This is a genomic window from Paracoccus homiensis, assembly GCF_900111675.1.
GTDB classification, from domain to species: Bacteria; Pseudomonadota; Alphaproteobacteria; order Rhodobacterales; family Rhodobacteraceae; genus Paracoccus; species Paracoccus homiensis.
Genome location: NZ_FOHO01000001.1, coordinates 335,829 through 393,499, shown reverse-complemented (window position 1 = coordinate 393,499; position 57,671 = coordinate 335,829). Strand labels below are relative to the sequence as shown.

The window sequence follows — 57,671 nt, the reverse complement described above, 5'->3', positions numbered from 1 at the left end:
TTCAGGGCACCGCCGTCCAGCAGGATGTTCTGGCCGACGATGAATCGGGCCTGCTGGCTGCACAGGAAGGCGCAGGTGGCGCCGAAATCATCGGCGCGGCCATAGGTGCCGGTCGGGATGCCGGCCTGACGCCGGGTGCGGGCCTCGTCAATCGTGATGCCCTCTTTCTCTGCGACGCCGCGATCAAGACTGTCCGCACGGTCGGTTGCGTGAATGCCGGGCAGGATGTTGTTTACACAGACGCCACTGCCCGCGACCTGCCGTGACATGCCGGCGACAAAGCCGGTCAGGCCTGCGCGGGCGGTGTTCGACAGGCCCAGAACGGCAATCGGCGAGCGGACGGATTGCGAGGTGATGTTGACTACGCGGCCCCAGCCACGCTGCATCATGCCGGGGACAAGCGCCTGCATCAGGGCGACCGAGGACAGCATGTTCGCGTCGATGGCCTTGATGAAATCCTCGCGGTTCCAGTCGGTCCATACCCCCGGCGGCGGGCCGCCTGCATTGGTCACAAGGATATCTGCCTGACCGACGGCCTCAAGAACCTTGGCGCGGCCATCTTCGGTGGTGATGTCGGCGGCGACCGGTGTGACTTCGACGCCGTATCTGGACGCGATCTCCTGCGCGGTTCTGGTGATGTCGGCTTCATTGCGACTGTTGATCACCAGATTGACCCCGGCTTCGGCCAGCGCCTCGGCGCAGCCACGGCCCAAGCCTTTCGATGCGGCGCAGACCAGTCCGCGTTTGCCCTTGATACCTAGATCCATGCGTTTTCTCCTGTGATGCGGGCAACGAAGCCCGACGGCCGCGGAATGTCAAACGCTGTTCGATGCGGCGGGCGGCGGGGGCGCTGCCCCCGCGGCGCCTGCCGGGGCTCGATGCCCCAGCAGGCGCCTCCCCCCGGGATATTTCACCACAGAAGATGTGGCGAGCGGCCTATTCCGCGGTCGATGACCGGATCTTGCGGATGTTGTCGCCGTAGATGTCGGGCTGATTCACCGAACCGCCCTTGAAGACGGCCGACCCCGCGACCAGCACATCGGCCCCCGCCTGTGCAACCAGCGGTGCGGTGGTCACATCAACGCCGCCATCCACCTGGATATGGACGGGTCGGTCGCCGATCATCTGGCGCAGGCGCTTGATCTTGGTCAGCTGCGAATGGATGAATTTCTGCCCGCCAAAGCCCGGGTTCACCGTCATCACCAGAACCATATCGGTCAGATCCAGCAGATATTCGACGGCCTCGACCGGTGTTCCGGGATTCAGCGCGATGCCCGCCTGCTTGCCGGTCGCGCGGATCGCCTGCAAGGTCCGATGCGGGTGTGGGCCGGCTTCGATATGGGCGGTGATCATATCGGCGCCTGCCTCGGCATAGGCTTCGATATAGGCGTCGACCGGCGAGATCATCAGGTGAACGTCCATGAAGGTCGTCACATGCGGCCGGAATGCCTTTACCGCGGGTGGCCCGAAGGTCAGGTTGGGGACGAAATGCCCGTCCATGACATCGACATGCACCCAATCGGCGCCCTGATCTTCGATGGCGCGGATTTCGGCCCCGAAATTCGCGAAATCGGCGGAAAGGATTGACGGCGCGATCTTGATCTTGCGGTCGATCGACATGGGCAGCCTCCTGCAATGTAATGCGCTGTCTGCTGCACAGATACCGTGCCTGCGTCAAGTCTGCGCGGCCTCAATCGTCGCGCAGGGCCAGGATTTCGCTGGCTGGTGCGGTTGCGCCGCCCTCGAAGACCAGATGAACCCCGTCTTCGCCAAGCTCGGCCTCGACGATGCTGGCATAGGCCCCGACCTTGGTTTCCGCGATCACCTCGCCCGCACGCAGGCTTTCGATGACGAAACTGTACTGCCCATCGGCAAGCTTGTTGCCCATCGCATCGCGGCCAAACCATTCCACCGGACCTGCGCCGGGCCCGATCAGTTCGCGTGTCACTTCGTTGCCACGCGCATCCAGCGCGATCAGCGCCACGTCGTCGGCCCGCATGTCGGGCGCGATATCCAGGGTCAGCGCCTGTTGGCCGAACCACACCGGAGCGGTTGTCCGGGCTTCCTTTCCGATCCAGGCGGCGGTCTGGCCCAGGCCTGCACCGCCCTGTTGCAGGATCATCTGCTGTAGCAGCTTGTTTGTCTGGGCCTGCTGTTCCACGCCCGAGAAGGTCGCAAGCTGCACGGCGAAATCGGTCCCCTCCATCGGGTTCAGCGGGTCCTGATTCTTCAGTTGTGCGGTCAGCATCTTCAGGAATGTGTCGAATTCCGTGCTGGCCGTGTTTGCGGTTGTTGCCGCAGTCGAACTGGCGGTGGCGGTGGCGGTGCTGCCGGTGGTTTGGGTTACTGCGCTGACCATCGGGCTCTCCTTCAGATGCGAATGTCGATATGGCGGGTGCCCCAGCCCGAGGACAACGCGACCAGGGAAACCGTGTCGCGGGACGGGGCAGGGGCGATATGTTCGGTCAGGGCTTGGGCAGATGCGTCGAGGGGGGCTGCCCATTCAGGATCCTGCCAGTTCTGCCCCGCATCGCCGTCACGAAAGTCCAGCTGCGCGCCCTCCATGCCGGACCCGCGCAGTTCCTCTGCCAGATCTTCGGCATGGCGGCGCATCTGGTCCAGCGTTTCAGCCCGGTCTGCCCAGATCGTCAGATGCGGCGTGCGGTCATGCCCGCCCAGCACCATACGCACGCGGCCCAGTTCTTCGGGTGACAACGTGATTTCGACCAACTCATCCCGAGTGCGAATCGCAGCATCGGCCAGTTGGCGGCTGATCGGCGTGGGCGGGACCGCGCGCAGCGCCTGTACGCTGTGCTGGGTTTGCTGCGGCTCTGACCTTGCTTCCGACGCTTGGGGCGTCTGGGGCAGCGCCGATGCCTCTTCCGCTGGCAGATCCGGAAGGGCGGCTTGTGTCAGCGTGACGCGCTGATCGGCTAGGGCAGGCTTTGGGGCCGTGGTGTCGTTTGCGCCCGGTTCCTTGGGCGCTGCCCAAGACATCCGCGCTGGATCGTCGGCAAGATCTGCTTCTGTCGGCTGTGCCGGGGGATCCGTTTCCGGCATCGGATCTGGGAGCGAATCGCCCACAATTGCGGTTTGATCGGCAAGCTGCTTGGCGCCCTTTGCGTCATGGGTCACGGTAAGGGCAGGCCTGTCACCGTCGATCATTGTCGCCCGCGATTTGGGTAATTCGGCCGTCGTGCCCGTCCACGCCGCCATAAGCTGAGCGACCGGGTCGGTGTCCAGCCCGTTCTCGTCCGCCTGAGCTGGCCCTGTCAGAACGTCATCAACGGGTATTTCCGGTGCAGGTTCAGTTAGCGTTGTCTGATCCGGCACGTCAATTTCGAAACAGGCCCCGGCGGTTTCATCCACGACGGGTTCATCCCGTGGTTTCCGCGAAGTATCTGCGCTGTCGATCTTCAAGAAAGGAATTTCCATCGAATTGCTCGCAAAATGACAGAAGAAAACAAGGCCTGTCTAACCGATACTCCTTACCAATTATTTACTTGGGCCGGATAAGTTCCTCCTAATCAATATCAGGAGTGTTTGAATGGAAATCAGATCCGTCCCGGGTGCCGCGCAGATGGCACCTGCCACCGCCGCGCCCGCCGATCAGCTTGAGCAGGCTTTTCTGGAAGAGATGCTGAAATATTGCGGCCCGAAACCGATGCAGAACGGGTTTTCCGGCGGCGCCGGAGAAGAACAGTTCAGCAGCTTTCTGACCACGGAATATGCCGGGATTCTTGCCCGCAAGCTGGATCTGGGCCTGTCGATCGGGGGTGAGGCATGAGCGATTCCCTGATGCGTCATCTGAAACAGGCGCGCGAGGCCGTGATTGCGGGCGATGCGGCGCGCGCGATGGCCGCGATTGAAAAGCTGTCCAAGGCCGGAGAGATGCGCGTCGACGATGCCGCGCGCCCGCATCTTCAGCGTCAGGTCGAGGAATTGCATCAACTTGCGCTTGCGGCCCAGAAGGGGGCGCGAATGGCGATGGATCAGGTGCGCGCCATCGTCGAGGCCGCGAGATCGCTTCAAACCTATGACAGCGTCGGCGCGCGCAGGGTTGCGGTCACCGTGGCGCCGGTCCCGCGCCGCTATTGAGTAAAATCCTATGCGTCCTGGCTTTGAGGGAATCGCCGAAATTCACTATTCGTCAATCACCCACTGCTAAGACGGTGTTGCACGGGAAAAGTGCAGGGCACAGCGCCCGATCGGTCAGAAGGCCTTCCTTGAAACCGTGACGCAAAAGCGTCCGAATATCGGAGGACAATATGTCCAGCATTCTGACCAACAACGGCGCCATCGTCGCCCTGCAAACCCTCAAGTCGATCAATTCGAACCTGAACAAGACGCAGGAACAGGTGTCGACCGGCAAGGCGGTGAACAACGCCCAGGACAATGCCGCGATCTGGGCCATCTCGAAAGTGATGGAAACCGATCAGTCGGCCTTCAAAGCCATCCAAAGCAACCTGAACGTTGCCGAGGCGACTGTCGCAACGGCCCGGAACGGCGCCGAACAGATCACCACGCTTCTGAACGAGATGAAAGATCTCGCCATCGGGGCAAGCAGCGATACGGCTGACTTCGCGAAGATCAACACCGACATCGTCGCGAAAAAGAACCAGATCACCGCGATCATTGGCGGCACCCAGTTGAACGGCGTCAACCTTCTGAAGACCAACCCGGTGCCGGGCCAGACCAGCTTTACGGTCCTGGGCTCGCTGGACCGGACCAACGGCACGGTTGCCACGACGGCCAACAACATCTCGGTCAACTCGGTCGATTTCCAAGCGTCCATTCAGAACGCAACGGTGACGACCATCACCGATCGTGCCACGGCCGCAACGGTGGTGGGCGAGCTTGAGGGATTCATCAACACTGCGGTTGTCGGTGCGGCCGCCCTGGGTTCGGCGGGCAAGCGGATTTCGGACCAGTCGGCCTTTGTCGGCAAGCTGGAAGACTCGCTGCAGATGGGGATCGGATCGCTTGTCGACGCCGATATGGAAGAGGCGTCGGCGCGCCTGCAGGCTTTGCAGACGCAGCAGCAGCTGGGCATCCAGGCCCTGTCGATCGCGAACCAGGCACCCTCGGCCATCCTGTCGCTGTTCCGCTGATCCTGGCGGTAGCAAAAGATCTGCCGGGGCGCATGCCAGCGCCCCGGCAACACCCCACAGTCTTAGATCAGGATCTTAGAAATTGAACGCGGTCACCCCACATAACGAATACGGATATGGCGCGCAGGTCCTGCGCGGTTCCCGCGACGCGGAATACGACGTCTTTTCGCGCGTGACGCGCATGTTGCGCCAGGCGGACCCCTCAGGTCGCAGCAGCGATGCGATCCTTGCGGTTCACAAGAACAATGAACTTTGGACCATCCTCGCCGCGGACCTGGCCCAGCCGGGCAACGGACTTCCCGACGAGGTCAAGGCGGGCCTATTGTCGCTTGCCATGTTCTCGGTGCGCCACGGGCACGGCATCATGAATGGCAAAGGCTCGACCCAAGTGCTGATCGATATCAACCTGTCGGTCATGAAGGGGTTGCGCGGGGAGGTCGGGATATGAGCGGCCTCGTCCTGAAACTGGCCCCGAATGAGCGTATCCTGATCAACGGGGCGGTCATCGAAAATGGTGAAAAACGGTCCAAGATCTCGATCCGGACGCCGAACGTGAATGTTCTGCGGCTGCGTGATGCAATCCGACCCGAGGACGCCAAGACCCCGGTGTCGCGGGCCTGCTATATCGCCCAGTTGATCCTGTCGGGCGATGCCGATCCTGCCGAGGGCCGGCAGCAATTGCTGGTCGCGATCGAACAGCTGAGTCAGGTCTTTACCGATCGCGACAGCCGATTGCTGCTGGCAGACGCAAGTGCCGCTTGTGTTGCGGAGAACCCCTATCAGGTGCTGCGCCGCTTGCGCGAGCTTCTGCCACGCGAGGCGCGGCTGTTCGCCGCCCTACCGCAATGACCGCCGCGATCAGCGTCGGGTTGGGTGGGCTTGGAGGCTGGAAGATCCTGCAACGGACGCAGGATCGTCAGCTAGAGGCGCTTGCCTCGGATGCTAGTATCCAGCGGGCAACCGGCTATTTCAGTGACCGGATCGAGGTCACGAACTCGGCCGAGGCGCTGATCGCGGACTATCGGATGCTGAACGTCGCCCTGAGCGCGTTCGGCCTGGAAGACGATCTGCCCAACAAGGCCTTTATCAGGCAGGTTCTCGAGTCGGACCTGAGCGATGAACAGTCATTGGCAAACCGTCTGGGCGATAAACGCTATCTGAGATTGGCGCAGGCTTTCGATTTCGCGGGCGGAAACCGGACGGATGACGCCGGGTTCGCGGATGAGATATCGCAAGCTTTCCTGAACCGGGAGTTTGAAAGGCGCGTAGGTCAGTCCGATGAAACCCTGCGTCTTGCCATGAATGCGCAGCGAGAATTGCAGGGCTTCGTCGGTCGGACCTCCAGCAATACGACCCTTTGGTTCGAGGTTTTGGGCAACCCACCGCTGCGCGAGGTCTTCGAGGGGGCGTTCGGCTTCGGATCGGCCTATTCGCAACTGTCCGTCGATCGGCAGTTGACCGAATTCACCAAAGCTGCCGAGCGCTTTCTTGGCACCTCGGACCTGACCGAGATTGCCGGAGGCGCGAAAAGCGATCGCCTGATGCAGGCCTTTCTTGTGCGCTCGCAACTGACGGAGTCCGTGGCGCAGACGCGATACAGCGCGGCCCTGCAATTATTGACCTCTTGATCAAAAATCATGGATGTGCGCGGCTCTTGGCGACGGCCTGCACCGCTTTTCGGTATTTTGGCGAATGCAGCCTTGCACCGCAGCGAGGCTTGACTATAACCCCGGACGATTTGGCCATTCCATGACACACCGGAGGCACAGCTATGCCGAAAAGAACCGATATCAAATCCATCCTGATCATCGGCGCCGGGCCCATTGTCATCGGACAGGCTTGCGAGTTTGACTACTCGGGCGCGCAGGCTTGCAAGGCGCTGCGCGAAGAGGGGTATCGGGTCATTCTGGTGAACTCGAACCCTGCGACGATCATGACCGATCCGGAGATGGCCGACGCGACCTATATCGAGCCGATCACCCCTGACATGGTCGAGAAGATCATCGCGAAGGAACGCCCGGATGCGTTGCTGCCCACGATGGGTGGTCAGACCGGCCTGAACACCGCCCTGGCCCTGGCGGATTCGGGGGCGCTGAACCGCTATGGCGTTGAATTGATCGGCGCGCAGCGTTCCGCCATTGAAATGGCCGAGGATCGCAAGCTGTTCCGCGAGGCAATGGACCGGATCGGCCTTGAAAACCCGCGCGCGACCATCGTGTCGGCCCCGAAGCTTGCCAATGGCAAGTTCGATATCTCGGCCGGGGTCGCCACGGCAATGGAGGCGCTTGAAGATATCGGCCTTCCCGCGATCATCCGTCCGGCCTTTACGCTGGGGGGCACCGGTGGCGGCGTCGCCTATAACCGCGACGATTACGAACGTATCGTCCGTTCGGGGTTGGACGCCTCGCCCATGGCGCAGGTGCTGATCGACGAAAGCCTTCTGGGCTGGAAAGAATACGAGATGGAGGTCGTACGCGACCGCAACGACAACGCCATCATCGTCTGCGCGATCGAGAATGTCGATCCGATGGGCGTGCATACCGGCGACTCGATGACCGTCGCACCGGCGCTGACCCTGACCGATCGCGAATACCAGATCATGCGCAATGGCAGCATCGCCGTGCTGCGCGAGATCGGCGTCGAAACCGGCGGCTCGAACGTGCAATGGGCGATCAACCCCGAAGACGGCCGCATGGTCGTGATCGAGATGAACCCGCGCGTCTCGCGCAGCTCGGCGCTGGCGTCGAAGGCCACGGGCTTCCCGATCGCCAAGATCGCCGCCAAGCTGGCCGTCGGCTATACCTTGGATGAGCTGGACAACGACATCACCAAGGTGACGCCCGCCAGCTTCGAACCCAGCATCGATTATGTCGTCACCAAAATCCCGCGTTTTGCCTTCGAAAAGTTTCCGGGCAGCAAGCCCGAACTGACGACTGCGATGAAGTCGGTCGGCGAGGTCATGGCAATCGGCCGCAGCTTCCATGAATCGCTGCAAAAGGCGCTGACCTCGATGGAAAACGGGCTGACCGGTCTCGATGAAATCGTGATCGAGGGCGCCGCGGATCAAGGCAAGCCCGCTGTCATCGCCGCGTTGTCCAAGCAGACGCCCGACCGCATCCGCATCATCGCCGAAGCGATGCGTTTCGGCATGACCGATGATGAAATTCAGCGCGTCACCAGCTTTGATCCCTGGTTCCTGGCGCGGATTCGGGAAATCATCGACGCCGAAAACCAGGTGCGCCAGACCGGGTTGCCCGAGGACGCCGATGCCCTGCGCGATCTGAAGATGATGGGCTTTACCGATGCCCGGCTTGCGACGCTGACCGGCCGTGACGAGGCCGACATTCGCCGCGCGCGCCGCAGCGCCGGTATCCGTCCGGTCTTCAAGCGCATCGACACCTGCGCCGCCGAATTCGAAGCGCAGACGCCCTATATGTATTCCACCTACGAAGCCCCGGCCATGGGCGATGTGGAATGTGAATCGCGCCCGACCGATGCCAAGAAAGTCGTCATTCTGGGGGGTGGCCCGAACCGGATCGGTCAGGGGATCGAGTTCGATTACTGCTGCTGCCACGCCTGTTTCGCGCTGACCGAGGCGGGCTATGAAACCATCATGGTCAACTGCAACCCGGAAACGGTCAGCACCGACTATGATACCAGCGACCGCCTGTATTTCGAGCCGTTGACCTTGGAACATGTGCTGGAAATCCTGCGGACCGAGCAGGAAAACGGCACGTTGCATGGCGTGATCGTGCAGTTCGGTGGCCAGACCCCGCTGAAATTGGCCAATGACCTTGAGGCCGAGGGGATCCCGATCCTGGGCACCACGCCCGACGCTATCGATCTGGCCGAGGATCGCGAACGCTTTCAGGATCTGCTGAACCGTCTGGACCTGAAGCAGCCGATCAATGGCATCGCCCATAGCGACGCCGAGGCGATTGCGATTGCCGGCAAGATCGGCTTCCCGCTGGTCATTCGGCCGTCCTATGTGCTGGGCGGTCGCGCGATGGAAATCGTGCGCGATATGGACCATCTGAAACGCTATATCACCGAAGCCGTCAGCGTTTCGGGCAAGAACCCGGTTCTGCTGGACAGCTATCTGACCGGCGCGATCGAGGTTGACGTCGATGCGCTGTGCGATGGCGAGAACGTCCATGTCGCGGGGATCATGGAGCATATCGAAGAGGCGGGCGTCCATTCGGGCGACAGTGCCTGTTCGTTGCCGCCGCATACCCTGACCGCCGAGACGATCGACGAACTGAAACGCCAGACCGAGCTGATGGCACGCGGGTTGCGCGTCGTCGGACTGATGAACGTGCAGTTCGCGTTGAAAGACGGCGAGATCTATGTCCTGGAGGTGAACCCGCGTGCCTCGCGCACCGTGCCCTTTGTCGCCAAGGCCACCGACAGTGCCATCGCCTCGATCGCGGCGCGTCTGATGGCGGGCGAGCCGATGTCGAACTTCCCCGCACGTGCGCCCTATCCGGAAGGGGTCGGGCCCGAGGACGATCTGCCCTTTGCCGATCCGCTGACGCTGGCCGATCCGATCACGCCCTGGTTCTCGGTCAAGGAGGCTGTGTTGCCCTTTGCCCGCTTCCCGGGCGTTGATACGCTGCTGGGGCCGGAAATGCGCTCGACCGGCGAAGTGATGGGCTGGGATCGCAATTTCCCGCGCGCCTTCCTGAAGGCCCAGGTCGGGGCGGGAACGCATCTGCCGCATGAAGGCCGGGTCTTCGTGTCGGTCAAGGATGCGGACAAGACCGACGCCCTGGCCGAGGCTGCACGCGATTTGGTCGCAATGGGCTTTGCGCTGATCGCGACCTCGGGGACGGCCGAATTCCTTGCGGCGAACGGGGTGGAATCGACCCGCGTCAACAAGGTCTATGAAGGGCGTCCCAATATCGCCGACCGCCTGAAGAACGGCGAGATCGCGATGGTGCTGAACACGACCGAGGGCGCGCAGGCGATTGCCGACAGTCGCGAGATCCGCGCCGTCGCGCTGTATGGCAAGATCCCGTATTTCACCACCGCCGCCGGCAGCATCGCCGCCGTCGCCGCCATCAAGTCGCGCGAAGAGGGCGAGGTCGGGGTCCGGTCGCTTCAGGCCTGAACCCGATCGATCGATCCGCAAGATGAAAGGGCGCGGCTGTCACCAGCCGCGCCCTCGCTTTTTTTGCCCGCAATCTCTTACAGGATGAAATCGCCGGCCCAGTAATCATTGGCGTCGTCGGCCCCGTCACTGATCCGAATGGTCATTTCCGGCGTGGAATCGGCGTCGGTGTTCACGCGCAGCCAGGTTTCGCTGCCCACATTCTGCATCCAGATGCTGCCCGCGCCCCCGTTCGAGGTGCCGCTGAAGGTGAAGGCCTGATTGCCCGCGATACCGGTATTCGCATCGATGGCCGACAGGTCGATCTTGTCCTCGATCGTGGACAGCAGATTGATCCCGGCCCCTTGGAAATCTGTGATCCGATCGTAATTGGCGCTGTTGCCAAAGGGCGAATCCGCCGTGCTGTAGAAGACGAAGGTGTCTTCGCCACCGCCACCGGACATGACATCGGCGCCCAGGCGGCCGCTGATCCGGTCGTCTCCGCTTTGGCCGAACATGGTGTCGTTGCCCGACCCGCCATCCATGCGGTCGTTCTGATTGCCACCATACATGGTGTCATTGCCCGCATCGCCATACATGTTGTCGCGGCCGTTCTGACCATACAGGCGGTCATTGTCGTTGCCGCCGCGCATATAGTCGTTGCCACTGCCGCCAAACATGCGGTCGACACCGTTGTTGCCATACATCCGGTCGTTGCCCGACCCGCCCAGCATGGTGTCATTGCCGTTGCCGCCGAACAGCAGGTCGTTGCCATTGCCGCCCGACAGGTAGTCGTTGCCGTTGTCGCCATACAGCGTGTCATTGCCGTCCAGCCCGGTGATCCGGTCATTGCCGTCCCCGCCACTGATGCGGTTCGAGGCCGAATTGCCCGCCAGCGTGTCATCGCCCGCCCCAGCGATCAGATGCTCGAACTGGGTAAAGCTTTCGCCGCTGAAATTGGTCGTGCCGGTCGCCATGTCGATATTGTAGTCACCACCAAAGCTGGTGGTGTTCAGCGTGTCGATGCCACTGCCGCCGCGCAGCGTCTCGGGCGTGCCATTACCGGCATAGATCAGGTCGTTGCCGTCCTGCCCGTCATAGACGCCGCGCCCGCTGGACCGGATGACATCGTCACCGCTGCCGCCATAGACGGTATTGGTGCCGCTGCCGCCGTCCAGGCTGTCATTGCCGGCGCCGCCCGAGACATAGTCATTGCCGGCCCCCGCAGCGACCGTGTCGTTGCCGCCTCTGGTATAGATGCGGTTGGCGCCCGATGTGCCGGTGATGTTGTCGTTTCCGTTCCCGGTCACCAGGTTTTCGAACTGGGTAAAGCTTTCGCCGGTATAGTTGGTGGCACCGGTCGTCATGTTGATCGTGTAGTTGCCGTTCCAGTGGGTGGTGTTCAGCCAGTCCGTGCCAGCCCCGCCACGCAGCGTCTCCTGTGCTCCGAGCCCGGCATAGACATAGTCGTTGTCGCCCTGGCCGTCGAAGATGCCGCTGCCGCTGGACCGGATCGTGTCATTGCCGTTGCCGCCATAAACGGTGTCGCGTCCGCTGCCCGCGTCGATGCTGTCATTGCCGTTGGCGGTCCAGACATAGTCGTTGCCCGCGCCCGCATCGACCTTGTCATTGCCGCCATTGGTATAGATGCGATTGCCATCCGCCGTGCCGATGATGTTGTCATCGCCGTTCCCGGTCACGAGATTTTCGAACTGGGTAAAGCTTTCGCCGGTATAGTTGGTCGCGCCGGTCACCATGTTGATGGTGTAGTCACTGTTCCAGTGGGTGGTGTTCAGCCAGTCCGTGCCAGCCCCGCCGCGCAGCGTTTCCTGTGTTCCGAGCCCAGCATAGATATAGTCGTTGCCGCCCTGGCCGTCAAAGATGCCGCTGCCGCTGGACCGGATCGTGTCATTGCCGTTGCCGCCATAGACGGTGTCGCGTCCGCTGCCCGCGTCGATGCTATCATTGCCGTCGCCGGTCCAGACATAGTCATTGCCCGCGCCCGCGTTCACCCTGTCATTGCCGCCATAGGTATAGATCCGGTTGGCGCCCGATGTGCCGGTGATGTTGTCGTTGCCATTCCCGGTCACGAGGTTTTCGAACTGGGTAAAGCTTTCGCCGGTATGGTTGGTGGCACCGGTCGTCATGTAGATCGTGTAGTTGCCGTTCCAGTGGGTGGTGTTCAGCCAGTCCGTGCCAGCCCCGCCGCGCAGCGTTTCCTGTGTCCCGAGCCCGGCATAGACATAGTCGTTGCCCGTACCGCCGTCATAGACCCCTGCGCCGCTGGACCGGATCGTGTCATTGCCCGAACCGCCCCAGATGGTGTCGCGACCGCCATTGCCGCCCAGACTGTCATTGCCGCCGAACCCATAGATCAGGTCCGCGCCCGAGGTGCCGGGGATAGTGTTGTTGCCGCTGTTGCCAAATAGCGTTGCCATCGTAGATCTCCTTCACGTTTGCTCCCTGCGGGATGCCGAACCGATCGGCGGTCCCAAGGCGGGGATAGCGTGAGGGTCGTGATGCCCCTGTGATCGGACTTTTGGCGGCCTTCCGGCATCAGCGGCTCCCGCAAGGGAAGGCAGCCCCGCGATCCGGCGGCATGATTTCCTTAACTGTCTGATCCGGCGTTCGGAAAGCAGGCGAATTTTAGGATGCAGATGGTGAAGAAAGGGCGTGAATTCATGAACTTGAATGCGATTTGGCGTCGCGCGATCTGACCGATCCGGCCGCCGGAATCACCCCAGATAGGCGCGCAGCGCCGCCGGCGGGTTGTCCAGCAATGCCTGTGTGGGTTGCGGGGCCTCGGCGCGCCCCTGATCGACGACGATGGTCTGGTCCGCAAAAGCGCGGGCATCGCCCGGATCATGCGTCACCATCAGCACCGTGGCCCGTGTCCTGTCCGCGATCCGCCCCAACAGGGCCAGCATTTCGGATTTCAGCGCGGGGCCAAGCGCCGAAAAGGGCTCATCCAGCAGCAGGATCGGCCTTGCGCGCAGCAGGACGCGGGCAAGGGCGACGCGGCTTTGCTGGCCTCCTGACAGGTTCTCGGGCTTGCGCGGGCCCATGTCGCGCAGGCCCACCTGCGTCAGGGCATCCTGCACCTGCGCCTGTTGATCCGGTCCCAGCCGCAGGTCGGGGCGCAGGCCCAGCCCTACATTCTGGGCCACGCTCAGATGCGGAAACAGGTTCTGGTCCTGAAACAGGAATGAAACGGGCCGCTGGCCGGGCGACAGTGGCAGAAGATCGGTGCCCTGCCAGCTGACCTGACCCCGCTGCGGCGTCAGGAACCCTCCGATCAGCGACAGCAGCGTGGACTTTCCCGACCCCGAGGGGCCGATGATCGCGACCCGTGCGCCCGGTGCGATCCGCAGATCGGCGGCAAGCGCGAAATCCCCGCGCGCGACATGGATGTCAGATAGCTCAAGCAAGGCGGCCTCCGCGATCGAACAGCCAGAACAACAGGAAGGAAATCGCCATCAGCAGCACTGCGCAGGCGGCGGCATCCTGCATCCGGTAGGAATTCATCAGCTGGTAAAGTTTCAGGGGCAGCGTGGGATCATTGGTCGCGAACAGGGTGATCACGCCCAGATCGCCCATCGCCAGCGCCGCCGCCAGCCCACCCGCAAAGCCAAGCGGCCGCGCAAGTCGCGGCAGCGTCAGGTAACGCAGTCGCGCCATCCCGTGCAGGTTCAGCGATTCGGCCAGCCGTCCATAATCCGCCCGCAGGTCCCGCGCCGCCGGGATCAGCGATCGCAGCCCGAAAGGCAGCGCCATGATCGCATTGATCGCGACCGTCACGGGCAGCGCCATGTCATCGGGCGACAGCCAGCCACGCAGCAGGATGAACAGCCCCGTTCCCAGAACCAGCGGCGAGGCGACCAGCGGCAGCATCCCCGCAAGCTCGATCCAGGCGGCGCGACCACGGGCGATGGACAGGGCCAGAACCAGCCCAAGCGAAATGGACAGCACCGCCGAAACCAGCGCCATGACGACCGATCGCAACGTGGCCTGCCAGACCTCGGGCGGCAGCAAGGGGATGCGGGGCAGACCCTGAATCGTGACGGCAAGGATGGGCCACAGCAGGAACCCGGCGGCCAGCAGGATCGCGGCGATATCCGCCCCGACGCGCCAGCCCCTGGGACCGCGCGGCCCCTGCTGGCTGGCGATGCCGGCACCGAAGGCGGCAGGCACCGCGATCCAGCGGGCCAGCCCCATTGCCGCGACGCACAGCCCGATCTGCACCAGACCCAGCGTTGCTGCGCGGCCCAGATCGAAATCGAAGCGGAAGGCCTGATAGATTGCCAATTCGACCGTGGTGGCCGACGGGCCACCCCCAAGTGCCAGCGCCACGGTGAACGAGGTCAGGCAGACCAGAAACACCGCCAGCCAAACACCCGGCAGCACCGCGCGCAGCATGGGGCGTTCCAGATGGCGGGCAATGTCGGCGGGGCCAAAGCCAAGGCTTTCGGCCAGGCGGAACCGCTCGGCCGGGATCGCCTGCCAGCCCTGCAGGATCAGCCGCACCGACAGCGGCAGGTTGAAGAAGACATGGGCAAGGATCACCCCCTGCCAGCCATAGACGCTGAATTCGGGCAGGCCGATCAGGCGCAGCCCGTCATTCAGGGCGCCGTTGCGGCCAAAGACCGCGATCAGCCCCATGATCGCGACGATCACTGGCAGAATGAATGGCGCACCCAGCAGCGTGACCAGCGCCGCGCGGCCCGGAAAGCGCCGCCGCGCCAGCGCCCGCGCAACCGGCACCGCCAGCAGCGCGGACAAGGCCGCCGACAGCGCCGCCTGCCACAGCGTGAACCAGACCGCGCGCCAGTCCCACGGTCCCAGACCCGACAGACCCCTGGCCTGCAGCGCGACCGCGATCAGCGTCCCCAGGATCAGCGTGGCCAGCCCCGCCGCCAGTGCCGCCCCTGCCGCGCGGTCCCTTAGCCCGAAAACGCCTGCAGCCATTCATTCAGCGCCGGTTCACGCAGCTCTTCGGCCTGTTCTTCGGAATAGAACAGCGTCTTGTCGGGGCGCGGCAGATCGCGCATCACCTGCGGCCACTGGTCCTGCGGCAGTTTCGAGGGCAGCGACCAGTTCGCCAGCGGGATCGTCTGCTGGAAATCCTCGGTCAGGATCCAGTCCATGAACTGCTGTGCCAATTCCGGCTGATCGCTGGATTTCACCTGCGCGGCCAGTTCGGCCATGAAGTAATGACCCTCGGGGAAGATCGCGGCCTTTTTGGTCAGGTCTTCTTCGGCGGCGATGTGATAGGCGGGCGAGGTGGTGTAGGACAGCACCATATCCGCTTCGCCATCGGTGAACATGCCATAGGATTCCGACCAGCCCTTGGTGACGGTCAGAACCTTGGGTGCCAGCTTTTCCCACGCCGCCTGCGCATCCTCGCCATAGACCGATTTCACCCACAACAGCAGCGCCAGCCCCGAAATCGAGGATCGCGGGTCCTGAATCACGATCTTCAGATCGTCGGGCGCGTCCAGCAGGTCCTGAAAGCTGGCGGGCGGGTTTTCCAGCCGGGTTTCGTCATAGATAAAGGCGGTCTCGCCCCAGTTATAGGGCAGGAACACGTCGTCCGACCATGCGACCGGCAACGACAGGTCACTGATATCCTGACCATGCGGTGCGAACAGGCCCGATGCGCGGGCGCGCGCGGTCACATCGGTGTTCAGGCCAAAGACGATATCGGCCTCGGTGCCTTCGCCCTCCATCAGGATGCGGGGCAGGATGTCGCCGGTCACGAAGGTCAGATCGCAGTTGCAGAACGCCTCGAACCCCTGTTCGATCTTCGGGCCGGGGCCCCATTCGCTGGCGATGTAATCGCCGGCATAGACGGTCAGCACGGGCTTTTCCTGCGCCAGCGCGGGCGTCGCGGCCAACAGGGCCAGGGCGGTCAGGCGGGTTTTCATCGCTGTCTCCTCCGATGTGGTCAGGTATCGAAAGAAAGGACAGCGTCACCTTCCCTCCGCCGGGGTGAGCCGGATCAGGTTCTACGGGTCCGCGTCGTGCGTCTCAGCCGGAATTGGCCCCCCGAGGCATTCACCGAACATAATGCCCCCGCCGCGCTTCGCAAGATGAAAGCGCGGTTTCCAAGCATCGCGCAGACAGTTAAAACGCCCTGCAATGACAGGCGAAGGACAGGCATGAGCGACCAGCCCACCCCGATGATGGCGCAATATCTGGCGATCCGTGATGCAAATCCCGGCGCGCTGCTGTTCTATCGCATGGGCGATTTCTACGAGATGTTCTTTGATGACGCGGTGGCGGCGGCCGCGGCGCTGGACATCGCGCTGACGAAACGCGGCACCCATCAGGGCGAACCGATCCCGATGTGCGGCGTTCCGGTCCATGCCGCCGAAAGCTATCTTCTGACCCTGATCCGCAAGGGGTTTCGCGTCGCCATCGCCGAGCAGATGGAAGATCCCGCCGAGGCCAAGAAGCGGGGCAGCAAATCCGTGGTGGCCCGCGATGTGGTGCGGCTGGTCACGCCCGGCACCCTGACCGAGGAATCGCTGCTTGAGGCGCGGCGCCACAATTTCCTGGCGGCCTTCGCGCAGGTGCGCGACGAAACGGCGCTGGCCTGGGTCGATATCTCGACCGGGGCATTTCAGGTGATGGAATGCCCGCTGCCGCGTCTTGCGCCGGAACTTGCGCGTTTGGCCCCGCGTGAACTGCTGGCGGCGGAAGGGGCCGGTCTGGATGAGCTGGCGGATGATGCGGGGGCGGCGCTGACCGATCTGCCGGCGGGTGCCTTTGACAGCGCGGGCGGCGCGCGGCGGCTATGTGCGCTGTATGCCGTGGAGACGCTGGACGGGTTTGGCAATTTCAGCCGGGCCGAGCTGGCGGCGATGGGCGCCATCGTCGATTATCTGGACATGACGCAGAAGGGCAAACTGCCGCTGCTGCGTCCGCCGATGCGTGAACGGGCGGGCGGCGCGGTGCAGATCGACGCCTCGACCCGCCGCAATCTGGAACTGACGCAATCGCTGTCGGGCGGGCGCGAGGGCAGCCTTTTATCGGCCATCGACCGCACGGTCACGGCCCCCGGTGCGCGGCTTCTGGAACGGCGGATCAGTGCGCCCAGCCGTGACCTGCCCCTGATCCACGCCCGCCATGATGCGGTCGCACAATTGGTCGAGGATCCCCGTCTGACCGCCGATCTGCGCGAGGCGCTTGGCCGGGTGCCCGATATGGACCGCGCCTTGTCACGGCTGGCGCTGGACCGTGGCGGGCCGCGCGATCTGGCCGCGATTCGCGCCGGGCTGACGCAAGGGGCGGCGATTGCGGACCGTCTGCCCGAAGGTTCGGCGCAGGTTCTGGCGCAGGCGGCGGGCGATCTGACCGGACATGACGCATTGATCGACCTGCTGGATGAGGCGCTGGTGGCCGAGCCGCCCTTGCTTGCGCGCGATGGCGGCTTTGTCGCCACCGGCTATGACGAGGATCTGGACCAGACCCGCACCCTGCGCGACGAGGGGCGGGGCGTGATCGCCGGGATGCAGGCCGATTATGCCGCGCGGGCCGGGGTCACCAGCCTGAAGATCAAGCATAACAACGTGCTGGGCTATTTCATCGAAACGACCTCGACCCATGCCGAACGGATGCTGGCGATGTCGGATGTGTTCATCCACCGCCAGACGACCGCGAACCAGATCCGGTTCACCACCGTCGAATTGTCGGAACTTGAAACCCGTATCCTGAATGCCCGCGACCGCGCCCTGGACATCGAGCGCGTGGTGTTCGCCCGCCTGCGTGCCGCCGTGCTGGATCAGGCCGCCGCCATCGGTCAGGCGGCGCGGGCGCTGGCGGAAATCGATCTGGCCGCCGGTTTTGCCGATATCGCCACCGGCGAAGGCTGGACCCGGCCGCGCGTCGATGACAGCCGCGCCTTTGACGTTCAGGGTGGCCGGCATCCGGTCGTGGAACGGGCGCTGAAACGCAAATCCGAAAGCTTTGTCGCCAATGACTGCGATCTGACCGCCGGGCAGACCCCCGCGATCTGGCTTCTGACCGGCCCCAACATGGCCGGTAAATCGACCTTCCTGCGCCAGAACGCGCTGATCGCGGTGCTGGCGCAGGCCGGGGGATTCGTGCCGGCGCGGCACGCCCATATCGGCATGGTCAGCCAGTTGTTCAGCCGCGTGGGGGCCGCCGATGATCTGGCGCGCGGACGTTCGACCTTCATGGTGGAAATGGTCGAGACCGCCGCGATCCTCAATCAGGCCGACGATCGTGCCCTGGTCATCCTTGACGAGATCGGGCGCGGCACGGCGACATGGGACGGGCTGTCCATCGCCTGGGCGGTGATGGAGCATCTGCACGCCGTCAACCGGTGCCGGGCGCTGTTTGCCACGCATTACCACGAAATGACCGCGCTGACCGCCAAGCTGGACGGGGTCGAGAACGCGACCGTCGCCGTGCGCGAATGGGAAGGCGAGGTGATCTTCCTGCACGAGGTCCGCAAAGGGGCTGCCGACCGGTCCTATGGCGTGCAGGTTGCGCGTCTGGCCGGGTTGCCCGCCTCGGTCGTCGATCGCGCGCGCGAGGTTCTGGATGCGCTGGAATCGGGTGAACGCGAGGGCGCGGCCCGTCCTGCCGCGCTGATCGACGATCTGCCGCTGTTCCGCGCCGTGCCGCCCGCGCCCGCCGCGCCGGTGGCCAAGGAAAGCCCGCTTGACGCGCGGTTGCGCGACATCCATCCCGACAGCCTGTCCCCGCGCGAGGCGCTGGACCTGATCTATGACCTGAAATCCCTGACCGGAGAAACCGCATGAGCTTTAACACCTTTGGCCGCGAATTCCGGTTCACCACCTGGGGCGAAAGCCACGGCCCCGCGCTTGGCGCGACCGTCGATGGCGTGCCGCCCGGCGTCGAACTGACCGAGGAATTCATCCAGCAATTCCTGGACCGTCGCCGTCCGGGCACCAGCAAGCACACCACCCAGCGCCGCGAGGCCGATCAGGTCCGTATCCTGTCGGGCGTGTTCGAAGGGCGCAGCACCGGCACGCCGATCCAGCTGATGATCGAGAACACCGATCAGCGCAGCAAGGATTACGGCGAGATCGCGACCAGCTTTCGCCCCGGCCATGCCGATATCACCTATCATCTGAAATACGGGCTGCGCGACTATCGCGGCGGCGGTCGGTCCAGCGCGCGGGAAACGGCGGCGCGGGTCGCGGCGGGCGGGGTTGCACAGGCCGTGCTGCGTGCGCTGCTGCCCGATCTGCGGATCACCGGCTATATGGTGCAGATGGGCGCGATGCATCTGGATCGCGCGAAATTCGATCTGTCGGCGGTGCCCGGCAATCCGTTCTTCCTGCCCGATGCCACGGCGGTCGAGGCATGGTCCGATTATCTGGACGGCATCCGCAAGGATCAGAACAGCGTCGGCGCCGCGATCGAGGTTCTGGTGCAGGGCTGTCCGCCCGGCCTTGGCGCGCCGGTCTATGCCAAGCTGGACACCGATCTGGCCGCGGCGATGATGTCGATCAACGCCGTCAAGGGTGTCGAGATCGGCGAGGGCATGGCCGCCGCCGCCCTGACCGGCACCGCCAATGCCGATGAAATCCGCATGGGCAATGACGGCCCGCGCTTCATGTCGAACCATGCGGGCGGCATTCTGGGCGGGATCAGTACCGGGCAGGACATCGCGGTGCGCTTTTCGGTCAAGCCGACCAGTTCGATCACCACGCCGCGCCAGACGATCAACCAGATGGGCGAGGAACTGGACCTGATCACCAAGGGCCGCCACGATCCCTGCGTGGGCATTCGCGCCGTCCCCGTGGCCGAGGCGATGGCCGCCTGCGTCATCCTTGACCATCTGCTGATGGACCGCGCCCAGACCGGCGGAACCCGCGGCCAGATCGGCTGAAACCGCGAGCGGTTTACCCCACAGGGTTGTGAGGTCGTGCGAAACATGCTGTCCTGACGGAAGCTACCCGCCGCGACGGCAGGGCGTCGCGCGGACCCACAACCGGCAGGGGACGACATGGCAGATACGGATCAAGACGGCGACGCAGACCCACGGGTTCTGGATTTCGATACCGATTACGAACTGGGTCAGGACAATATCCGTCCGATGGGGCTGGATATCCACAATCCGGTCTTTGTCATCTCGGCAAGCCTGATCATCCTGTTCGTCGCGGTTGCGCTGACCAACCAGGAGGCCGCGGCCCAGTTCTTTGGCTGGCTGCGCCCGTTCCTGACCAGCACCTTCGACTGGTATCTGATGATCGCGGTCAACATCCTGGTGCTGTTCTGCCTGTTTCTGGCGATCTCGCCGCTTGGCAAGGTGCGGATCGGCGGGCGCGATGCGACGCCCGACTACAGCTATCCCGGCTGGATCGCGATGCTGTTTTCGGCGGGCATGGGGATCGGGTTGCTGTTCTTCAGCGTGTTGGAGCCGATGTATTACACGCTGCCCGATCTTGACGCCTGGCCGTTGGGGCGCGATCCGTCGGTGCCCGGAAACGAGACGATGGGCATCGTCGGCACGGTGTTCCACTGGGGGCTTAGCGGCTGGGCGGTCTATGTCGTCGTCGGGCTGGTTCTGGCGATCTTTCATTTCAATCTGGAACTGCCGTTGACGCTGCGCTCGGCCTTTTACCCGCTGCTGGGGGAACGGGTCTGGGGCTGGCCGGGCCATCTGATCGACACGCTGGCGGTCTTTGCCACGCTGTTCGGGCTGACGACGACGCTGGGTCTGGGGGCGCAGCAGGTCGCGGCGGGGCTGAACGATGTTTTCGGCATCCCGATCTCGGACACGCTGATCGTGGGGCTGATCGTTGCCATCACGGCGGTGGCGTTGGTGTCCGTGGTGCTGGGCATGGATGCCGGGGTCAAGCGGCTGTCCGAAATCAACATGGTGTTGGCGGTGATCCTGTTCGTCTTTGTGCTGCTGGTCGGGCCGACGCTGTCCCTGCTGGGCAATTTCGGCGCGGTGCTGCGCGATTACGCGGTCCAGATCGTGCCGCTGTCCAACCCCTTCGGGCGCGAGGATACGGGCTATATGCACGGCTGGACGACCTTCTACTGGGCATGGTGGATCGCATGGTCGCCTTTTGTCGGCATGTTCATTGCCCGCATCTCGCGCGGGCGGACGGTGCGGGAATTCGTGCTGTGCGTGCTGGTCGCGCCCTCGCTGGTCTGCGCCCTGTGGATGAGCGTGTTCGGTGGGTTGGCGCTGGAACAGATGGCGGCAGGTTATGACGGCGTGGCGCAGGCGGTGTCGGAATACCGGCCCGAACTGGCGCTGTTCCGGATGCTGGATCAGCTGCCGCTTTACAGCATCACCGCGCCGGTATCGCTGATCCTGATCGTGGTGTTCTTCGTCACCTCGTCCGATTCGGGGTCGCTGGTGATCGACACGATCACGGCGGGCGGCAAGATGGATGCGCCGGTCGCGCAGCGCGTCTTCTGGGCCACGTTCGAGGGATTGGTGGCGATCGCGCTGCTGTTGGGCGGCGGCCTGAATGCGCTGCAGGGGGCGGCGGTGTCGATGGGCATTCCCTTCACGCTGGTCGTTCTGGCAATGGCGTGGTGCCTGTATCTGGCCCTGCGATCCGAGCGTCACAAATAGTCACATAACATCGCAGGTTGAACCATCTGGGGCGCCGCGCAACTGCGTGGCGCCCCAGCAATTGTTGCCTTCGCGTCAGATTTCGCCTTGTCATAAAATCGTCATATTTGTGTTGCACGGCTGTCACGAAGGCGGCCTAGGTCACAAGGCAGCCCCATCACGGGGAAACCGACTCAGGAGTGATCCATGAACACCGCGAAATTCACCGTCTCGGCGATTGCCATCATCGCGGCCTCGGCCACCGCCGCCGCCGCACGTGACAACGTCCAGACCGCCGGTTCCTCGACCGTGCTGCCTTATGCCACCATCGTCGCCGAAGCCTTCGGTGAAAACTTCGACTTCCCCACCCCGGTCGTCGAATCGGGTGGTTCGGGCGCGGGCCGCAAGAAGCTGTGCGAAGGCGTTGGCGAAAACACCATCGACATCGCGAATTCGTCCAGCCGCATCAAGCAGTCGGATATCGACCTGTGCGCCGAAAACGGCGTGACCGAGATCATGGAAGTGCGCATCGGCTATGACGGCATCGTCTTTGCCAGCGACATCGACGGCGCCGACTTCGCCTTTACCCCGGCCGACTGGTTCAACGCGCTGGCCAAGGACATCGTCGTCGACGGCGAAGTCAAAGCCAATGACAACGCCACCTGGGCCGACGTGAATGCCGACCTGCCCGCGCAGGAAATCCTGGCCTTCGTTCCGGGCACCAAGCACGGCACCCGCGAAGTGTTCGACGAAAAGGTGATCCTTGCCGGCTGTGAAGAATCGGGTGCCATGGAAGTCTTTGCCGAACAGAACGGCGGCGACGAAGACAAGGCCGAAGAGATGTGCACCGCGCTGCGCACCGACGGCGTGTCGGTCGATATCGACGGCGACTACACCGAAACGCTGGCCCGTATCGACGCAAACAAGAACGCCATCGGCGTGTTCGGCCTGTCCTTCTATGAAAACAACATGGACAAGCTGAAAGTGGCGACCATGTCGGGTGTGACCCCCTCGACGGAATCGATCGCGTCGGGCGAATATCCCGTGTCGCGTCCGCTGTTCTTCTACGTCAAGAACGCACATCTGGACGTCATCCCCGGCCTGCAGGAATATATCGAGTTCTTCGTGTCCGATGACATCGCCGGCCCGAACGGTCCGCTGGCATCCTATGGTCTGGTGTCGGACCCGGAACTGGCCGCGACCCAGGAAATGGTTGCCAACCGCACCCCGATGGGGCCGCTGGAGTAATTTCTTTCGGTTGAAAGCTGGGGCGACGGCTGTATACGCCGTCGCCTCGTACCCATTTGTGACAGGTATCCCATGAGCATTGGCCTTCTTCTGCTGATCGTGGTCGGACTTGGTGTGATCGGCTATATTCTTGGCCGCCGCCGTGCCCTGGCCAGCGTTGCGGGTGACCCCCGCAAACTGCATTCGTTGCCCAGCCAGTATGGCCAATCGGTCTTTCTGTTCACCGTCGTTCCTGCGCTGCTGCTGCTGATCGTCTGGCTGCTGGCCGCGCCAAGCGTCATCGACGGCCAGGTCCGGGGCACCGTGACGACCGATGGGGTATCCCAATCCGAGATCGACCTGAAAATGGCCGATGTCGGACGTATCTCGGACGGGCTGGGCGCGCTGATGGCCGCCAATGACATGTCCGAGGATGATCTGACGGCGCTGACGCCCGGCGATTCCGACCTGCGCGGCCAATTGGCCGCGGTCGGCGTTGCGGTCGGGGCCGATGTCGAACCCGCCGTGTTCGAAGCCGCCAAACATAAGCGCAGCCTGACCAACAGCGCCGGCCTGATCCGCACGGTGCTGATCCTGCTGGTCGCGCTGGCCGGTCTGGCCTATGCGATGACCCGCATTCGCCCCGATTTCCGCGCCCGCAATGTCAGCGAGGCGGTGGTCAAGGCGCTGCTTCTGGGATCGTCGCTGATCGCCATTCTGACGACCGTCGGGATCGTGCTGTCGCTGATCTTCGAAACCATGCATTTTTTCCGGCTGTATCCCGCCAAGGATTTCTTCCTGTCGCTGACCTGGAACCCGCAATTCCGCGGCGGTTCCGATCTAGGCGTCTGGCCGCTGATCTGGGGGACGCTGTATGTCTCGTTCATCGCGCTGCTGGTCGCGGTGCCGATCGGACTTCTGGCCGCGATCTATCTGGCCGAATACGCCACCAAGCGCGTGCGCAGCGTCGCCAAACCGCTGATCGAGATTTTGGCCGGCATCCCGACCATCGTCTATGGTCTGTTCGCGCTGATCACCGTCGGCCCGATGCTGCGCGACTATTTCGCGCAACCGCTGGGTCTGGGGAATTCGTCCTCGTCGGTGATGACCGCCGGTCTGGTCATGGGCATCATGCTGATCCCCTTTGTCAGCTCGCTGTCGGATGACATCATCAACTCGGTTCCGCAGTCGATGCGCGACGGTTCCTACGGGCTGGGCGCGACGAAATCGGAAAGCATCAAGCAGGTGATCCTGCCCGCCGCCCTGCCGGGCGTCGTCGGTGCCGTCCTGCTGGCCGCCAGTCGCGCCATCGGGGAAACCATGATCGTGGTGCTGGGGGCAGGGGCCGCCGCCAAGCTGTCGATGAACCCGTTCGAGGCGATGACCACCGTCACCGTGAAGATCGTCAGCCAGCTGACTGGCGATACCGAATTTGCCAGCCCCGAAACGCTGGTCGCCTTTGCCCTGGGTCTGACGCTGTTCGTCTTTACCCTCGGGCTGAATGTTCTGGCGCTGTATATCGTGCGCAAATACCGGGAGCAGTATGAATGACCGACGCGACCGCACATAACGCCCCCGCTGCCGCACCGGCCCGGCCGAAATCGCTGTTGACGCAGGATGCGCGGACCAAGCGCCGCAACGCCGCCGAGAAACGCTTTCGCACCTATGGCGCGGTGGCGATCTGTCTGGCCATCGCCGCGCTGGTGATGCTGCTGACATCGGTTCTGGGCAATGGCGCCTCGTCCTTCTTCCAGACCTATGCCAAGATCGAGGTCACGCTGGATCCCGAAGTTCTGGACCCCAAGGGCAATCGCGATCCGGCAGAGATGTCGAAGATCACGACCATCGGCTATGGCAACCTGATGAAGCAGGCTTTCCCCGCCTCGCTGCAGGCGGCCGGCGTCTCGACCGAGGGTGTGCCCGAGAAGGAAATCGGCGACATGCTGTCGAAAGAGGCCCCGGCGCAGTTGCGCAACCGGGTGCTGAACAATCCCGATCTGCTGGGCGAAACGATCAGCTTCTGGGCGCTGGCGAATGGCCGTATCGACGGCTACCTGAAGGACCGGGTCACCATGACCTCGGCCGAGCGTGACGGCAATGTCAGCCCCGAACAGCTGCAACTGGCCGACCGCATGATGGAGGCCGACCTGCTGGAAAAGCGGTTCAACTGGGATTTCATCACCTTCCCCGATGCCTCGGAACTGCGCCCCGAGGCCGCCGGTCTGGGCGTCGCCATCATCGGCTCGGCCTACATGATGCTGATCGTGCTGTTCCTGGCGCTGCCCATCGGCGTCGCCGCCAGCATCTATCTTGAGGAATTCGCCCCCCAGAACCGCCTGACCGATCTGATCGAGGTCAATATCTCGAACCTCGCTGCGGTGCCGTCGATCGTGTTTGGTATCCTGGGCCTGGCCGTGTTCATCAACTATGCGGGGCTGCCCGCCTCGGCGCCCATCGTCGGGGGGCTTGTGCTGACGCTGATGACGCTGCCGACGATCATCATCTCGACCCGCGCGGCGCTGAAGGCGGTGCCCCCTTCGATCCGCGATGCGGCGCTTGGGGTCGGGGCATCGAAGATGCAGTCGGTGTTCCATCACGTGCTGCCGCTGGCCATGCCGGGTATTCTGACGGGCACCATCCTTGGCCTTGCACAGGCCCTGGGCGAAACCGCGCCGCTGTTGCTGATCGGCATGGTCGCCTTTGTGCGCGATTATCCCAGCTGGCCGGTCGACGGTCTGTTCGAACCCGCCTCGGCGCTGCCGGTGCAGGTCTATAACTTCACCACGCGCGGCGATCCCGCCTTTGTGGAACGCGCTTCCGGGGCGATCATCGTCCTGTTGGTCTTCCTGCTGTGCATGAACCTGTTGGCGATCTATCTGCGCCGCAAGTTCGAGCGGCGTTGGTAAAGCGGCCCGAAGGAGGTCATTATGTACGATACGAAGCGAGTGGAGAGCATCGTGGGCCAGGACGACATCAAGATTTCGGCACGCAAGGTGCAGGTCTATTATGGCGACAAACACGCCATCAAGGATGTGGATGTCGATATTCTGGACAAGACGGTCACCGCCTTCATCGGTCCGTCGGGATGCGGCAAATCCACGTTCCTGCGGTGCATCAACCGCATGAACGACACCATCCCGATCGCCCGCATCGAAGGGCAGATCAAGCTGGATGGCGAGGATATCTATGACAAGCGCGTGGATCCGGTGCAGCTGCGCGCCCGCGTGGGCATGGTGTTCCAGAAGCCGAACCCCTTCCCGAAATCGATCTATGACAACGTCGCCTATGGCGCGCGCATCCACGGTCTGGCCCGCAACAAGGCCGAGCTGGACGAGATCATCGAGAAGTCCCTGCGTGGCGCCGCGCTGTGGAACGAGGTCAAGGATCGCCTGAACGAACCGGGCACCGGCCTGTCGGGCGGCCAGCAACAGCGCCTGTGCATCGCCCGCGCCGTCGCCACCTCGCCCGAGGTGCTGCTGATGGACGAGCCCTGCAGTGCGCTGGACCCCATCGCCACCGGCCAGGTCGAGGAACTGATCGACCAGCTGCGTCAGGAATTTTCGGTCGTGATCGTCACGCACTCGATGCAGCAGGCCGCGCGCGTCAGCCAGAAGACCGCCTTCTTCCACCTTGGCAATCTGGTGGAATACGGCGACACGGACGACATCTTCACCAAGCCCAGGGACACCCGGACCGAGGCCTATATCTCGGGCCGTATCGGCTGATCGTCGGAGGAGAACGACATGATGAACCGCGACAAGCATATCTCATCCGCGTTTGACCGCGATCTTGAGACGATCCAGGCGCAGCTGGTCAAGATGGGCGGCATGGTCGAGGCGGCCATCGCCGATGCCTCGAACGCGCTGGAGAACCGCGACGAGGAACTGGCCGACGAAGTGCGCCGCCGCGACAAGCAGATCGACGCGCTGGAAGCCCAGATCAACGAGGATGCCGCGCGTCTGATCGCCCTGCGCGCGCCGACCGCCACCGATCTGCGGATGGTACTGGCGGTGATGAAGATCGCCGCCTCGCTGGAGCGTGTGGGCGATTTCGCCAAGAACATGGCCAAACGCTCGAACGTCTTGGTGCAGATGCCGGCCATCGAAGGGTCGGGGCTTGCCCTGCGCCGGATGAGCCAGGCGGTCAGCAAAATGTTGCAGGATGCGCTGGACAGCTATATCCGCCGCGACGCCGAACTGGCCGAGGATGTGCGTCAGCGCGATCTGGAAGTCGATCAGATGTACAACGCGCTGTTCCGTGAATTCCTGACCCACATGATGGAAGACCCGCGCAATATCACCGCCTGCATGCATCTGCATTTCATCGCCAAGAACACCGAACGGATGGGCGATCATGCCACCTCGATCGCCGAGCAGGTGATCTACCTGGTCACCGGCGATCTGCCCGATGACACCCGCCCCAAGGCCAACAGCGTTCCGGGCAATGTCGATGTGACCGGGATCGAGGGCTGAGACCATGGCGACCCGTCAAGCCCCCTGCGTTCTGGTGGTCGAGGACGAAGGCGCTCAGCGCGAAGTTCTGCGCTACAACCTTGAAGCCGAGGGCTTCGAGGTTGTGGTGGCCGACAATGGCGAAGATGCCCTTTTGCTGGTTCAGGAAGAACAACCCGACCTGATGGTTCTGGACTGGATGCTGCCCAAGGTGTCGGGGATCGAGGTCTGCCGTCAGGTCAAGGCCGATCCTTCAAGCCGCGGCATCCCGATCATCATGCTGTCGGCGCGCAGCGAGGAAACCGATCGCGTGCGCGGGCTGGAAACCGGGGCTGACGATTACGTCGTCAAACCCTATTCCGTGGTCGAGTTGATGGCCCGTCTGCGCACCCAGCTGCGCCGCACGCGGCCCGCCACCATGGGTGAACGGCTTAGCTTTGCCGATATCATCCTGGATGCGGCCGAGCATCGCGTGTTTCGCGCGGGGCAACCGCTGCATCTTGGCCCGACCGAATTTCGTTTGCTGTCGACGCTGATGGAAAAGCCGGGGCGGGTCTGGACACGCGAACAGCTTCTGGACCGGGTCTGGGGCCGCGACATCTATGTCGATACCCGCACCATCGACGTGCATGTCGGCCGTCTGCGCAAGGCGCTGATGTCGAATGGCGGCGACAATCCGGTGCGCACCGTGCGCGGCACCGGATATGCGCTTGGCTAGGCAGGTTGCCGATCCAGGAACGCCAGCGTGTCCTGCATGCCGGGAATGGCTTCACCCGCGCCCTGGCGGGTGACCTGCAACGCAGCGGCCGCCGAGGCAAGCCGTAGCGCGGTGTCGATATCGTCGCCGCGATCGGTGCAGGCGGCGAAATAGCCTGCAAAGGTATCGCCCGCGCCGGTCGTATCGACGGGCTGGACCTTGAAGGCGGGATGGTGATGGCTGCGTCCCGTGATCAGGTCGCGATATTCCGCCCCCGCCGCGCCGCGCGTGATCAGCAGCCCCTCGACCGGCAGGTCCCCGGGAATGGCTTCGAACAACTCGCGCGCCTCGCCCTCGTTCATTGCCAGAACCGAAACATGCGGCAGGATCTGTCGCACGGCGTCGATCTGGAAGGGCGCGGCGGAATAGATCACCCGCGCCCCGGCCTGACGGGCGGCACGGGCCGCCTCGACCTGACCATTGGTTTCGTTCTGGATCAGCAGCGTATCGCCTGCCCCGATGGTCGACAGCGCGGACAGCATCGCCCGAATCCCGATGGCGCGATTTGCGCCGGGATGGATGATGATCGAATTTTCGGCCTCGGTATCCAGCAGGATCAGCGCGTGGCCCGTGGCCTCATCGGGCAGCATCTGGATCGCGCTGCAATCGATCCCCAAGGCCTGCAACCGCTCGACGATCCAGCGGTCGCCGGACCCGACTGCGCCCAGATGGCGGGGTGTCGTCCCCGCCTGCGCCGCCGCGATGGACTGATTGCCACCCTTGCCGCCCAATCCGACGGCATAGCTGTCTGCCGCCAGCGTTTCGCCGGGCTGCGGAAGATGCTGCAGCCGATAGACGTGATCGGCATTGATCGAGCCCAGATTCCAGATTGCCATTCGTGCCTCCTACTTCCGGGCATGTGAACGCCCCGATGCGCAATTGTCCAGCCGCAACGAAAAACGCGCCCCGAGGGGCGCGTTTCAAGGATTGGGTCTTTGTCCCGGATCAGGCTTTCTTGCCCTTGTGGGGGGCCCAGATCCGCTTGTTGGTCAGATACAGCAGTGACCCCAGCACGATCAGGAACAGGACCGAGACCAGACCGACCATCTTGCGATCCATCATCTTCGGTTCCGCGGTCCACATCAGGAAGGCCGACAGGTCGCGGGCCATCTGATCGACGGTCGCGGGGGTGCCGTCCTCATAGGTGACCAGATCATCCGACAGCGGGGGCGGCATCGCGATATAGCCCGACGGGAAGGCCGTGTTTTCATAGAACACCGAGCCAGCCTGCTCCATCTCTTCGCCGGTATAGCTGGTCAGGATGGCGTGGATGTATTCCGGGCCGCCGATGCCGTTGATCAGCTGGTTGAGACCGGTGCCATAGGGGCCATGAAAGCCCGCGCGCGCCTTGGCCATCAGCGACAGGTCCGGACCCATGCCATCGCCCGACACGGCCGGGAAATGGTCCGTCGGCAGACGGGTGCGATCCTCGCCGGTTTCCGCATCGGTGATTTCGGTCAGGCTTGCCGCATAGGCGCGCACCTGATCCTCGGGCAGGCCGGGGCCGCCTTCGTCATGCAGGGTGCGGATCGGCACGAATTTCATGCCGTGGCAGGCCGAGCAGACCTCGGTATAGACCTGAAGGCCGCGCTGCAGCTGGAACTGGTCGAACTTGCCGAACGGGCCTTCGAAGCTGAAGTCGATGTCCTCGATATGCACGGCGCCATGGCCGCCGCCGTGATCGCCCTCTTCGCCATGCGCGTCGTCGCCGTGAGCGTCATCGCCATGTGCGTCATCGCCGTGATCGTCGGCATGGGCTTCGGCGGCTTCCTCGGCGGGGGCCTCTGCCTCAGCCTCCGCCTCGGCGGCGGGGGTTTCTTCGGCTGCGGTGGCGTCCTCGGTCGCTTCGGCTGGTTCTTCAGCTTCAGCTTCGGCGTCCGGGGCCGCGTCGGCCTCGTCCGCTTGCGGGGCTTCGTCAGCGGCAGATTCCTCTGCCGCTTCGGGGGCTGCGCTGTCCTCGGCCGGGGCTTCGGTCGCGTCGGCGGCCGTGTCCTCGGTCGTGGCTTGCGCCTCGGCTGCCTGCTCGGTCGGGGCCGGGCTGGTGGCCTCCTGCGCCCAGGCAAAGCCCGACGCAGACAGGGTCAGGGCCGCAACAGCCGTGAGCGTCTTGGTTCTCAGGGTCATTGGATGGCTCTCCTTACTCGGCCGAGTGCGCTTTGGCGCGGTAGTGATCGTTGAAGTCCTCTTCGATGGTCGCGGGCATCGGCTCGGGCTTTTCGATCACACCCAGCAGCGGCAGGATCACCAGGAAATAGGCGAACCAATAGGCCGAACCGGCCAGCGCGATATAGGGATAGATCCCCTCGGCCGGCATGGCGCCCACCCACATCAGGACCACGAAATCCACGGCAAGAAGCCAGAACCACCACTTGAACTGCGGGCGATACTTGCCCGAGCGCACGCGGCTGGTGTCCAGCCAGGGCACCAGTGCCATGACCAGGATCGCGCCGAACATCGCGATCACCCCGAAGAACTTGGCGTCGATGATGCCGAAGGACAGCCAGTTGACGAACATCACCAGCCAGACATCGGCCGTGAAGGCGCGCAGGATCGCGTAGAACGGCAGGAAGTACCATTCGGGAACGATATGCGCAGGCGTCGCCAGCGGATTCGCCTCGATATAGTTGTCGGGGTGGCCCAGATAGTTGGGCATGAAGCCGACGATCGCGAAGAAGATCACCAGAACAACGGCCAGCGCGAACAGGTCCTTGATCACGAAATAGGGCCAGAAGGGCAGGGTATCCTTTTCCGCCTCTTCCTTGCTGGTGCGGCGCACCTCGACCCCGGTGGGGTTGTTGTTGCCGGTGGTGTGGAAGGCCCAGATATGCACCACGACCAGCGCCGCGATGATGAAGGGCAGCAGATAATGCAGCGAGAAGAAGCGGTTCAGCGTCGCGTTGTCGACAGCCGGCCCGCCCAGCAACCAGGTCTGGATCGAGGGCCCGATGCCGGGGATGGCACCAAAGAGGCCGGTGATCACGGTCGCGCCCCAGAAGGACATCTGACCCCAGGGCAGCACATAGCCCATGAAGGCGGTGCCCATCATGCACAGATAGATCAGCATGCCGATAATCCAGGTCACTTCGCGCGGGGCTTTGTAGCTGCCATAGTACAGGCCGCGGAAGATGTGCAGATAGACGGCAAGGAAGAATAGCGAAGCGCCGTTGGCGTGCAGATAGCGCAGCATGTAGCCGCCATTCACGTCACGCATGATGTGTTCGACGCTGGCAAAGGCCAGGTCGACATGCGGCGTGTAGTGCATCACCAGGACGATGCCGGTGATGATCTGCAGCCCAAGGCAGAATGCCAGGACGATGCCCCAGATCCACATCCAGTTCAGGTTCTTGGGCGTGGGGATCATCAGGGTGTCATAGATGATGCTGACTACCGGCAAACGGCGGTGAAGCCAGCGTTCTGCGCCCGTCTTGGGCTCGTAATGGTCGTGGGGAATACCGGCCATGTGAAACCCTCCTCAGCCCAGCTTGATGGTCGTGTCGTTGACGAATTCAGCGACCGGAATATGCAGGTTCTGCGGAGCAGGCCCTTTGCGGATGCGCCCGGCGGTGTCGTAATGCGAGCCGTGGCAGGGGCAGAACCAGCCGCCGAAATCGCCGGCACCATCGCCGATCGGCACGCAGCCCAGATGGGTGCAGACGCCGATCTGGACCAGCCATTCGCCGGCCTCGTCCAGGGTGCGGTTTTCGTCGGTGGCGGGTTCGCCGGGCTTGTTCTGGTTTTCGGCGTTCTGGTCGATCAGATCGCCCAGATCGACGGCGCGACCGGCCTCGATCTCTTCTGCGGTCCGACGACGGATGAACACGGGCTTGCCCAGCCATTTGACGGTCAGTTGGGTGCCGACATCGACGCCGCTGACATCGACCTGAATCGAGGACAGCGCCTGGACGTCAGCCGAGGGGTTCATCTGGTTCACAAGCGTCCAGGCGGTGGCACCGGCGGCCACCGTGCCTGCGCCCGCCGTGGCATAGTAGAGGAAATCCCTCCGGGTGCCTACGTGGTCATCTGCGTGGGACACGGGTCATTCTCCAATCCGGGCCGGCGAACCGGCCGATACGACAATCCGGGCCGCGTGTGATCGCAGCCTTCGCGACGGCGGTTCTAGCGATCAAATCCCTGTCAGTCCAGAAGGTAAGCCACCCGCACCCATGCCCGAAGCTTAGCCATGTTGAAAATTTGTCGCGCTTTGCAGATCGGGGGTGGGCGCATTTGTCGCAGGCTGCGGATCTTCCGCGGGCGCGCCTATAGCAGCCCTTCCGCGCGAAAGCTGAGTTCGCGGGATTTTCCGATGATCAGGTGATCGTGGATGACGATGCCCATCGTATCCCCTGCCTGGGCGATTCTGGCGGTCATGGTGATGTCCGAATCTGACGGGGTGGGGTCGCCCGATGGATGGTTGTGGACCAGAATCAGCGCCGAGGCGTTCAGTTCCAGCGCGCGCTTGATGATTTCACGCGGGTAAACGGGGACGTGATCGACGGTGCCGCTGGCCTGTTCCTCATCCGCGATCAGGACATTCTTGCGGTCCAGATACAGGACCCGGAATTGTTCGGTTTCGCGATGCGCCATGGTCGTGTGGCAATAATCCAGAAGCGCCTGCCAGCTTGACAGGACCGGACGCTGGATGATCCTGGCGCGGGACAGGCGTTGGGCGGCGGCCTCGACGATCTTCAGTTCGGTGATGACGGCGGGGCCGACGCCTTCGACCTCGGACAGGCGTGCGGGGTTGGCCGACAGCACGCGGTTGAAATCACCGAACCTTTCGATCAGTCGTCGCGCCAGAGGTTTGACATCCTGTCGCGGGATCGCGCGAAACAGCACCAGTTCCAGCAATTCGTAATCGGGCATCGCCGTTGCGCCGCCCTGCATGAAACGTTCGCGCAGACGCGCGCGGTGATCAGAAAGGTAGGAGGGGGTGCCCTTTGCCGGGCCCTTGGCAGGCGCCGGAACGATCACCGGCCCGACATCGTCCGAGGCGGGGGTGAACAGGGGCATGGGCATTTCGCCAAAGGAACGATTCGGGGCCATGCAAGCAGCATGGCCCCGAGCGGTGAACAAAGCGTTAACAGACCAGCGCCCGTCAGCGCGTCATGTCGTCCCAGAAGCCTTTGACCTTGTTAAAGAAACTGGTCGATTGCGGGCTGTTGTCAGCCTTGACCTCCTGAAACTCGCGCAGCAATTCGCGCTGCCGAGCGGTCAGGTTGACCGGGGTTTCGACGACCAGCTCGATCAGCATGTCGCCAGCCTCGCCATTCGCGCCGGCACCGTGGCGCAGCGGGGGCATCCCCTTGCCGCGCAGGCGCATCTGTCGACCCGACTGACTGCCCGCCGGAACCTTCACGCGCGACCGGCCGCCATCGATTGTCGGCACCTCGACCTCGCCGCCAAGTGCGGCGGTGGCCATGCTGACGGGGACCTGGCAGGCCAGCGTCTTGCCGTCGCGCAGGAAGATCTCGTGCTCGGCCACGTCGATGAAGATGTACAGATCGCCGGCTGGACCGCCACGCATTCCGGCCTCGCCCTCGCCGGCAAGGCGGATGCGGGTGCCGGTTTCGACGCCTGCCGGGATATTGACCGACAGGGTGCGTTCCTTTTCGACCCGGCCAGCGCCGTGGCAGGCCTTGCAGGGGTTCTTGACGATCTGGCCCTGGCCGCCACAGGTGGGGCAGGTCCGTTCGACGGTAAAGAAACCCTGCTGCGCCCGGACGCGGCCCATGCCCGAGCAGGTCGGGCAGGTCGCAGGCTGGGTCGCGCCCTCGGCCCCGGTGCCGTCGCATTCCTCACAGGCGACCGAGCTGGCCACCGTGATGGTTTTCTGCACGCCCCGATAGGCCTCTTCCAGACCGACGCGCAGGTTGTAGCGCAGATCCTGACCGCGCTGTGCACGCGACCGTCCGCCCCCGCCGCCGCCGGCGCGGCGGCCGCCCATCATGTCGCCGAAAAGATCTTCGAACACATCCGCAAAGGCCGAGCCGAAATCACCCTGAGGGCCGCCACTGCGACCGCCAAAGCCGCCGCCCATGCCGCCATTCTCGAAGGCCTGATGGCCAAAGCGGTCATAGGCCGCCTTTTTCTGGTCGTCCTTCAGATGCTCATAGGCTTCGTTGACTTCCTTGAACTGGCTCTCGGCCGCAGCGTTATCCTTGTTGCGGTCGGGATGCAGTTCCTTGGCCTTGCGACGGTAGGCTTTCTTGATTTCCTCGGACGAGGCCCCACGGCTGACCCCGAGAACCTCATAAAAGCAGCGCTTCGCCATATCTTGTCCTGTTTACTGACCCCCGAACGAAATCCGGCCCGCAACGGGGCGGGCCGGTCCGAGGGTGCGGCCCGGATCAGCCGCGTTTCTTGTCTTCGCCGAGATCTTCGAAATCGGCATCAACGATATCGTCCTGCTCGGCCGAACGGGGGCCTTCCTCGGCCTCGTCATCGGCGGAATCAGGCTCGGACTGCTGCGACTTGTAGATCGCCTCGCCCAGTTTCATGGATGCGTCCATGACATTCTGGATGCCCGACTGGATCTTGCCCGCGTCTTCCGACTTCAGCGATTCTTCCAGCGCGCCGATGGCCAGTTCGATCGCCTCGACGGTCGATTCGTCCACCTTGTCGCCATGTTCTTCCAGCGACTTGCGGGTGCTGTGGATCAGGCTTTCGGCCTGGTTCTTGGCTTCGACCAGTTCGCGGCGGCCCTTGTCGGCCTCGGCATTCTGTTCGGCGTCCTTCACCATGCGCTCGATGTCATCGTCGGTCAGACCGCCCGATGCCTGGATGGTGATGTTCTGTTCCTTGCCGGTGCCCTTGTCCTTGGCCGAAACCGAGACGATGCCGTTCGCGTCGATGTCGAAGGTCACTTCGATCTGCGGCATGCCGCGCGGTGCGGGCGGGATGTCCTCGAGGTTGAACTGACCCAGCATCTTGTTGTCGGCGGCCATCTCGCGTTCGCCCTGGAAGACCCGGATCGTCACGGCGTTCTGGTTGTCTTCCGCGGTCGAGAAGATCTGCGACTTCTTGGTCGGGATCGTGGTGTTGCGGTCGATCAGGCGGGTGAACACGCCCCCCAGCGTTTCGATGCCCAGGGACAGCGGGGTCACGTCCAGCAGCACGACATCCTTGACGTCACCCTGCAGCACGCCGGCCTGAATGGCGGCGCCCAGGGCCACGACTTCGTCCGGGTTCACGCCCTTATGCGGTTCCTTGCCGAAGAAGTCGGTCACCTCCGCGATGACTTTCGGCATGCGGGTCATACCGCCGACCAGAACGACTTCGTCGATCTCGCCCTTGCTGACACCGGCGTCTTTCAGGGCTTCCTGAACCGGCTTCATCGTGCGCTTGATCAGGTCGCTGACCAGACTTTCCAGCTTGGCGCGGGTCAGTTTCATGACCATGTGCAGCGGCGTGCCCGAATCCTTGTCCATCGAGATGAACGGCTGGTTGATTTCGGTCTGGCTGCTGCTGGACAGTTCGATCTTGGCTTTCTCGGCCGCCTCTTTCAGGCGCTGAAGGGCCATCTTGTCCTTGGTCAGATCGACGCCGTGCTCTTTCTTGAACTCTTCGGCGAGGAAGTTGACGATACGCATGTCGAAGTCTTCGCCGCCAAGGAACGTGTCCCCGTTGGTCGATTTCACCTCGAACAGGCCGTCGTCGATTTCCAGGATGGTGATGTCGAAGGTGCCGCCGCCGAGGTCATAGACCGCGATCGTCTTGCTTTCCTTCTTGTCCAGACCATAGGCCAGTGCGGCTGCAGTCGGCTCGTTGATGATGCGCAGCACTTCAAGGCCCGCAATCTTGCCGGCATCCTTGGTGGCCTGACGCTGAGCGTCGTTGAAATAGGCCGGGACGGTGATGACGGCCTGCGTCACCTCTTCGCCCAGATAGGATTCGGCCGTTTCCTTCATCTTCTGAAGAATCATCGCGCTGACTTGCGCGGGGGAATAGCTTTCGCCCTTCACACCGACCCAGGCGTCGCCATTGCCGCCATCGACGATGTCATAGGGAACCAGCTTCTTGTCCTTTTCGACGGCTTCGTCGCCGATGCGACGGCCGATCAGGCGCTTGACCGCGAACACGGTGTTGCTGGGGTTGGTGACAGCCTGACGCTTTGCCGATTGCCCGACCAGACGCTCACCATCGGTGAAGCCGACGATCGAGGGCGTGGTGCGCGCGCCTTCGCTGTTTTCGATGACCTTCGGCTGGCTGCCATCCATGATGGCGACGCAGCTGTTGGTGGTGCCGAGGTCGATGCCGATAACTTTGGACATGTAGTGTAACCTTCTCTTGCGGCGATGTTTTGGGCTTTGGGTCCGTTATGGCCCCCGCGGCCCGATCCCTTGATGCTTTCAGGCCCGGACATGCCCGGACGCTTCGGGGGTGTATATAGGTGGCGAAACCCGCGCTGCAAGCGGCGAAACGGGCCATTTTCCCCGGTTGCCAGGGGGAAACCGCGTGAATTTCGGTGAAAGCGGCCTATCGCCCGGCGGTCCAGCTGATCGATTCGTATTTGCGGGTGGTGAAGTTGATCAGCAACCCGACAATCACCGCGCCCATCGAAAACCAAAGCGCGTAATAGGGATCGGTTTTGAGAGGCGTGTAATTGACGAAAACAAAGCCGCGGGTCTGGTCGTTGATGTGAAACAGCGGATTCCACGAAAACCACGGCAACAGCGCGTTGGGCAGCACATTCGCCACGAACATCTTGCCCGAGGCGAACATGTTGATCCGCTGATAGGCGCTGGTCAGGATCTTGGCGGTCTGGGGCGACCAGGGCCTGATGCCCAGAAAGATCAGGCCCATCGTCGCGCCCGAGAACCACGCCAGAAGATACATCGCCAGAACGCCCGGAAAAAAATCGATCGTCAAAGGCTCGATCAGGACGTGATACAGCCACAGCAGCGCCGCCATGCTGATCGTCTGGCGATACAGGACCGTGACCGCCGCCGCGCCTATCAGGATCGCCGGGTTCAGCGGGCCGTGCTTGGTCATGCCGCTGGACACGGAATGCGCCCCGGACACGGCACCTGCCGTGCGGACATGGGTCATGAAGATGAAGATCCCGCTCATGATGAACAGGAAGAAATTGCCGCGTATCGGGGACTGCCTGATGCCGATGATCAGATAGATCAGCATGAAGGCGCCCATGAACATCGCCGTCTGCAGAATCGTCAGCAGGATGCCGACAATGGCATTTCGATGTTCCGTGCGCAGGTTGTAGACTGTCTGGTGAAAGATCAGCGCCAGCGTCGTGCCCGCGGCTTGCAGCATGTTCTGGTTGCGGCGCTGCTGGAACAAGACGGCGGTCCTTTGCGATCGTTGCTTGAAAGCCCCATGCGACAGCTTGGCGGGCGGGCCGTGCTTGCCCAGCCAAACTCCTGCGATCATAAGTGGGGAAGACATATCGCACAATCGCCACGGCGCCCCGGCCGTGCCCGGAATGAAGGAAAACTGGATGCAATTCGATCGACTTACGACAGAAATGCGTCGGCTGGCGCTGGAGGCCGGGGCCAGGATCATGGAAATCTACGGTGCCGAGGATTTCGACGTACGCGCCAAGTCCGACGATTCCCCGGTAACCGCCGCCGATGAGGCCGCGGACGCGCTGATTTCGCAGGGGCTGCGGGCGGCCTTTCCCGATGTGCCGCTGGTGACCGAGGAACAGGCCGCGACGCATGATCAGACGGTTTCGACCTTTCTGATCGTCGATCCGCTGGACGGTACCAAGGAATTCGTGCAACGGCGCGGCGATTTCACCGTGAATATCGCCTATGTCGAAAACGGGGTGCCGGTGCGCGGCGTGGTCTATGCGCCCGCCAAGGGCCGGCTGTTCTATACCACCGCCGATGGCCGTTCGGTCGAAGAGCGGGCGCCGTTCGGCGACCAGCCCGGCGAGACGCTGCCGGTGGGCGTGAACCCGACGCCTGACAATCGCGGCCTGATGGTGGTGGCCTCGAAGTCGCATCGCGATGCGGCGACGGATGATTACATTGCCCGCTATGGCGTGCGCGACATGACCAGCGCGGGATCGTCGCTGAAATTCTGTCTGGTGGCCACGGGCGAGGCCGATCTGTATCCGCGTCTGGGTCGCACGATGGAATGGGACACCGCCGCGGGCGATGCCGTGCTGCGTGGCGCGGGCGGCGAGGTTGTGCGCTTCGACGATCACAGCCCATTGGCCTATGGCAAGCAGGGTTTTGAAAATCCGTTCTTTATCGCCTATGCGCCGGGCGTTCTTCTGGTCAAGGATTGATCCCGATGTCGGTGACCATTGTCATTCCGGCCCGCTATGCCTCGACCCGCTATCCGGGCAAGCCTCTGGTGGAATTGCGCGGCGCGTCGGGTGCGGCGTTCAGCCTGATTCAGCGCAGCTGGATGGCGGCCAAGGCCGTCAGCGGTGTCGACCGGGTTCTGGTCGCCACCGACGATGAGCGGATTGCCGATCATGCGACGGGATTCGGGGCCGAGGTCGCGATGACCTCGACCGCCTGCCGCAACGGGACCGAGCGTTGCGCCGAGGTGCTGGGCCAACTGGCCCCGGAACCCGAGATCGTGGTCAACCTGCAGGGCGATGCGCCCCTGACCCCGGCATGGTTCGTCGAGGATCTGATCGCGGGTCTGCGCAACGCGCCCCAGGCCGGGGTCGCCACGCCCGTCCTGCGGTGTTCGGGGCGGATGCGGGCCGATCTGATCGCGGATCGCATGGCCGGTCGCGTCGGCGGCACCACCGCAGTGTTCGGCCATGACCGGCAGGCGCTGTATTTTTCGAAGGAAGTCATTCCTTTTGCGGCGGGCGAATTCGGCGACGACGATCCCAGCCCGGTCTTTCATCATGTCGGCGTCTATGCTTATCGCCCGGCGGCGCTGCGAGCCTATTCCGGCTGGGATGAGGGGCAGCTTGAAAAGCTGGAAGGCCTTGAACAGCTTCGCTTTCTTGAGCGTGGCCAGCGCGTTCTTTGCGTAGAGGTGCAGGCCAGGGGGCGTCAGTTCTGGGAACTGAACAATCCCGAGGATGTTCCACGGCTTGAGCGGATGATGGCCGATATGGGCATCGACTAAGCAGTTTTGCGACGGTTTCGCGACTGAAAATGAAAAGAATTTACCGGGTCGACTTGGCGAGATATGGTCAGTCGAACTAAAATGACGTTGGGGTGTTGTCCGTGGGCAAACACGCCGTGACTTTAAATGTATAAAGGGTCTGACATCATGAACCGCAAGGTTACCAAAGCCATCTTCCCGGTGGCCGGTCTGGGAACTCGCTTTTTGCCCGCGACGAAAAGCATCCCGAAAGAGATCATGACCCTGGTCGATCGCCCGCTGATCCAATACGCGATCGACGAAGCCCGTGCCGCCGGCATCAAGGAATTCATCTTCGTGACCTCGCGCGGCAAGGGTGCGCTGGAAGATTATTTCGACCACGCCCATGAACTGGAAGCCAGCCTGAAACAGAAAGGCAAGAACGACCTTCTGGACATGCTGCGCGAAACCAACATGGAATCCGGTGCGATTGCCTATATCCGCCAGCACAAGGCGCTGGGTCTGGGCCATGCCGTCTGGTGCGCACGTCGTCTGGTTGCCGAGGACGAGCCCTTCGCCGTGATCCTGACCGATGACGTGATCATGGGCGAACCGCCCTGCCTGCAGCAGATGATCGAGGCCTACGAGGAAACCGGCGGCAGCATGGTCGCCACGATGGAGGTTCCGGCCGAAAAGGCGCAGGCCTATGGCGTTCTGGACGTGGCCGAGGATATGGGTGCCATCGTCAAGGCGCGCGGCATGGTCGAAAAGCCGGCGCCGGGCACGGCACCGTCGAATCTGGCCGTGATCGGGCGCTATATCCTTGCGCCGACGGTCATGCAGAACCTGAACAAGCTGAAGCAGGGGTCGGGCGGGGAAATCCAGCTGACCGACGCGATCGCCGATGAGATCGAGGCCGATCGCGGCGTCTACGGCCTGCGCTTCCGCGGCCAGCGTTTCGATTGCGGGTCCAAGGCGGGCTTCCTGCAGGCGACGGTGGCCTTTGGGCTGGAACGCGACGAATTGCGGGAAGAGTTTTCGGACTATCTTGCCGATGTCGTCTCGATGCGCCGCGCGGCCGAGTAAGTTCACATGACGAAGACGGTTCTTGTCACCGGCGGCGCCGGGTATATTGGCTCGCATGCCTGCAAGGCGCTGGCGGCGGCGGGCTATGTGCCTGTCACGCTGGACAATCTGTCGACCGGGTGGCGCGATGCGGTCAAGTTCGGCCCCTTCGTGCAGGCCGATCTGCTGGACCGTGCCGCGCTGGACGCGGCCTTTGCCGAACATCGTCCGGTGGCGGTGCTGCATTTCGCGGCGCTGAGCCAGGTGGGCGAGGCGATGTCCCAGCCCGGAAAATACTGGCGCAACAATGTCAGCGGCTCGCTGAACCTGATCGAAGCCGCGATTGACGCAGGCTGCCTGGACTTTGTCTTTTCTTCGACCTGCGCGACCTATGGTGACCGCGACGGCGAGGTGCTGGACGAAGAAACCGCGCAGGCCCCGCTGAACGCCTATGGCGCCAGCAAGCGCGCGATCGAGGATATGCTGATCGACTTTCAGGCCTCGCACGGGCTGCGGCATGTGATCTTCCGCTATTTCAACGTGGCAGGTGCCGATCCCGACGCCGAGGTGGGCGAATTCCACCGCCCCGAAACGCATCTGATCCCGCTGATCCTGGATGCGGTCGATGGCAAGCGCGCCGCGCTGACCATCCACGGCACCGATTATCCGACCCAGGATGGCACCTGCATTCGCGACTACGTGCATGTCATGGATCTGGTCGATGCACATGTGCAGGGGCTGGAATATCTGCGGGCGGGCAAGGGCAGCCGGGTGTTCTGCCTGGGCACCGGCGACGGGTTTTCGGTCCGCGAAGTGGTCGAGGCGACGCGCCATGTCACCAATCGTCCCGTGCCGATGCAGGATGGTCCCCGCCGGGCAGGCGATGCCGTGAAACTGGTCTGCGGCAGCCAGCGTGCCCGCGATGAACTGGGCTGGCGGCCCGATCGCTCGACCATGCGGCAGATGATCGGCGACGCCTGGCGCTGGCATCAGAACGGCAGCTACGAGGCCTAGGCGTGGCCCCGGCGACGTTCCGGCAGCGGTGGTCTGCCTATCGGACGCGCTGGAAACGCCGAGAGCTTTTGTGGCGCTGTATCAGGGCGGGGCGGCGATTGTCGCCCCTGTCCGACCGCACCAGACAGATTTCGGCGCGCGACATTCTGCTGTTTGCGGCGATCCGCAACGAAATCGACCGTCTGCCCGAATTTCTGGACCATTATCGCGGGCTTGGGGTCGACCATTTCCTGATCGTCGACAATCACAGCGATGATGGCAGCGCGGATTATCTGCGTGGCCAGCCGGATCTGTCCCTGTGGCGCAGCGGCGACAGCTATCGCGCCGCGCGTTTCGGCATGGATTGGCTGGGCGCGCTGCAATTCCGTCACGGTCATGGCCATTGGTGCGTGACCGTCGATGCGGATGAATTGCTGATCTATCCCGATTACCCCCGTCAGAGCCTGACTGAACTGACCGCAAGACTGGATCGCGAGGGCGTTCCGGCGATGGGCGCGCTGATGTTGGAGCCTTTTCCCACCGGCCCCCTTGGCACCGCCGATGCAGGCCCCGATGCGCCGATGATGACGCGGCTGCCCTGGTTCCAGCCGGGGCCATTTCGCACCAGAATCGTCCAGCCGCGCCGCAACCGGATCACGCAGGGCGGCGTGCGCGAGCGGTTCTTTCGCGACGATCCCGACCTGTCGCCCACGCTGAACAAGTTGCCTCTGGTGCGCTGGCACTGGCGGCATGTCTATGTGAATTCGACCCATTCGATGCTGCCCCCGCGGTTGAACGATTGCTATGACGGTCCGGGCGATCCGCGCCTGTCGGGGGTGTTGCTGCATGGCAAGTTCCTGCCTCAGATCGCCGCCAAATCGGACGAGGAATTGCAGCGCGGTCAACACTTTGTCGATCCCGCACGGCATCGTGCATATCATCGCGAACTGACCACCGGCCCGGTCTTGCACAGCACCGCCGCGCAACGCTACGAAGGTTGGGAACAGCTTGTCGCGCTAGGGTTGATGGGAACCGGTGAAGGTCGAAGGGCACAGACAGAACCCGCGCACCCCGAAGAGCGGGGCTGAAAGGGCATGACCTTTCGCCTGCGTCTGTCGGGGCAAACGCGCCGCCGCGCCTTGCGGCAGTATTTGCTGGCCCGCGCGGTGAACCGGGGCCGGGCGTTGCGACCGGTGGCGGACCGGACAGCGCAGATCACCAAGGGCGATCTTCTGGTCTTCGTGACGCAGCGCAATGAACGGATCCGGCTGCCCTATTTCCTGGAATACTATCGGAAGATGGGCGTCGCGCATTTCCTGTTCGTCGATAATGACAGCAGCGATGGCAGCCGCGACTATCTGGCCGATCAGCCCGATGTGTCGCTGTGGCAGTGCAAGGGCAGCTACAAGGCTGCGCGGTTCGGCATGGATTGGATCGACCGGCTGTTGATGCGTTACGGTCACGGCCATTGGTGCCTGACCGTCGATCCGGACGAGTTTCTAGTCTATCCGCATTGCGATACGCGTCCGCTGCGGGCGTTGACCGACTGGCTGGATCGCTCGGGGCGGGTGTCGTTTCCGGCGATGCTTCTGGATATGTATCCGCACGGCGGGATCGAGGAACAGGTCTATGCCGAGGGCGACGATCCCTTGCAGATCGCGCGCTATTTCGATGCCGGCAGCTATACGATCAGCAAGAACGACTATTTCGGCAATCTGTGGATTCAGGGCGGTCCGCGCGCGCGGGCGTTTTTCCGCGACAATCCCGTGGCCGCCCCCGCGCTGAACAAGATCCCGCTTGTGAAATGGCATTGGCGCTATGCCTATGTCAGTTCGACGCACATGCTGTTGCCGCATCAGCTGAACCGCGTTTATGACGAGGACGGGGGCGAACGGATTTCGGGCTGTCTGCTGCACGCCAAGTTCATCTCGACCTTTACCGAGAAGGCGGCCGAGGAATTGTCGCGCGGCCAGCACTATTCCAACAGTCAGGAATATCGCGCCTATCACGCCGGTCTGGCGCAGGGCACGCAACTGTGGTGCCCGCAGTCGCAGGAATTCCGCGACTGGCGGCAACTGGACGATCTGGGCCTGATGTCGCGCGGGGGATGGGTATGACGGCGCAGGTCCGGCTGGGGGTGGTTCTGCTGTGTCATGCCGACCTGCAGGTCGCGGCGCGGATGGCGCGGATCTGGGCCGATGGCGGCGCAAGGGTCGCGATCCATGTCGATGCGCGATCCGATGCGGGCGGGATGATGCAGGCGTTTCAGGGCGACGACCGGGTGGTGTTCGCGCCGCGCCGTCGTTGCGATTGGGGGCGGTTCAATCTGGTGCAGGCGACACAGGACGCCGCGCAGGCGCTGTTCGACCGCTGGCCCGATTGCACGCATGTCTATCTGGCCTCGGGGTCGTGCCTGCCGCTGCGTCCGATATCGGACATGACGGCGTTTCTGGCGGCCGACCCCGACCGTGACCATATCGAAAGCGTCAGCGCCCGCGAGGCCGGATGGGCCAAGGGCGGCCTGCATGAAGAGCGCTTTACCCTTTTTCATCCTTTTGACTGGCAACGGCGGCGCAGGTTGTTTGATCGCAGCGTCAGACTGCAGCGGCGTCTGGGCCTTCGCCGCAGACTGCCCGCCGGGGTGAACCCGCATCTGGGATCGCAATGGTGGTGCCTGACCGCGACGACGCTGCGCGCGATCCTGACCGATCCACGACGCGCCGAATTCGACCGGTTCTTTCGCCATGTCTGGATCCCCGACGAAAGCTATTTCCAGACCCTGGCGCGGCGACACTCGGCCCGGATCGAAAGCCGTTCGCTGACCCTTGCGCAGTTCGATCACAAGGGGCGCCCCTATCTGCTGTATGACGATATGGCGTCCCTGCTGGCCGAATCGCATTGTTTCGTCGCGCGAAAGCTGTGGCCGGGGGCGTCGGGCCTGTTGCAGCAATTTCCAACGCGACAGGTTGCGCTGACCGATCCCACGCCGCCCCGGCCCGATCACGTCGACCGGATCATTCAGCGCCGGGCCGAACGCCGCGTGACCGGCCGGCCGGGCCTGCATATGCAAAGCCGCTTTCCCCGCAAGGACGCCGAGAATGGCAAGACCGCCGGTCCCTATGCGGTGCTGCAAGGGTTCAGCGATATCTTTCCGGGGTTCGAGGGCTGGCTGGCCCCCCGCGTGGCGGCGCAGGTGCATGGTCACCTGTTCGACCCGGTGCAGGTGCAATTCGCGGATCAAGCCGCTTTCGGACCGGGCGCGATGTCCGATAGCCCCGCGCTGCGCGACCATGATCCGCAGGGTTTTCTGACCTCGCTGATCCGGCACAGCGCGCAGATGCAGCTGTTTCAGTTCAGTGCGCGCGACAATCAGGCGCTGAACTGGTACATGGCCACCGATCCCAATGCGCGGATGGCGGTGGTGACCGGCGCGTGGCTGGTTCCCCTGATCGACAGCGACATGCCGTTTGACGATATCCGCCGCATCGCCGCGATCCTGCAACGCGCCGAACTGGATCAGTTGAAGGTGCTGCAATCGAACTGGGTCCGGGCGCGGATCCTGCGTTGGGAACTGGGCGATTTTCTGGCCCGGCCCCTAGATTGCCTGAACGCCGCGCTGCATCTGGTCGATCCCGAGGCCGCGCCGGTCACCGATCTGCCCGTGATGCGCGATCTGTCGGGTCTGGCTGCGCTGCTGCGTCGGTTGCGCAATTCCGGGCTTCGGCCCAGATTGGGCGGCGATCTGGACATCTCGCCTCCGCCAGCGCCAAGCAAGGGAAAGCCCACCGATGACGACTGAATTCCGCAGCTTCGTGATCCTTGCCGGAATGCGCACCGGCTCGAACCTGCTGGAGGCGACGCTGAACCATGTCAAACGGGTCACCTGCTTTGGCGAGGCGTTCAACCCCTATATGCTGGGCTGGCCGGGCAAGGAGGAATTGCAGGGCATCAGCCGCGAAACGCGCGAGGCCGATCCCATGGCCCTGTTGGCGAAACTGTTCGACAAGCCGGGGCATCTGCCCGGATTTCGCTATTTCCACGACCATGATCCGCGGGTGTTCGACGCCTTCATGGACGATCAAAGCTGCGCCAAGATCATCCTGACGCGCAACCCGCTGGACAGTTATGTCTCGGTCCGGCTGGCCTGGGAAACCGATCAGTGGAAACTGAATGAAACCGAAACCCCGGCCGAGGCGGCGATCACCTATGACGGTGCCGAATTTCGCCAGATGCTGTCGGAAACCGAAGGGTTTCATCAGCGTATCGCCCATCGGTTGCAGACCAGCGGTCAGTCGGGTTTCTGGCTGGCCTATGAGGATCTGCGCGATCCCGATGTGATGACGGGGCTGCTGCACTGGCTGGGACGTCGCGATCTGGACCGGGTGAACCCCGCCACCGATCAGGTGCCGCAGAACCCGCGCGAGATGGCGCAGAAAGTCCGCAATTTTTCGCAGATGCAGCAGGATTTGCAGGCGATCGATCCCTTTGGGCTGGGCCGGGTGCCGAATTTCGAATCGGCCCGAGGACCCGCCGTGCCCAGTTTTCAGGGCTGCGGCGCGGGGCAGGGCCTGATCTATATGCCGGTGCAGGCCGGCAGCGACGATCCGGTGTCTGATTGGCTGGCCGCCCTTGGCCCGCTGCAAGCCGATTTCACCCAGACGACGCTGCGCCACTGGAAACGCGACCATCCGGGGCATCGCAGCTTCAGCGTCCTGCGTCATCCCCTGCATCGCGCATGGGAGGCGTTCTTGCACCTGCTGACACAGGCCAAGCCGGTGTTGCGCCAGACCCTGCGCGATATCCATCGCGTCGATCTGCCCGCCGATGACGCCTTGGCCGACCTGTCGGAAAGCGATCTGGAGCGGGTGTTCGGGCAGTTTCTGGATTTCCTGCGCCGCACCCTGAATGGCCAGACCTCGTTGCCGACCCATCCGAACTGGGCCAGCCAGACCGAGGTCATTGCGGGTTTTGCCCGGTTTTCCACCCCCGACATGCTGTTGCGCGAAGGCCGGTTGTCCGAGGATCTGGCCCATCTATGCGCTGCTGCCGGCATCGACGACCCAAGGTTGGAGCGGTTGGCCGGTGGGGCCTATCCCGAATTTCTGGACCAGCCGGATCTGATCCGCGCCGCCAAACAGGCCTATCAGCGCGATTTCGTCAGTTTCGGCTTTCCCGAAACGCCATAGGACAAGGGCCGCGACGACGCGCGGCCCCTTCGGATCAGCCCTTCAGCAGCGCGGCCAGTTCGGCCTGCTTGTCACGCACCAATGCCTCGTCACCATCGGCCTCGACATTCAGGCGCACCACGGGTTCGGTGTTCGATTTGCGCAGGTTGAACCGCCACGTCCCGAAGCTGAGCGACACCCCGTCCAGATCGTCGCGGCTGTCTGCCTTGGCCTCATAGGCGTCGATCAGGCGCGCGATGGCCGCATCGGGGTCCTCGATATGATAATTCGTCTCGCCCGACGAAGGGTAAAGCTTCATCCGTTCGGATAGCAGCTGGGCCAGCGTCTGCCCCTTGCGCGACAGCAATTCGATCATCAGCAGCCACGGGATCATGCCGCTGTCGCAGAAATAGAAGTCGCGGAAATAGTGGTGCGCCGACATCTCGCCGCCATAGATCGCGCCGACATCGCGCATCTTGCGCTTGATGAAGGCGTGGCCGGTCTTACTGACCACGGCCTCGCCGCCAGCCTCCTGGATCATGGCGCGGGTGTTCATGATTACGCGCGGGTCATGCACGATCTTTTCACCCGGAGATTTTTCAAGGAAGGCCGCGCCCAGCAGGCCCACGATATATTCGCCGGGGATAAAGCGCCCGTTCTCGTCGAAAAAGAAGCAGCGGTCGAAATCGCCGTCCCAGGCAACCCCCAGATCGGCACCTTCGGCCTGCACCTTTTCGACGGTGGGCGGCTGGTTTTCCGGCAGCAGCGGGTTGGGAATGCCGTTCGGAAAGCTGCTGTCCACGTCGTGATGCATCCGCACGAAGGTCAGCGGCGCGCCCCGGCGCTGCAATTCTTCTGCAATGGCATCAAAGGTCGGGCCTGCGGTGCCGTTCCCGGCATTGACCACGATCTTCATCGGGCGCAGCGCCGAGATATCCACGAAATCGGCCATCGCCTTGGCGTAATCGGCGCGGGCATGGCTGAAATCGGTGACGCTGCCCTTGCTGGCGGGGGTGAAGGCGCCCCCCGTCGCCAGTTCGACGATCGGCGGCAGTTCGGTCGCCGGGTCCAGCGGGGCCGAGCCACGGCCGACGATCTTCATTCCGTTGTAGTTGATCGGATTATGCGATGCCGTGACCTCGATCCCGCCATCGGTGTCGTGAAAACCGGTGTGGAAATAGACCTCTTCGGTGCCGGCAAGGCCCAGATCCAGCACATCCGCGCCCCCATCGGTCAGGCCCTCGATCAGCGCCGCCGACAGCTCGGGCGAGGTTTCGCGGCTGTCACGGCCCACGACCACGCGTTTGGCATCCCGCGCCTGCGCAAAAGCGCGGCCGATCCGGTAGGCGACGTCGGTGTCCAGGTTCTTGCCCAGTTCGCCCCGGACGTCATAGGCCTTGAAGCAAGTGATCTCGCGGTGGCCAAGATTGTTCTTGTCGGTCATTGGCGCAACCCTCCATGCGCTAGGTTCATGACAAGCGCTAACAGCTTGTCCGGTAAATTCAAGTCGATCTGGTCCCTTGTGCCGAGGTGACGCGCGGCCCAGATTCCCGCTACAGAACGGTCAAACGCGCAAGAGGGGCACATGGATACCAAAACTTTGATCGCGACCTATTTCGAGGCGTTCAACGCCGGGCAGACCGACCGGATGCTGGACCTGCTGCATGACGAGGTGGAACATCACGTCAACGAAGGTCAGATCCGCAAGGGCAAGGATCTGTTTGCCCGGTTCAACGCCCATATGACCGAATGCTATCGCGAAAACCTGACCGATATGGTGATCTTCGCCAATGAGGCGGGCGATCGCGCCGCGGCGGAATTCGTCGTCAACGGCACCTATCTGTCGACCGACGAGGGGCTGCCCCCCGCCAATGGCCAGACCTACCGCCTGCCTGCGGGATCGTTCTTTACCATCCGCGACGGCAAGATTTCGCGGGTGACCACCTATTACAATCTCGCCGACTGGATGCGTCAGGTTGCGGGATGACCGTCACCACGCGGGTGCTGACAGGCGCGGCGCTGACCGACGCGCTGGACGATGTGGCGCGGTTGCGCATCGCGGTGTTTCGCGACTGGCCCTATCTGTATGACGGCGATCCGGACTACGAACGGCGCTATCTGGCGGCCTATCAGTCGCCAGATGCGGTGGTGGTCGTGGCCCGCGATGGCGGTCGGATCGTCGGGGCCTCGACCGGGGCGCCGATGGCCGATCACGCGGATGATTTCGCCGCCGCCTTTGCCGACCGTCCCGAGGATCTGTCGCAGATCTTCTACTGTGCGGAATCGGTGCTGTTGCCCCGGTATCGCGGGCATGGCCTGGGCCATGCCTTCTTTGATGCGCGCGAAGATCACGCGCGGCGCCTGGGCTTTCGCTATTCGGCCTTTTGCAGCGTGCAGCGCCCGGCCGATCATCCGGCGCGGCCCGCAACCTATCGCCCGCTGGACGGGTTCTGGCGCAAGCGGGGCTATCAGCCCTTGCCGGGTGTCACGGCCCGGTTTTCATGGAAGGATGTCGGCGAGCCGGTCGAAACCGGCAAGCCGCTGCAATTCTGGATGAGGTCCCTATGAAGATCGCCTCTGCCGCCTATCCGATGGATTGGCTCGACAGTTTCGACGCCTATGCCGACAAGATCACCCGATGGGTCCAGGCGGCAGAGGGGGCCGATCTGCTGGTGTTTCCCGAATATGGCGCGATGGAGCTGGCCTCGCTTGGCGGGCGCGACATTGCAGGCGATCTGGAAAGATCCCTGCACGAGGTTGCCCGCCATGCCGACGCCGTGGCCGATCTGCATCTGCGGCTGGCACGCGATCATGGCTGTCACATCCTTGCGGCCTCGGGGCCGGCATTCACCGGGGACCGTCCGGTCAATCGCGCGGTTCTGTTCGGCCCGGATGGCGTGATCGGTCATCAGGACAAGCAGATCATGACCCGGTTCGAGCGGGACGATTGGGATGTCCGCGGCGCGCCGGGGCTGCGGCTATTTGACACGGCTTTGGGTCGGATCGGCATCCTGATCTGCTATGACAGCGAGTTTCCCCTTCTGGGGCGCGTTCTGGCCACGGCGGGGGCGGAACTGATCTTGGTTCCCAGCTGCACCGACACCGTCGCAGGCTTTCACCGTGTGCGGATCGGGTCTATGGCGCGGGCCTTGGAAAGCCAATGCGTGGTGGTCCATGCACCGACCGTCTGCCCGGTCGACTGGAACCCCGCGATTGACGAAAACCACGGAAAAGCCGCCATTTACGGGCCGCCCGATGGTTTTTGGCCCGAAACCGGAATCATTTCCGAAGGGGAAATGGATCAGCCCGGCTGGGTATTTGCCGAGGTCGATTTGAACAGGGTAAAGAAAAGCCGCAGCGACGGGGCGGTTCTGCCCTTTGCGCATTGGCCCGAACAGGACGGGATCGGCCGGATCAAATGAACATTCTTTAGGCATCCGGGGCGAAAATTAATTCAAAGTTAACGCTTGGGCACTTTTAATCGGGGAACCAAGCAGCATATTGGCCGTTATGCTGCATGTGTCCGATGATATAAAAATACAGGAGTGGGAACTGTCCGAGCAGTTTACCCGGTCTCAGGGGCCCGGGGGCCAGAACGTGAACAAGGTTGAAACGGCAGTAGAATTACGCTTCGAAGCAGAGCGTTCGCCCAGTTTGACCGACGCCGTGAAACGTCGTCTCAGGCGTCTTTCGGGTCGCCGCTGGACGTCGGACGGCGCCGTGGTGATTCTGTGTCAGGACACGCGGTCGCAGGCGCGCAACCGCGACATTGCGCGCGAGCGGATGGCCGAATTGATCCGCAAGGCCAGCGTCGCCCCCAAGCGCCGCATCGCGACCCGTCCGACCTTGGGCAGCCAGAAACGTCGTCTGAAGGCGAAATCCATTCGGGGTGAGGTCAAATCCCTGCGTGGCAAGGTGGAGGGCGAGGAATGAACCTTCTTCACCGCACCTTCAACATGGTGATCGGACGTCGCCCGCCGCAGATGCAGGTCGCCGCACTGTGCATTCATCCCGACACCGCGAATGTTCTTTTGATAACCAGCCGTGGAACGGGCCGCTGGGTCATCCCGAAGGGCTGGCCCATGGAAGGGCGCAGCCTGTCGGGTGCCGCCGCGCAAGAGGCGTGGGAAGAGGCCGGGGTTCGGGGTGACATCTCGGAACTGGAGCTGGGTCGCTACAGCTATGACAAGGATCAGGATGAGGGGTTTTCCATCCCGGTCGAGGTTCGTGTCTTTCGCCTGAGGGTCTTGCAGTTGCAGGATCGCTTTCCCGAACACGATCAACGCCGCCGCGAATGGTTCGCGCCTGACGATGCGGCGGATCTGGTCGCGGAACCGGGGCTGAAACGCATCCTGCGCGCCTTGCCCGCGGCATAGACGGGACCGTCACGCGTGCCGCCGCCTTCCGAATATCGGATCCTCGACAAGGATCTGACCCGCCTGACCCACGCCGAGCAGGCGCAGGTCCATGCGTTTCAGCCCGTCTGGCGGCTGGGTCTGGGCCTGATCGTGGCGGTCGCGGGGCTGCTGGTATTCATGAGCTTTCAATCCGGCGTCGACCAGAACATCGCGATCAGTGCCGCCGTCGTCGTGGCCGTGTGGCTGGGGCTGGCGATCGGATCGAACGATGTGGCCAATTCGCTTGGTCCGGCGGTGGGGGCAGGGGCCATCGGTGTTCTGCCCGGACTGTTCCTTGTGGCGATGGCCGAGCTTGCGGGCGCCTCGCTTGGCGGCGGTGCCGTGACACAGCGCCTTGCCGGGGGTATCTTCAATCTGGATATGGCACCTTCGGCCTTTCATCTGCAGGTTCTGATGCTGGGCGCACTGATCGGCGCGGCAAGCTGGATCACGCTGGCGACCGGAATCGGGTTGCCGGTCAGTACCTCGCATTCGATTGTCGGTGCGATTTCAGGGGCCAGTGTCGCGGCGATGGGTGTCTTTGCCGTCAAATGGAGCGTGCTTGCCAGCATCGCCTCGGCCTGGGTGGTGTCGCCCCTGATCGCGGCCGGGCTGGCCGGTGGTGTCCTGATCCTGATCACGCTGCGCGTCGCACAGGCCGATAACCGCGAGGCCGCCGCGCTGCGCTGGATCCCCGCGCTTGTCGGTGTGATGGTCGGGCTGTTCGGCATCTATCTGTCGCTGCTGATCTCGCGCAGGCTGGATGTGCCGCTGGTCTCGATGCAGGTGGCGTCGCTGCTGATCGCCGGGCCTGCGGCCTGGGCCATGCGCCGCCGCCTGGTGGCCGAGTTCAGCCGCATCCAGTCCAGACCCCGCCTGAAACATCTGTTCCGGCCACCATTGGTCGTGGCCGTGGTCATCATGGCCTTCGCGCATGGCGCCAATGACGTGGGCAATGTGGCCGGCCCGCTTTCGGTCATTCTGCCGACAGGGGCCCCGCATGGCGCGTCGCAGGTGCCGATCTGGGTGCTTGCCGGGGCCGGATTGGCGATCGCGCTGGGAACGCTGTTGTTCGGGCGGCGGTTGGTCGTCATGGTCGGCAGCGGGATCACCCGGCTTAATCCGGTTCGCGCGTTCTGCGTGTCGCTGGCGACGGCGGCGACCGTGTTGATCGCATCGGGGGCCGGGCTGCCGGTGTCGACCACGCATGTGGCGGTGGGCGGCATCTTCGGCGTGGGTTTTGCCCGCGAATGGCTGGATCGCCAAAGCGACCGGCAACGCGACGCCTTGCCCATCGAAGAGCGCCGCCGCCGCCGCCTGATCCGGCGCAGCCATGTGGCGACGATGACGGCGGCCTGGCTGGTGACGGTGCCGGTGACGGCGCTGCTTGGCGGGGTGGCCTATCTGTTGGTGGCGGCGGCGAACGGGCTTTAGACGACGACCTCGGATGCGGTCTGCTGGCCGACGCCGAAGACGCGTTTGTAGCGTTCGACCTCATCCGCCGGACCCATGGCCTTGGCCGGGTTGTCCGACAGCTTGACCGTTGGTTGGCCATTCGCGGCGACGGCCTTGCAGACCAGGCTGAACGGGGCCAGCCCATCACCTGGGACCAGCCCGCGGAAATCATTGGTCAACAGTGTGCCCCAGCCGAAACTGACCTTCACGCGGCCGTGGAACTGGTGGTGCAGCTGGGCAATCTTGTCGACATCCAGCCCGTCGGAAAAGATGATCAGCTTGTTGCGGGGATCCTCGCCGCGCGACTTCCACCACGAAATCGCGGTTTCCGCGCCCGTCGCGGGATCGCCGCTGTCGATGCGGATGCCCGTCCAGCCCGCCAGCCAGTCGGGGGCCTGTTCCAGAAAGCCGCGGGTGCCATAGGTGTCGGGCAGGATGATGCGCAGGTTGCCTTCGTGTTCGTCGTGCCAATCGGCCAGCACGTCATAGGGCGCACGGCGCAGGGCGGTGTCGTCCTCGGCCAGGGCGGCATTGACCATCGGCAATTCATGGGCGTTGGTGCCGATCGCCTCGATGTCGCGATGCATGGCGATCAGGCAGTTGGATGTGCCGGTAAAGCGGTCGCCCAGCCCCTCGATCATGGCCTGCACGCACCAGTCCTGCCACAGAAAGCTGTGCCGCCGACGGGTGCCGAAATCGGCGATCCGCAGATCGGGCAGGTTGCGCAGATGCTGAACCTTTTCCCACAGCCGGGTCATCGCCTGCGCATAAAGTACCTGCAATTCGAACCGGCCCATATCCTTCAGCACCGCGCGCGAGCGCAGTTCCATCAGGATGGCAAGCGCGGGGATTTCCCACAGCATCACTTCGGGCCAGCGGCCTTCGAAGGTCAGCTCATACTGACCGTCACGCTTTTCCAGATGGTAGGCGGGCAGCCGCAACCCTTCGAGGAATTCCATGAAATCCGAGCGGAACATCTGCCGCTTGCCATAGAAGGTGTTGCCGCGCAGCCATGTGCTTTCGCCACGCGACAGCGACAGGCCGCGCACGTGATCCAGCTGTTCACGCAGTTCGCCCTCGTCGATCAGGTCGGCCAGACGGATCTGCTTGCTGCGATTGATCAGGCTGAAGGTGACATTGGTGTCCGGCCGGTTGCGGAACACCGACTGGCACATCAGCAGCTTGTAGAAATCATTGTCGATCAGCGACCGGACGATCGGGTCGATCTTCCATTTGTGATTGTAAACGCGCGTGGCAATATCGACCATCTGCGGCCCCCTGACTTTTCACCTTGGTCCCTGAAAAACGCTTGCGGTGCAAGACTTTCAGGCCAGAACAACGCCCGCCTGCCGCATCTGGGTCCGGGCCTGATCGCGGCTGCCGTTCAGGTCGATGGCCCGCGTGGCGGATTCCACGACCCGGACGGCAAATCCCAGACGGGCGGCGTCGATCGCGCTCCAGGCGACGCAGAAATCATGTGCCAGCCCGACCAGCGTCAGATCGGTCAGCCCCCGGTCACGCAGATAGCCGGCCAGACCGGTGGTGGTTTCGTGGTCGTTCTCGAAAAAGGCGGAATAGCTGTCGATCTGGCGGCGAAAGCCCTTGCGGATCACCAGATCGGCGCGGTCCAGGCGCAGGCCGCTGTGAAAATCGGCGCCCTCGCTGCCGATGACGCAATGGCGCGGCCACAGGACCTGCGGGCCATAGGGCATCTGGGTGACGCTGAAGGGCTGCGCGTCGCGGTGGTTTTCGGCAAAGCTGCTGTGATCCGCGGGATGCCAGTCCTGGGTCAGCACAACGGCGTCATAGTCGCGCATCATGTCGTTGATCGGCGCGACGATCTGATCGCCACCCGCCACGGCCAGCGCGCCGCCCGGGCAAAAGTCGTTCTGCATATCGATCACGATCAAAGCATGTGCCATCGCGCACTCCTTTCCCTTGCCGTCGTCATGAGTAAGAAGCCCCCCGGCGCGCGTCAATCTTTGCCGATTCGATTGCAGTTTCCGCAAATCGCTTTGGGGGCGGGGCTGGGCGCGTTAGAATGCACAAAAGGCGGTCATGGCCGCGCTAGGAGATGGGATGAGCATTGACGACTACGAAGAGCCGACAGGCGGACGAAGCCCGGCGCTGATCTGGGGGCTGCGCGCCCTTGGGATCGCGATGGCGCTTTTGGTCTGGGTGCTTCTTGGCGGGTCCGAGGGTTTGCCCGCCGATGCGCGGATCGTGGCTGCGGTCGGCACGCTGATGGCGATCTGGTGGATGACCGAGGCGATCCCGCTATCGGCCACGGCGCTGCTGCCCATCGTGCTGATCCCGGCCCTGACCGACCGCAGCGTCGGCGAGGCCACTGCCCCCTATGCCAGTTCCATCGTCTTTCTGTTTCTGGGCGGCTTTCTGATCGCCATCGCGATGGAAAAATGGGGCCTGCATCGCCGTGTCGCGTTGATGACGCTGGCGCGGGTCGGGGTGCAGCCGCGCCGGATCGTTCTTGGCATGATGCTGGCCACCGGTTTTCTGTCGATGTGGGTGTCAAACACCGCGACCACGCTGATGATGCTGCCCATCGGGATGTCGGTTCTGGCGCTGGTCGTGGATCGCGGTTCGCGTCAGGACGGTGCCGCCGCCGACGATGCACTGGCGGCGGGCCAGAAGATCAGCGATGTCGTCAGCGACCCGAATATCCGTGCCTTCGGCGTCTGCCTTGTGCTGGCGATCGCGTGGTCGGCCTCGATGGGCGGGCTGGGCACGCTGCTGGGCAGTCCGCCCAACGCCATCGTCGCAGGCTATGCCGCCGATGAACTGGGCCGCGAGATCGGCTTTCTGGAATGGATGGTGATCGGCCTGCCCCTGGCGCTGATCTTCATCCTGATCGCCTGGGTGCTGATGACCCGCGTGCTGTATCGCTTTGATCTGCCGGAAATTCCGGGCGGGCGTCGGATGATCGACGACCAGATCGCCGCGTTGGGTCCGCTGGCGCAGGGCGAGCGTATGGTGATGTTCGTCTTTCTGGGCGCGGCCTTCCTGTGGGTGGTGCCGGGGCTTCTGACCAACATCCCGGGTGTCGAGGCCGCGCTGCCCTGGCTGGACATGCTGGACGATACCGCGATTGCCGTGGGCGCGGGGCTGATCATGTTCATCCTGCCGGCGCAGGGGCGTCAGCGCATGGTTCTGGACTGGAAGGATGCGGAAAACGGCCTGCCCTGGGGTGTTCTGCTGCTGTTCGGCGGCGGTCTCAGCCTTGCCTCGTCGGTCGGCGCCTCGGGTCTTGATCAGTGGTTCGGCCAGCAGGTGCAGGGGCTTGGCGCGCTGCCCAGCATCCTTCTGGTGGCGGCGGTGGTCACCATCATCCTGTTTCTGACCGAGGTGACATCGAACACCGCGACGGCTGCGACCTTCATCCCGATTCTGGGCGGGGTCGCGCTGGGGATCGGCAGTGACGCGCTGAGCCTGCTGATCCCGGCGGCCTTTGCCGCCACCTGCGCCTTCATGCTGCCGGTCGGTACGCCGCCCAATGCCATCGTCTTCGGCACCGGCACCGTGACCATCGGTCAGATGGCGCGGGGCGGGGTCGTCCTGAACATCGTCGGCATCCTGCTGATCACGGCAGTGTGCTATCTGCTGGGCGGTCTGGCGATGGGCCTGACCTTCTAAGGCACTTGTCAGACAGGGCGCGGCTGGCATATGCCGCGCCCATGCTGACCGTTGCCGCGCTATACCACTTTACCCGTTTCGACGATCCCGCCGCCCTGCGCGGCCCGCTGTTGCAGCTGTGCGAGGCCCAGGGCATTCGCGGCACGCTGCTGCTTGCGCGCGAAGGGATCAATGGCACGATCGCGGGCACCCGTCAGGGGATCGACGCCGTTCTGGCCCATATCCGCGCGCTGCCGGGCTGTGCCGATCTGGACTGGAAGGAAAGCGGCGCGTCCGACATGCCCTTTGGCCGCATGAAGGTGCGCCTGAAACGCGAGATCGTCACCATGGGCCAGCCCGATGTCGATCCGACCGCCGCCGTCGGCCGCTATGTCGAGCCGGGCGACTGGAACGAGCTGATCAGCGCGCCGGATGTGGCGGTGATCGATACCCGCAATGATTACGAGGTCGGCATCGGCACCTTCGAGGGCGCGGTCGATCCCGGCACCCGCAGCTTTCGTGATTTCCCGGCATGGTGGGAAAAAAACGCGCATCGCTTTCACAACAAGCGCATCGCCATGTTCTGCACCGGCGGCATCCGCTGTGAAAAATCGACGAACTACCTGATGTCGCAGGGCGTCGAGGATGTGTTCCACCTGAAGGGCGGCATCCTGAAATATCTTGAGGACGTGCCCGAACAGGACAGCAAATGGCAGGGCGAATGCTTTGTCTTCGACAAGCGCGTCAGCCTGGGCCACGGTCTGCGTCAGGGCCGCCATATCATGTGCCACGCCTGCCGCCGCCCGCTGTTGCCCGAGGATCGCGACCGCCCCGAATATGAAGAGGGCGTCTGCTGCCACCATTGTGTCGATGAATATACCGCCGAGGACCGCGCGCGGTTCCGCGAGCGTCAGCATCAGTTCGATCTGGCCGAACGGCGCGGCGAAGACTGATCCCCGCCGCGCGATTCCCGCTGTGTCAGCCGGCCTGACCGACGCCGCCCGCCGCGATTGCGGCCATGTTCACGATGTCATTCACCGATGAGTTGGTGGACACGATCTGGATCGGCTTCGGCACGCCGGTCAGGATCGGGCCGATCACCGTCGCCCCGGCCATTTCCTGCAACAGCTTGACCGAGATCGAGGCCGAGTGCCGCGCCGGCACGACCAGAACATTGGCTGCTCCGGTCAGGCGGCTGAACGGATAGCGGGCCGCCGCCTCGGGGTTCAGGGCGACGTCCACGGTCATCTCGCCCTCGTATTCGAAATCGACGCCGCGCGCATCCAGAACCCGTGGAGCCTCGGCCATCTTGGTTGCGCGTTCGCTGACCGGGTAGCCGAAGTTCGAGAAGGACAGGAAGGCCACGCGCGGATCCAGACCCAGCCCGCGGGCCACATGCGCGCCGCGGGTTGCGATATCGGCCAGATCCTCGGCGTCGGGCCATTCATGGACCAGCGTATCCCCGATCAGCACGATCCGGCCCTTGTGTAGGACGCCGGTGATGCCGACCGCGCCATCCTGCGGCCGCAGGTCAAAGACATGGCCGATCTGCGCCAGCACATGCGCGTTCTTGCGCGTGGCGCCGGTCACCAGACCATCGGCATGGCCATGCGCCAGCATCAGCGCGGCAAAGACATGGCGGTCGCGATTGGCCAGCTTGTAGGCATCTTCGCGGTCCACGCCCTTGCGTTGCAGGCGCTGATAGAGAAAGTCGTGATACGCCTCGAGGTGGCGGGTGTTGGC

Annotated in this window: 52 protein-coding genes and 1 riboswitch (2 of these 53 cut by a window edge); of the genes, 32 read left to right on the top strand and 20 right to left on the bottom strand. The window is 63.5% G+C overall.

What is annotated here, in order from left to right; all coding sequences use genetic code 11:
• The 4 genes from BMX67_RS01945 to BMX67_RS19490 all read right to left on the bottom strand — a co-directional run.
• Positions 1–767: the 5' portion of an SDR family oxidoreductase gene (locus BMX67_RS01945; protein WP_090732068.1), read on the bottom strand. It extends 13 nt beyond the left edge of the window; 767 of the gene's 780 nt are visible here — the first part of the coding sequence; the start codon lies at positions 765–767; the stop codon falls past the left edge of the window.
• 169 nt (positions 768–936) lie between these two features.
• Complete coding sequence (gene rpe / locus BMX67_RS01940; protein ID WP_090732067.1) at positions 937–1,620, bottom strand: ribulose-phosphate 3-epimerase; 684 nt, start codon at positions 1,618–1,620, stop codon at positions 937–939.
• A gap of 70 nt (positions 1,621–1,690) precedes the next feature.
• Entirely contained in the window at positions 1,691–2,359 is a 669-nt protein-coding gene (locus BMX67_RS01935) for a flagellar hook capping FlgD N-terminal domain-containing protein (protein ID WP_090732065.1), read from the bottom strand.
• Positions 2,360–2,370: 11 nt separating this feature from the next.
• Positions 2,371–2,997 (bottom strand): flagellar hook-length control protein FliK, encoded by a 627-nt coding sequence (locus BMX67_RS19490; RefSeq protein WP_175479777.1) that lies wholly within the window; start codon positions 2,995–2,997, stop codon positions 2,371–2,373.
• A 550-nt stretch (positions 2,998–3,547) separates the two neighbouring features.
• On the opposite strand from BMX67_RS19490, the gene BMX67_RS01925 reads away from it, so the two are divergent.
• From BMX67_RS01925 to carB, 7 genes are all read left to right on the top strand, one after another.
• Positions 3,548–3,787: a hypothetical protein gene (locus BMX67_RS01925; RefSeq protein ID WP_090732062.1), complete on the top strand. Its 240-nt coding sequence runs from the start codon at positions 3,548–3,550 to the stop codon at positions 3,785–3,787.
• Complete coding sequence (locus tag BMX67_RS01920; protein ID WP_090732061.1) at positions 3,784–4,098, top strand: hypothetical protein; 315 nt, start codon at positions 3,784–3,786, stop codon at positions 4,096–4,098. Before BMX67_RS01925 ends, BMX67_RS01920 begins: the two co-directional genes overlap by 4 nt.
• Positions 4,099–4,268: 170 nt before the next feature.
• Positions 4,269–5,111 carry a flagellin N-terminal helical domain-containing protein gene (locus tag BMX67_RS01915; protein ID WP_090732060.1) on the top strand — a complete coding sequence of 281 codons (843 nt, stop codon included), beginning with the start codon at positions 4,269–4,271 and terminating at the stop codon, positions 5,109–5,111.
• A gap of 82 nt (positions 5,112–5,193) precedes the next feature.
• Positions 5,194–5,559: a flagellar biosynthesis regulator FlaF gene (gene flaF / locus BMX67_RS01910; RefSeq protein ID WP_090732058.1), complete on the top strand. Its 366-nt coding sequence runs from the start codon at positions 5,194–5,196 to the stop codon at positions 5,557–5,559.
• Positions 5,556–5,960: a flagellar biosynthesis repressor FlbT gene (gene flbT, locus BMX67_RS01905; RefSeq protein WP_090732057.1), complete on the top strand. Its 405-nt coding sequence runs from the start codon at positions 5,556–5,558 to the stop codon at positions 5,958–5,960. Before flaF ends, flbT begins: the two co-directional genes overlap by 4 nt.
• Positions 5,957–6,739: a DUF1217 domain-containing protein gene (locus tag BMX67_RS01900; protein ID WP_090732055.1), complete on the top strand. Its 783-nt coding sequence runs from the start codon at positions 5,957–5,959 to the stop codon at positions 6,737–6,739. Before flbT ends, BMX67_RS01900 begins: the two co-directional genes overlap by 4 nt.
• A 143-nt stretch (positions 6,740–6,882) precedes the next feature.
• Complete coding sequence (gene carB / locus BMX67_RS01895; protein ID WP_090732054.1) at positions 6,883–10,221, top strand: carbamoyl-phosphate synthase large subunit; 3,339 nt, start codon at positions 6,883–6,885, stop codon at positions 10,219–10,221.
• A gap of 77 nt (positions 10,222–10,298) precedes the next feature.
• Here the strand turns inward: carB and BMX67_RS01890 are convergent, their stop codons facing one another.
• From BMX67_RS01890 to BMX67_RS01875, 4 genes are all read right to left on the bottom strand, one after another.
• A complete protein-coding gene (locus BMX67_RS01890; protein ID WP_090732052.1) occupies positions 10,299–12,638 on the bottom strand; it encodes a calcium-binding protein in 2,340 nt (779 codons plus the stop codon).
• 297 nt (positions 12,639–12,935) lie between these two features.
• Positions 12,936–13,628 (bottom strand): thiamine ABC transporter ATP-binding protein, encoded by a 693-nt coding sequence (gene thiQ / locus BMX67_RS01885; RefSeq protein ID WP_090732050.1) that lies wholly within the window; start codon positions 13,626–13,628, stop codon positions 12,936–12,938.
• Positions 13,621–15,165 carry a thiamine/thiamine pyrophosphate ABC transporter permease ThiP gene (locus BMX67_RS01880; RefSeq protein WP_090732049.1) on the bottom strand — a complete coding sequence of 515 codons (1,545 nt, stop codon included), beginning with the start codon at positions 15,163–15,165 and terminating at the stop codon, positions 13,621–13,623. Before BMX67_RS01880 ends, thiQ begins: the two co-directional genes overlap by 8 nt.
• Entirely contained in the window at positions 15,141–16,124 is a 984-nt protein-coding gene (locus BMX67_RS01875) for a thiamine ABC transporter substrate-binding protein (protein WP_090732047.1), read from the bottom strand. The genes BMX67_RS01880 and BMX67_RS01875 overlap by 25 nt, the downstream gene beginning before the upstream one ends.
• A gap of 34 nt (positions 16,125–16,158) precedes the next feature.
• A riboswitch (TPP riboswitch) is annotated at positions 16,159–16,258 on the bottom strand.
• Positions 16,259–16,358: 100 nt separating this feature from the next.
• Between BMX67_RS01875 and mutS the strand changes: the two genes are divergently transcribed.
• From mutS to phoB, 9 genes are all read left to right on the top strand, one after another.
• Entirely contained in the window at positions 16,359–18,989 is a 2,631-nt protein-coding gene (gene mutS / locus BMX67_RS01870) for a DNA mismatch repair protein MutS (RefSeq protein ID WP_090732046.1), read from the top strand.
• Positions 18,986–20,086, top strand: coding sequence for a chorismate synthase (gene aroC / locus BMX67_RS01865; RefSeq protein WP_090732044.1), 1,101 nt, complete (start codon positions 18,986–18,988; stop codon positions 20,084–20,086). The genes mutS and aroC overlap by 4 nt, the downstream gene beginning before the upstream one ends.
• 117 nt (positions 20,087–20,203) lie before the next feature.
• A complete protein-coding gene (locus BMX67_RS01860; protein ID WP_090732042.1) occupies positions 20,204–21,793 on the top strand; it encodes a BCCT family transporter in 1,590 nt (529 codons plus the stop codon).
• A gap of 186 nt (positions 21,794–21,979) precedes the next feature.
• On the top strand, positions 21,980–23,020 hold the full coding sequence (locus BMX67_RS01855) for a PstS family phosphate ABC transporter substrate-binding protein (protein ID WP_090732040.1): 1,041 nt from the start codon (positions 21,980–21,982) through the stop codon (positions 23,018–23,020).
• 72 nt (positions 23,021–23,092) lie between these two features.
• Positions 23,093–24,550: a phosphate ABC transporter permease subunit PstC gene (pstC, locus tag BMX67_RS01850; RefSeq protein WP_090732039.1), complete on the top strand. Its 1,458-nt coding sequence runs from the start codon at positions 23,093–23,095 to the stop codon at positions 24,548–24,550.
• Entirely contained in the window at positions 24,547–25,905 is a 1,359-nt protein-coding gene (gene pstA / locus BMX67_RS01845) for a phosphate ABC transporter permease PstA (RefSeq protein WP_090732038.1), read from the top strand. The genes pstC and pstA overlap by 4 nt, the downstream gene beginning before the upstream one ends.
• 21 nt (positions 25,906–25,926) lie before the next feature.
• Positions 25,927–26,724, top strand: a complete 798-nt coding sequence (gene pstB, locus BMX67_RS01840; protein WP_090732036.1) for a phosphate ABC transporter ATP-binding protein PstB — start codon at positions 25,927–25,929, stop codon at positions 26,722–26,724.
• Between the two features lie 21 nt (positions 26,725–26,745).
• Positions 26,746–27,471 (top strand): phosphate signaling complex protein PhoU, encoded by a 726-nt coding sequence (gene phoU / locus BMX67_RS01835; protein WP_090732211.1) that lies wholly within the window; start codon positions 26,746–26,748, stop codon positions 27,469–27,471.
• A gap of 4 nt (positions 27,472–27,475) precedes the next feature.
• Positions 27,476–28,168, top strand: a complete 693-nt coding sequence (phoB, locus tag BMX67_RS01830) for a phosphate regulon transcriptional regulator PhoB (RefSeq protein WP_090732035.1) — start codon at positions 27,476–27,478, stop codon at positions 28,166–28,168.
• On the opposite strand, the gene BMX67_RS01825 is transcribed toward phoB, so the two are convergent.
• From BMX67_RS01825 to BMX67_RS01790, 8 genes are all read right to left on the bottom strand, one after another.
• Positions 28,165–29,043, bottom strand: coding sequence for a ribokinase (locus BMX67_RS01825; RefSeq protein ID WP_090732033.1), 879 nt, complete (start codon positions 29,041–29,043; stop codon positions 28,165–28,167). The genes phoB and BMX67_RS01825 overlap by 4 nt on opposite strands.
• Positions 29,044–29,152: 109 nt before the next feature.
• Entirely contained in the window at positions 29,153–30,331 is a 1,179-nt protein-coding gene (locus BMX67_RS01820) for a cytochrome c1 (protein ID WP_090732031.1), read from the bottom strand.
• A gap of 13 nt (positions 30,332–30,344) precedes the next feature.
• Complete coding sequence (gene petB / locus BMX67_RS01815; protein ID WP_090732030.1) at positions 30,345–31,667, bottom strand: cytochrome b; 1,323 nt, start codon at positions 31,665–31,667, stop codon at positions 30,345–30,347.
• Between the two features lie 12 nt (positions 31,668–31,679).
• Positions 31,680–32,240: a ubiquinol-cytochrome c reductase iron-sulfur subunit gene (petA, locus tag BMX67_RS01810; protein WP_090732028.1), complete on the bottom strand. Its 561-nt coding sequence runs from the start codon at positions 32,238–32,240 to the stop codon at positions 31,680–31,682.
• 224 nt (positions 32,241–32,464) lie between these two features.
• On the bottom strand, positions 32,465–33,250 hold the full coding sequence (gene radC / locus BMX67_RS01805; RefSeq protein WP_090732027.1) for a RadC family protein: 786 nt from the start codon (positions 33,248–33,250) through the stop codon (positions 32,465–32,467).
• 52 nt (positions 33,251–33,302) lie between these two features.
• Positions 33,303–34,478 (bottom strand): molecular chaperone DnaJ, encoded by a 1,176-nt coding sequence (dnaJ, locus tag BMX67_RS01800; RefSeq protein ID WP_090732025.1) that lies wholly within the window; start codon positions 34,476–34,478, stop codon positions 33,303–33,305.
• A 76-nt stretch (positions 34,479–34,554) separates the two neighbouring features.
• A complete protein-coding gene (gene dnaK, locus BMX67_RS01795; RefSeq protein WP_090732024.1) occupies positions 34,555–36,477 on the bottom strand; it encodes a molecular chaperone DnaK in 1,923 nt (640 codons plus the stop codon).
• A 205-nt stretch (positions 36,478–36,682) separates the two neighbouring features.
• The gene (locus BMX67_RS01790; RefSeq protein WP_090732022.1) at positions 36,683–37,504 is read right to left on the bottom strand and encodes an ABC transporter permease; all 822 of its coding nucleotides are present in this window, start codon (positions 37,502–37,504) and stop codon (positions 36,683–36,685) included.
• Positions 37,505–37,661: 157 nt separating this feature from the next.
• On the opposite strand from BMX67_RS01790, the gene cysQ reads away from it, so the two are divergent.
• From cysQ to BMX67_RS01750, 8 genes are all read left to right on the top strand, one after another.
• The gene (cysQ, locus tag BMX67_RS01785; protein ID WP_175479776.1) at positions 37,662–38,459 is read left to right on the top strand and encodes a 3'(2'),5'-bisphosphate nucleotidase CysQ; all 798 of its coding nucleotides are present in this window, start codon (positions 37,662–37,664) and stop codon (positions 38,457–38,459) included.
• 5 nt (positions 38,460–38,464) lie between these two features.
• The gene (locus BMX67_RS01780; RefSeq protein WP_090732021.1) at positions 38,465–39,265 is read left to right on the top strand and encodes a 3-deoxy-manno-octulosonate cytidylyltransferase; all 801 of its coding nucleotides are present in this window, start codon (positions 38,465–38,467) and stop codon (positions 39,263–39,265) included.
• A 147-nt stretch (positions 39,266–39,412) separates the two neighbouring features.
• Positions 39,413–40,309: a UTP--glucose-1-phosphate uridylyltransferase gene (locus BMX67_RS01775; protein ID WP_090732019.1), complete on the top strand. Its 897-nt coding sequence runs from the start codon at positions 39,413–39,415 to the stop codon at positions 40,307–40,309.
• Between the two features lie 6 nt (positions 40,310–40,315).
• Entirely contained in the window at positions 40,316–41,302 is a 987-nt protein-coding gene (galE, locus tag BMX67_RS01770; protein WP_090732018.1) for a UDP-glucose 4-epimerase GalE, read from the top strand.
• A gap of 98 nt (positions 41,303–41,400) precedes the next feature.
• Entirely contained in the window at positions 41,401–42,369 is a 969-nt protein-coding gene (locus tag BMX67_RS01765) for a glycosyltransferase family 2 protein (protein ID WP_245739078.1), read from the top strand.
• A 6-nt stretch (positions 42,370–42,375) separates the two neighbouring features.
• A complete protein-coding gene (locus BMX67_RS01760) occupies positions 42,376–43,398 on the top strand; it encodes a glycosyltransferase family 2 protein (RefSeq protein WP_090732015.1) in 1,023 nt (340 codons plus the stop codon).
• Positions 43,395–45,080: a DUF5927 domain-containing protein gene (locus tag BMX67_RS01755; protein WP_090732014.1), complete on the top strand. Its 1,686-nt coding sequence runs from the start codon at positions 43,395–43,397 to the stop codon at positions 45,078–45,080. Before BMX67_RS01760 ends, BMX67_RS01755 begins: the two co-directional genes overlap by 4 nt.
• Positions 45,070–46,467: a hypothetical protein gene (locus BMX67_RS01750; RefSeq protein ID WP_090732012.1), complete on the top strand. Its 1,398-nt coding sequence runs from the start codon at positions 45,070–45,072 to the stop codon at positions 46,465–46,467. The genes BMX67_RS01755 and BMX67_RS01750 overlap by 11 nt, the downstream gene beginning before the upstream one ends.
• A gap of 34 nt (positions 46,468–46,501) precedes the next feature.
• Here BMX67_RS01750 and BMX67_RS01745 read toward each other — a convergent pair whose 3' ends face one another.
• A complete protein-coding gene (locus tag BMX67_RS01745) occupies positions 46,502–47,890 on the bottom strand; it encodes a phosphohexomutase domain-containing protein (RefSeq protein ID WP_090732011.1) in 1,389 nt (462 codons plus the stop codon).
• 141 nt (positions 47,891–48,031) lie between these two features.
• Here BMX67_RS01745 and BMX67_RS01740 point away from each other — a divergent pair, with 141 nt between their 5' ends.
• The 6 genes from BMX67_RS01740 (at position 48,032) to BMX67_RS01715 (ending at position 52,277) form a co-directional block, all read left to right on the top strand.
• Positions 48,032–48,433, top strand: a complete 402-nt coding sequence (locus tag BMX67_RS01740) for a ketosteroid isomerase-related protein (RefSeq protein ID WP_090732009.1) — start codon at positions 48,032–48,034, stop codon at positions 48,431–48,433.
• Entirely contained in the window at positions 48,430–49,014 is a 585-nt protein-coding gene (locus BMX67_RS01735) for a GNAT family N-acetyltransferase (RefSeq protein WP_090732008.1), read from the top strand. The genes BMX67_RS01740 and BMX67_RS01735 overlap by 4 nt, the downstream gene beginning before the upstream one ends.
• On the top strand, positions 49,011–49,868 hold the full coding sequence (locus BMX67_RS01730; RefSeq protein ID WP_090732006.1) for a carbon-nitrogen hydrolase family protein: 858 nt from the start codon (positions 49,011–49,013) through the stop codon (positions 49,866–49,868). Before BMX67_RS01735 ends, BMX67_RS01730 begins: the two co-directional genes overlap by 4 nt.
• An 88-nt stretch (positions 49,869–49,956) precedes the next feature.
• Positions 49,957–50,379: an alternative ribosome rescue aminoacyl-tRNA hydrolase ArfB gene (arfB, locus tag BMX67_RS01725; protein WP_090732004.1), complete on the top strand. Its 423-nt coding sequence runs from the start codon at positions 49,957–49,959 to the stop codon at positions 50,377–50,379.
• A complete protein-coding gene (locus tag BMX67_RS01720; protein ID WP_090732002.1) occupies positions 50,376–50,822 on the top strand; it encodes an NUDIX hydrolase in 447 nt (148 codons plus the stop codon). Before arfB ends, BMX67_RS01720 begins: the two co-directional genes overlap by 4 nt.
• A 15-nt stretch (positions 50,823–50,837) precedes the next feature.
• Positions 50,838–52,277, top strand: coding sequence for an inorganic phosphate transporter (locus BMX67_RS01715; RefSeq protein WP_090732000.1), 1,440 nt, complete (start codon positions 50,838–50,840; stop codon positions 52,275–52,277).
• Here the strand turns inward: BMX67_RS01715 and pncB are convergent.
• Entirely contained in the window at positions 52,274–53,566 is a 1,293-nt protein-coding gene (gene pncB, locus BMX67_RS01710) for a nicotinate phosphoribosyltransferase (RefSeq protein ID WP_090731998.1), read from the bottom strand. The two genes, BMX67_RS01715 and pncB, sit on opposite strands and share 4 nt — an antisense overlap.
• A 57-nt stretch (positions 53,567–53,623) precedes the next feature.
• Positions 53,624–54,220, bottom strand: coding sequence for a bifunctional nicotinamidase/pyrazinamidase (gene pncA / locus BMX67_RS01705; RefSeq protein ID WP_090731996.1), 597 nt, complete (start codon positions 54,218–54,220; stop codon positions 53,624–53,626).
• A gap of 157 nt (positions 54,221–54,377) precedes the next feature.
• On the opposite strand from pncA, the gene BMX67_RS01700 reads away from it, so the two are divergent.
• Positions 54,378–55,949 carry an SLC13 family permease gene (locus BMX67_RS01700; protein WP_217645766.1) on the top strand — a complete coding sequence of 524 codons (1,572 nt, stop codon included), beginning with the start codon at positions 54,378–54,380 and terminating at the stop codon, positions 55,947–55,949.
• Between the two features lie 41 nt (positions 55,950–55,990).
• Positions 55,991–56,881, top strand: coding sequence for an oxygen-dependent tRNA uridine(34) hydroxylase TrhO (trhO, locus tag BMX67_RS01695; protein WP_090731993.1), 891 nt, complete (start codon positions 55,991–55,993; stop codon positions 56,879–56,881).
• Between the two features lie 25 nt (positions 56,882–56,906).
• Here the strand turns inward: trhO and BMX67_RS01690 are convergent, their stop codons facing one another.
• Positions 56,907–57,671: the 3' end of an NADP-dependent malic enzyme gene (locus tag BMX67_RS01690; RefSeq protein ID WP_090731992.1), read on the bottom strand. It continues 1,515 nt past the right edge of the window; the window shows 765 of its 2,280 coding nt (coding positions 1,516–2,280); its start codon lies off the right edge, out of view; the stop codon is at positions 56,907–56,909.

Coding starts and splice junctions, on each gene's coding strand:
- BMX67_RS01920 (WP_090732061.1), top strand. CDS start 3,784: ATGAGCGATTCCCTGATGCGTCATCTGAAACAGGCGCGCGAGGCCGTG.
- dnaJ (WP_090732025.1), bottom strand. CDS start 34,478: ATGGCGAAGCGCTGCTTTTATGAGGTTCTCGGGGTCAGCCGTGGGGCC.
- trhO (WP_090731993.1), top strand. CDS start 55,991: ATGCTGACCGTTGCCGCGCTATACCACTTTACCCGTTTCGACGATCCC.
- BMX67_RS01780 (WP_090732021.1), top strand. CDS start 38,465: ATGTCGGTGACCATTGTCATTCCGGCCCGCTATGCCTCGACCCGCTAT.
- BMX67_RS01755 (WP_090732014.1), top strand. CDS start 43,395: ATGACGGCGCAGGTCCGGCTGGGGGTGGTTCTGCTGTGTCATGCCGAC.
- BMX67_RS01740 (WP_090732009.1), top strand. CDS start 48,032: ATGGATACCAAAACTTTGATCGCGACCTATTTCGAGGCGTTCAACGCC.
- BMX67_RS01760 (WP_090732015.1), top strand. CDS start 42,376: ATGACCTTTCGCCTGCGTCTGTCGGGGCAAACGCGCCGCCGCGCCTTG.
- BMX67_RS01735 (WP_090732008.1), top strand. CDS start 48,430: ATGACCGTCACCACGCGGGTGCTGACAGGCGCGGCGCTGACCGACGCG.
- mutS (WP_090732046.1), top strand. CDS start 16,359: ATGAGCGACCAGCCCACCCCGATGATGGCGCAATATCTGGCGATCCGT.
- BMX67_RS01700 (WP_217645766.1), top strand. CDS start 54,378: ATGAGCATTGACGACTACGAAGAGCCGACAGGCGGACGAAGCCCGGCG.
- pncB (WP_090731998.1), bottom strand. CDS start 53,566: ATGGTCGATATTGCCACGCGCGTTTACAATCACAAATGGAAGATCGAC.
- BMX67_RS01825 (WP_090732033.1), bottom strand. CDS start 29,043: ATGGCAATCTGGAATCTGGGCTCGATCAATGCCGATCACGTCTATCGG.
- rpe (WP_090732067.1), bottom strand. CDS start 1,620: ATGTCGATCGACCGCAAGATCAAGATCGCGCCGTCAATCCTTTCCGCC.
- arfB (WP_090732004.1), top strand. CDS start 49,957: ATGCTGCATGTGTCCGATGATATAAAAATACAGGAGTGGGAACTGTCC.
- BMX67_RS01935 (WP_090732065.1), bottom strand. CDS start 2,359: ATGGTCAGCGCAGTAACCCAAACCACCGGCAGCACCGCCACCGCCACC.
- BMX67_RS01860 (WP_090732042.1), top strand. CDS start 20,204: ATGGCAGATACGGATCAAGACGGCGACGCAGACCCACGGGTTCTGGAT.
- BMX67_RS01875 (WP_090732047.1), bottom strand. CDS start 16,124: ATGAAAACCCGCCTGACCGCCCTGGCCCTGTTGGCCGCGACGCCCGCG.
- BMX67_RS01730 (WP_090732006.1), top strand. CDS start 49,011: ATGAAGATCGCCTCTGCCGCCTATCCGATGGATTGGCTCGACAGTTTC.
- BMX67_RS19490 (WP_175479777.1), bottom strand. CDS start 2,997: ATGTCTTGGGCAGCGCCCAAGGAACCGGGCGCAAACGACACCACGGCC.
- radC (WP_090732027.1), bottom strand. CDS start 33,250: ATGGCCCCGAATCGTTCCTTTGGCGAAATGCCCATGCCCCTGTTCACC.
- BMX67_RS01925 (WP_090732062.1), top strand. CDS start 3,548: ATGGAAATCAGATCCGTCCCGGGTGCCGCGCAGATGGCACCTGCCACC.
- pncA (WP_090731996.1), bottom strand. CDS start 54,220: ATGGCACATGCTTTGATCGTGATCGATATGCAGAACGACTTTTGCCCG.
- BMX67_RS01775 (WP_090732019.1), top strand. CDS start 39,413: ATGAACCGCAAGGTTACCAAAGCCATCTTCCCGGTGGCCGGTCTGGGA.
- BMX67_RS01855 (WP_090732040.1), top strand. CDS start 21,980: ATGAACACCGCGAAATTCACCGTCTCGGCGATTGCCATCATCGCGGCC.
- BMX67_RS01915 (WP_090732060.1), top strand. CDS start 4,269: ATGTCCAGCATTCTGACCAACAACGGCGCCATCGTCGCCCTGCAAACC.
- BMX67_RS01900 (WP_090732055.1), top strand. CDS start 5,957: ATGACCGCCGCGATCAGCGTCGGGTTGGGTGGGCTTGGAGGCTGGAAG.
- BMX67_RS01745 (WP_090732011.1), bottom strand. CDS start 47,890: ATGACCGACAAGAACAATCTTGGCCACCGCGAGATCACTTGCTTCAAG.
- BMX67_RS01820 (WP_090732031.1), bottom strand. CDS start 30,331: ATGACCCTGAGAACCAAGACGCTCACGGCTGTTGCGGCCCTGACCCTG.
- phoU (WP_090732211.1), top strand. CDS start 26,746: ATGAACCGCGACAAGCATATCTCATCCGCGTTTGACCGCGATCTTGAG.
- pstA (WP_090732038.1), top strand. CDS start 24,547: ATGACCGACGCGACCGCACATAACGCCCCCGCTGCCGCACCGGCCCGG.
- pstB (WP_090732036.1), top strand. CDS start 25,927: ATGTACGATACGAAGCGAGTGGAGAGCATCGTGGGCCAGGACGACATC.
- pstC (WP_090732039.1), top strand. CDS start 23,093: ATGAGCATTGGCCTTCTTCTGCTGATCGTGGTCGGACTTGGTGTGATC.
- petB (WP_090732030.1), bottom strand. CDS start 31,667: ATGGCCGGTATTCCCCACGACCATTACGAGCCCAAGACGGGCGCAGAA.
- carB (WP_090732054.1), top strand. CDS start 6,883: ATGCCGAAAAGAACCGATATCAAATCCATCCTGATCATCGGCGCCGGG.
- cysQ (WP_175479776.1), top strand. CDS start 37,662: ATGCAATTCGATCGACTTACGACAGAAATGCGTCGGCTGGCGCTGGAG.
- BMX67_RS01890 (WP_090732052.1), bottom strand. CDS start 12,638: ATGGCAACGCTATTTGGCAACAGCGGCAACAACACTATCCCCGGCACC.
- dnaK (WP_090732024.1), bottom strand. CDS start 36,477: ATGTCCAAAGTTATCGGCATCGACCTCGGCACCACCAACAGCTGCGTC.
- flbT (WP_090732057.1), top strand. CDS start 5,556: ATGAGCGGCCTCGTCCTGAAACTGGCCCCGAATGAGCGTATCCTGATC.
- BMX67_RS01750 (WP_090732012.1), top strand. CDS start 45,070: ATGACGACTGAATTCCGCAGCTTCGTGATCCTTGCCGGAATGCGCACC.
- phoB (WP_090732035.1), top strand. CDS start 27,476: ATGGCGACCCGTCAAGCCCCCTGCGTTCTGGTGGTCGAGGACGAAGGC.
- BMX67_RS01720 (WP_090732002.1), top strand. CDS start 50,376: ATGAACCTTCTTCACCGCACCTTCAACATGGTGATCGGACGTCGCCCG.
- BMX67_RS01880 (WP_090732049.1), bottom strand. CDS start 15,165: ATGGCTGCAGGCGTTTTCGGGCTAAGGGACCGCGCGGCAGGGGCGGCA.
- aroC (WP_090732044.1), top strand. CDS start 18,986: ATGAGCTTTAACACCTTTGGCCGCGAATTCCGGTTCACCACCTGGGGC.
- galE (WP_090732018.1), top strand. CDS start 40,316: ATGACGAAGACGGTTCTTGTCACCGGCGGCGCCGGGTATATTGGCTCG.